Below are 57,671 nucleotides of genomic sequence, written 5' to 3'. Positions count from 1 at the left end.
GACGGCAGTTTGGCGCGCCACACACGATGTCGAGCAGTTCTTCTTCGCCCACATCCACTTTGGTTACACGCAGTTTGTCGGCATCTGGGTGCTGACCACATTCCACAACGTGGCCCACTTTCACGCCAGTAAAAGTTCCCGCAACCGGAAGGACATCGTCAACTTCCAAGCCGGCCATCGTAATTTGGTGAGTAAGCTCGTCCGTGGTAACCGCAGGGTTAACCCACTCACGAAGCCAAGATTCGCTGAATTTCATTGTGATTAAACCTCTGGATTACTTGAACTGTTTTAGGAAACGTAGGTCGTTTTCGAAGAACGCACGCAGGTCGTTCACACCGTAACGAAGCATGGTCAGACGCTCAACGCCCATACCGAATGCGAAACCAGAGTATTTTTCAGGGTCGATACCCACACTGCGCAGTACATTTGGATGCACCATACCGCAGCCCAGTACTTCCAGCCATTTACCGTTCTTACCTTTCACATCCACTTCTGCTGAAGGCTCAGTGAATGGGAAGTAAGATGGACGGAAACGCACTTCCAGATCTTCTTCAAAGAAGTTGCAAAGGAAGTCGTGCAGGATGCCTTTTAGCTGTGCGAAGTTGACGTTTTCGTCAACCAGCATGCCTTCCACTTGGTGGAACATTGGCGTGTGTGTTTGGTCGTAGTCGTTACGGTAAACACGGCCAGGTGCGATGAAACGCAGCGGCGGCTGGTTCTCTTCCATGGTACGGATCTGTACGCCAGACGTGTGAGTACGCAGCATCAACTTTGGATTAAAGAAGAAGGTATCGTGGTCAGTACGCGCTGGGTGATCGTCGGCGATGTTCAACGCATCGAAGTTATGGAAATCATCTTCGATTTCAGGACCAGACTCAACGGTAAAGCCCAGTTCGCCAAAGAAGCTTTCAATACGCTCGATCGTACGGGTGACTGGGTGCAGACCACCGTTCTCGATACGACGACCAGGCAGGGTCACGTCGATGGTTTCTGCCGCCAGCTTCGCTTCCAGCTCTGCACGTTGCAGGCTGTCTTTGCGCGCAGCAATGGCTTTTTGAACCGTTTCTTTTGCGACGTTGATTTCCTGACCAGCAGTGCGGCGCTCTTCTGGTGGAAGTTTGCCTAGGCTTTGCAGCTGAGCCGTCAGCTCACCTTTTTTGCCCAGGTACTGAACACGCACTTCATCCAGTGCGACTAACGACTCTGCAGCATTAATGGCTGCGGTCGCGTTAGCAATAATCTCTTGTAGATGTTGCATCGTTTCCTCGTCTGCTGATGAGCAGTTTCCTTAAGGAGCCCAAAAGGGTGACCTTGGTGCCCTTTTGGGGTACCGATAGGCTGACCATAAGGGATTCTTGGGGTTTTTCAAATAGCTGTACATAGTAACGAAAGCTGCTGTCAAAGCCAAATTGAAATCGGCCTGAATCACACTTTCAACCGCAGGAAAAGGCGCTTTCGTTTATTTGTTAAACAGCCGAATTTGACCCTCCGATTATTTTTCGCCAGCTATCACTTTTGGTTATGGTGATTAGTGAATATTTTGATTTCTGTTTATACTCATCCCCACGTAAGGTGACGACTCCATCTTCATCATTTTTCGAGGTCGATATGAACACACACATCCAGCCCATCTGCGCAGACGACGATCCCATCATCTGCACGATCATTAAAAGCGTCGGTGCTGAATTTGGCGCAATTGGCGACGGTTTCGGCCCATCCGATGATGAAGTACTGGCAATGAGCCAGCATTATGTGGCTCAAAATCGCAGTGGCTATTGGGTTGCAACGCTGGGCGGCAAGATCGTCGGTGGCGGCGGCATCGCGCCATTCAACGGCAGTGATTCCGTCTGCGAACTCAAAAAGCTATTCTTGTTGCCGGAAAGTCGTGGTCATGGTTTGGGCAAAGCGCTGGCCACACAATGCCTCGCCTTTGCCAAGCACCAAGGGTTTACGCACTGTTACCTCGACACACTGTCGAATATGAGTACCGCAGTGCGTTTGTATGAGAGTTTGGGGTTTGAGCACTTGCCCTCGGCGATGCCCGGCACCGAACACAACGGCTGCGATGTGTGGATGCTGAAAACGCTGTAAGGACACGGATGAACAACTACAAACTGCTGCCTGCGCTGATGGCGCTGCTTGAAACCCGCAATCTCACGGATGCCGCGCGCCGCCTGAACGTGACTCAACCGGCGATGAGTAAGGCGCTGCGCTTGATTCGCGACGAGTTTCAGGATCCGATTCTCATCCGTGATGGCCAGCAGTTTACGTTGACACAGCGGGGCGAACAGCTCAAAGAGCGCCTGCCCGCGTTGCTGTTTCAGCTCGATCAATTGTATTTACCGCCGCAAGCCAATATTCAACATTGCGACCGCTCTTTCCGACTCGCGTTCAACAGTTTCATTTCCATGGATATTCTGCCTGCGCTCTGTGCTGAACTGTATGAGAAGGCCCCGCAAGCGGGCATTCAAACCTCGCTGTGGCAGAATGCACCGCTGAGTGAATTGGGTGAAACCAACTTTGACTTGCTGGGCACATTGGCGGTCACGGTGCCAGAGAATTTGTACGGTAAACGCCTGGCCAGTGACCATTATGTCATTTGCTGCTGTCAGACGAATGAGATCGCCACACACGGCATGTCGCTGGAGCACTACTTCTCCGCGCGGCATATTCTGGTCAGTGACTTACATGAAGAGACGCGACAGGTGGATAACTTGTTTCGTCAGCACAAGAAACAACGCCGCATTTTCGCGACGCTCCCTTCCCTTCGCTTGGCTTTGGAGACCGTCATTGGGACACACTGCTTGGTCACGGTGCCGCTGCATATCGCTGCGCAATACGCCAAGCGTTACCCGTTGGCGGTACTGAGTGCGCCGTTTGAATTGGCCACGCACAATTACTACTTACTGTGGCATGCAAAATTCCAAAATGACGATGAGCACCGTTGGTTTCGCGAACTCTGTTTTGCCCATCTGCAACGTGATTTTCAAGCCAAGTTGGCCTTGGGCTCTGCGCTCATCACTTCTTCAAATTGAGCCACACAAACGCGGTTTTTGCCCGCCTTTTTAGCGCGATAAACCGCCGTATCGGCGAGCTTAATCAACGCATGGTGATCGTTCATAAACCCATGGGATTCCGCCACGCCGACACTGATGCTCCCCCGCCAAGGCTCCATGCCCGTAGGCACCAACAGGTTGTTGACTTGCTGACGCGTCAGTTCTGCAATGTGCACGCCGCCATCGAGATCGGTATTAGGACAAATCACCAAAAACTCATCGCCCCCAAGCCGGCACACTAAGTCATCGCTACGAAACGCATGTTTTAACGTATGCGCCAGCGCCATCAACACGCGATCGCCCGCATCATGACCACAACTGTCGTTTACCTGTTTGAAGTAGTCTGCATCAATCATGATGCACACCAGCGGCAACCCTTGCTGCTGTGATTCGTTCCAATACGCTTCCAACTGGCGCATCGCTTTGCGGCGATTGGGTAAGGCTGTCAAACTGTCAGTCATCGATAAGGCTTCAAGCTGCCGATTCGCTTGCATCAACTGTTGCGTGCGTTCATGCACCTTTTCTTCCAGCGATTGGTTGACGCGAATCAGCTCGCGGTTTCGCTCCGACACCTGTTCAAACAAACCATTTAACGCATTGAGTAACGGCTCCGTCGCACTGTCTCGTTGTCGTTCTTCTTGCTCATACGCGTGTTGCGCCGAGAGGCCCTGCTCAATCGCTTTGACCTGCCGCGCCATGTTCTGATCGATACCGAGAATGTGGTAAGCGAGCCAGTGGATCAGGAACTCCAACAATTGCACCGCAGGCCGCTCATCGCTTTCACTGAGGAACGCCTGCATGCTGAAAATCTCCGACATAAAGGTACGATGAACATCAATGTGCTCACTCAGATGCGCCTCAGCGATGCCAACATCACGCATTAACTGCTCTTCTTCCTTGAAATGAAATTCGGCATAGCGTGAGAGTTCAAACAACGCCATACGCACGTCTTGCAATGAGACGTTATTTTCCGACAGTAACTCGCCATATCGATTAATGAACCCCACCAAATATTGATGCTGTTCATCGACATCATCGATGCCCGTTTCAAAATACCGATCCCATTGGAATGACTTCATATCAAGCAGAGGCTCCGTCGCGTAAAGAATTCACCATCAATGCATAAAACCACAATAAGTGTAATGACTATGCCATAGAAACCATCAATAGGTTGTGAGATAAAGCAGAAAATATGGACGCGTCACTGCGCCAAAGTGAAATAGCCGCCGCCCAAACGGCCACTCAACATGAAATAAATCATCTTAAAAACAGATAGATAAGAAACTTTCATGAAAAATCAACGCCATTGCCCGCGCAGAGGACTCGACCAAAGTATGACGCGCGACAACACATGACGTGTCACACCTAACGAATAAATGAGCGATCAACAGCGTCAACCATCCCTGAACACAAACGAATAGGCCGTGAAAGGCTGCTAAACTCTCTCTATCGCCCAACGTGAAGGATGAGGATATGGTGCGTCGACTGTGCATATTAATGTGGCTTTGCAGTTTCAACGCGGCTACGTGGGAAGCTGAGAAAGTGATGAGTGGCCTGTTGGTGCCTTGGGGAATGAGTTTTGTCTCCAACGATCAACTTCTGGTGACGGAAAGAAATGGCGATATTGTACTGGTGGACCTCAAAACGCAGACCAAAACCTCTCTGCTTCAAGTGGCCTCAGTGGCTGCGAGTGGTCAAGGCGGCTTGCTCGATGTGGCACTCTCACCTCATGACCCCACCGTGTTCTACTTCACCTACAGTAAACAACACGATTCCGGCGTCGATACCACGCTTGCCATGGCGAGCTGGGACGGAAAAACTGTCACGGCATGGCGAGACGTATTGATCACTGTGTCCAATTCCACCACAACGCGTCACTTCGGTAGCCGCATTGCCTTTGACGCGACCCACCTTTATTTCACTATTGGCGATCGCGGTATGCGCCCGAACGGGCAAGATCGCCGAACCCATGCAGGTAGCGTGTTGCGTTTAAACCTTGATGGTACGACGCCCGATGACAACCCGTTCGCTGGCAATCCCAACGCACAAGCACAGATCTGGAGCTATGGCCATCGCAACCCGCAAGGGCTGTATTACGATGCCCCCAGCCAAACCTTGTGGGAAATTGAACACGGCCCGCGAGGCGGCGATGAAATCAATCTGATTCGTAAAGGCGCCAACTATGGCTGGGCAACCACATCGTATGGTAAAGAATACTGGGGGCCGGTGTCTGTCGGCGACAGTGAAGAAGCGGACGGCATCGACTCCCCAAGGAAAGTGTACATTCCTTCAATCGCCCCCAGCGGCTTATTGCTCTACCGCGGTCAACGCTACCCGCAACTCAATGGTAAATTGCTGACGGGCGCCCTCAAGCTCACCCACATCAACGTGATCACGTTGGATGACAACCAGAGCGCCATAGAAGAGACGCGATTACTGGAGTCACTGAACGAGCGCATTCGCGATATTCGCCGTTCACCCGATGACTGGATCTACTTCTCCACCGACAGCGGCAATATTTATCGCCTCAAGCCGTAAAGTTACAATGCGCTGAAAGCCATATCAGATAATAAATTCTAGATAGCAAAAAGCCCGACCATTTCTGATCGGGCTTTCTTTGTTTGGAACGACGCGACCAGCTTGGGCACGAGGTTCGCCCTCTTCGCATGTGCCAGATAGCAAAAAACCCGACCATTTCTGATCGGGCTTTTCTTGTTTGGAACGACGCGACCAGCTTGGGCACGAGGTTCGCCCTCTTCGCATGTGCCAGATAGCAAAAAGCCCAACCATTTCTGATCGGGCTTTCTTTGTTTGGAGCGACGCGACCAGCTTGGGCACAAGGTTCGCCCTCTTCGCATGTGCCAGATAACAAAAAGCCCGACCATTTCTGATCGGGCTTTTCTTGTTTGGAACGACGCGACCAGCTTGGGCACGAGGTTCGCCCTCTTCGCATCCGCCAGATAGCAAAAAACCCGACCATTTCTGGTCGGGCTTTTCTTGTTTGGAGCGACACACGAGGTTCGAACTCGTGACCTCAACCTTGGCAAGGTTGCGCTCTACCAACTGAGCTAGTGTCGCATAAACTACATATTGTAGAGAGATGGTGCCCCGGGCCGGACTTGAACCGGCACGACTCGAAAGTCGAGGGATTTTAAATCCCTTGTGTCTACCAATTTCACCACCAGGGCACACAAAATTGTTGCGATGGTAACACCATCTAAGCATCGAATAACGATACTCAAATCGAAGTAACACGACCGATTGTCGATCCTATCACTGTAATTTGGAGCGACACACGAGGTTCGAACTCGTGACCTCAACCTTGGCAAGGTTGCGCTCTACCAACTGAGCTAGTGTCGCAAATGGAGGCGCGTCCCGGAGTCGAACCGAGGTCCACGGATTTGCAATCCGCTGCATGGCCACTCTGCCAACGCGCCTCTGACACTCTTCAAGGCTCACCGCATTGCGGCATTCCTCTGGAGTACGGGATGCATTCTACGGATTCGATGAAATGAGTCAACACAATTTTTTTGATTTTAAATCGTTTGTCTATTTTGCATTCAAAAAGCGTTGATTTGCTCAGTTTACTAGCAAAAAAGCTCGATATTTCCACAAGATAACCGAACTCAGACCGAGCATTTCATGGCGAAATACTCGCTCAACCTAAAACAAAAATCGAGAGACAAAAAAACGGGCTTTCGCCCGCTTTTCTATTGATGTTCTTCGCTGAGTAGATCGTCTTTGGCGGCCGCCAAATATTGCACCATTGACCAGTAGGTCAAAATGGTCGCCACGTAAATCGCAGCGTAACCCAGCCAAACCATCCAGTCGTCGTAGCGCCAAATCAGCACCCACAATGCAAACATTTGGGTCAAGGTTTTCACTTTACCGATCCAAGACACAGCAACACTGGCGCGTTTGCCAATTTCCGCCATCCACTCGCGCAGTGCAGAGATGATGATCTCGCGCGCAATCATGGTAACCGCAGGAATGGTGATCCAAATGTTGTGGTAGTACTCAGTAATCAGAATCAGCGCAGTGGCGACCAACACTTTATCGGCAACCGGGTCGATAAACGCACCAAAACGCGACGTCTGCCCGAGTTTTCGCGCCAACATCCCATCCAACCAATCGGTGAACCCTGCAACCCAGAACACCATCGCTGCTGCAAATGGAGCCCAGTGGTAAGGTAAGTAGAAACACACGACAAAGACTGGGATCAGAAAAAGTCGTACTAAAGACAGAATATTGGGAATGTTAAAACGCATATTTTTAGGCTCTTATCGACTGCGCGTTTATGGTGCGGTATTTTTCTTATTGTTTCAATGTTTGATAAATGATTTCTGCTAAAGAATGACTGATGCCCGGCACTTTGGCGATTTCTTCAACAGTTGCACGTTTGAGCTCTTGCAAACCACCCATGTATTTGAGTAACGCCTGACGACGTTTGGGTCCAACCCCTTCAATGCCTTCCAGTGCACTGGTGCGACGCGTTTTACCCCTTTTGGCTCGGTGACCAGCAATCGCGTGGTTATGGCTTTCATCACGAATGTGTTGAATCAAGTGCAGCGCAGGTGCATCACTTGGCAAATGAAATTCATCGCCATCGGTGGTGATCAGCGTTTCCAGACCCGGTTTGCGCGTGACCCCTTTGGCAATACCAATCAGCCGCGGACGCTTCGGCCAATCTTGCCAACACTGCGTCATGATTTCATGTGCGCGGTTCAACTGCCCTTTGCCGCCATCGATAAAGATGATGTCTGGAATTTTGTCGACATCTAACTGCTTGCCGTAACGGCGCTCGAGCACTTGCCCCATCGCCGCATAATCATCACCCCCGGTAATGCCCGTGATGTTGTAGCGACGATATTCCTGCTTGAGCGGGCCTTCTTGGTTAAACACCACGCATGAGGCGATGGTACTTTCCCCCATGGTGTGCGAAATATCGAAACACTCCATGCGAGTAATGTTGTCGATCCCCAACTCATCTTGCAGCGCTTTGAAACGCTGATTGATGGTCATCTTATGGTTAATCTTGGTGGTGATCGCCGTCAGCGCGTTGGTGTTCGACAGCTTCAAATAGCGCCCACGCGTGCCCGTTGGATTAACGTGGAAAGTGACTTTGCGACCCGCCAATTGCGTTAAGGCATCCTGCATTGGTTTGGCATCCACCAGCAATCCATCATTCAACAAGATACGGCTTGGCATCGTCCGCGCTTCATTGTGGCTGAGGTAATACTGGCTCAGGAAGCTCTCAAACACCTCTTCTTGCGACGTGTTGTGTGGAATCTTCGGAAAGTGGCTGCGACTGCCAAGGATTTTGCCCTGACGAATCATCAAAATATGGATACAGGCAATGCCCTTTTCCTGCGCAAAACCGAGCACGTCCATGTCGTCCATGCTGTCCTCAGACACGAATTGCTGCTCTTGCACTCGGCGAATGGCCTGAATCTGGTCGCGAAACTTAGCCGCATCTTCAAAGCGCAATCCCATGCTGGCTTTTTCCATCTTATCGATGAGGATTTCCAGCACTTGTTTGTCTTTGCCTTGCAAAAACAGGCGCACGTAGTTCACCAGTTCGGCATAGTCGTCATCAGAAATAATGCTGCTGACACAAGGCCCTGCACAGCGACCGATCTGATACATCAGGCACGGGCGTGTTCGGTTGCTGTAAACCGTATCTTCGCATTGACGCACCGGAAAGATCTTCTGAATCAGGTGTAGCGTTTCACGCACCGCCCCGGAATCCGGATACGGGCCGAAGTATTCGCCTTTGCGTTTCTTGGCACCACGATGCATCGACAGCCTCGGGTGACGATGACCGCTGATGAAAATATATGGGTAGGATTTATCATCCCGCAGTAGCACGTTGTACTTTGGCAGGTACTGCTTGATGTAGTTGTGCTCAAGGATCAGCGCTTCCGTTTCGGTATGCGTGATCGTCACATCGATTTTCTCGATGTGCGTCACCAACGCCCGTGTTTTTTCGCTGTCTATCTTCTTGCGAAAGTAACTGGAAAGACGCTTTTTGAGATCTTTGGCTTTACCGACATAAATAACCTCAGCCTCGGCATTGTACATGCGGTACACGCCGGGCTGATTGGTTACTGTTTTCAGAAAGGAGGTCGAATCAAATGAAGACACTTATAACTTCTCAGTGTCGAGCATTCCGTGTCGAATCGCCAAATGCGTCAGTTCCACATCACCACTGATGTCGAGCTTCGCAAATAGTCGATAACGATAACTGTTGACCGTCTTCGGACTTAAATTCAATTGTTCCGAAATATCAGTCACTTTCTGTCCTTTGGTGATCATCAGCATGATCTGAAGTTCACGTTCGGACAAATCGGCAAATGGGTTTTCGGAGGCGGGTGAAAACTGACTTAACGCCATTTGCTGGGCAATTTCCGGAGAAATATAACGTTGACCACTGTGCACCACACGAATGGCGTTTACCATTTCGTCAGGTGCTGCACCTTTGGTCAAATAGCCCGCGGCTCCGGCTTGCATCACTTTAGTCGGGAACGGGTTCTCTGTATGAACGGTTAAAACGATGATCTTGACGTCAGGATTGAAGCGCAGGATCTTCTTTGTGGCTTCTAAGCCACCAATACCCGGCATGTTCATATCCATCAGTACGACGTCAGCATGTTGGCTACGACACCACTTCACTGCTTCTTCACCGCTATCAGCTTCCCCTGCTACGTTCATTCCACGGACGTCTTCAATAATACGTCGTATCCCTGTGCGAACCAGCTCGTGATCATCTACAAGGAAAACACTTATCAAACTTGTATCTCCACACTTATTAATTGGCTCTGCACCCACTGAGATAGTGGATAGCAGCTTGGCTGCCTTAGTCTAACTTAAATTCGGAATATTTTCTTACTCTGAATATGTGCTCAAACGCAAAGTTTAGCAAGCACTTATTTTTGCTCACCATCACGGATTGAGAATCGATTATTAAATCAACAAGTTAAGAATTATATCAAACCGTTTGCGTCATTTTTATCGTCATCATTCAATAGTTTGAACGGGATCCGGTAACGAATAAAAATTGACTCATTCTCAGCCACTTGGTGAATATTATTCCGGTTAAAAAGCGTGCCAATATGACGAATTATCATGCTGACAAGGCAGATATTCCTGCCATTAATCTCCCCACTTTCAGAATTTTGATATAGTCTCTGCTCAATCAAACAGAATGTTATTAATATCAATACCGGAATAGCGATTTGAGTATTCAGCAAGGCTTCTTATTAACTCGACAAGCGCGTGATATCCAAGGCCAAACCCAGATTGAACTCTGGCTCGCCACCGACCAAGGCCCCACGCAGTTGATCATTCGTGGTGAGCAACCGGTGTTCTTTATTCGCCAGCAGGACATCGATGCAGCGCAGGCGATCGCCCAGCAGCATCAGATCACCGTGGAGATTCGCCCGCTGCCGCTGAAATCATTCGACCAAGAACCGCTGGCCGCGTGTTACTGCATTCAAATCCAACACGCGCAATCTTTAGCCCACCAGTTGGAACAAGCGCAACTGCTGACGCTGGAAGCAGACATTCGCCTTGCCGATCGCTATTTAATGGAGCGCTTTGTCAAAGGCAGCGTTGAATTTACCGGCAACATCACACCTCATGCCGATTACCGTCAAGTGCGCCAGGCAAAATGCCGTCAGGGCGATTACCTGCCCGCGCTGAGTGTGGTGTCATTGGATTTGGAATGTTCCGAGAAAGGTATTCTCTACTCCATCGGGCTCGACAGCCCGCTCGATAGCCGCGTGATCATGATTGGGGAACCGCAAGAAGCCGACACGCCGATTCAATGGGTTGCCGATGAATACGCCCTGCTGCAGGCGCTGATTGAGTGGTTTGAGCGTTTCGACCCCGATGTGATTATCGGCTGGAATGTGATTGATTTTGACTTTCGCTTGCTGCACAAACGGGCCGAATGGCACAAGATGAAGCTGATGTTGGGGCGCGCCAAACAACCGAGTTTCTTTCGCAGTGCCAGTCAAACGCAACAAGGCTTCATCACCATTCCCGGTCGCGTGGTGCTCGATGGTATCGACACGCTAAAAACCGCCACGTATCACTTCCGTTCTTGGTCATTGGAATCGGTGTCGCAAGAATTACTCGGCGAAGGCAAAGAGATTCACAACGTGCATGACCGAATGGATGAAATCAACCGCATGTACCGTGAAGACAAACCCTCGCTGGCGAAATACAACCTGCAAGATTGCGTGCTGGTGAATAAGATTTTTACCCAGACGCACCTGTTGGATTTCGCCATTGAGCGCTCGCGCCTGACAGGGGTGGAATTGGACCGCATTGGCGGCTCCGTTGCAGCGTTCACCAACCTTTACTTGCCCCAGTTACATCGAGCGGGTTACATCGCACCGAATCTGCACTCCGAAGATTGGCTCGCCAGCCCCGGCGGCTATGTGATGGATTCCATTCCCGGGTTGTACGACTCGGTGCTAGTCCTTGATTTTAAGAGCCTGTATCCGTCGATTATTCGTTCATTTTTGATTGACCCAATGGGGTTAATTGAAGGATTGCAACAACCGCTGGGCAACGCACCCGACCAAGCCGTTCCCGGCTTTCGCGGCGGCCAGTTCCACCGCAGCAAACATTTCCTACCGCAGATGATCGAAACCTTGTGGGCGGCGCGCGATGTGGCGAAAAAGAACAATGAAAAAGCGTTCTCGCAGGCGATCAAAATCATCATGAACTCGTTTTACGGCGTGCTCGGTTCATCGGGTTGCCGCTTCTTTGATACCCGTTTGGCGTCCAGTATCACCATGCGCGGGCACGAAATCATGAAGCAAACCAAGCAACTGATTGAAGCGCAGGGCTACCAAGTGATTTACGGCGACACCGACTCAACGTTTGTCTCACTGGGTCGTGAACATGCCCAGCACGATGCCGATGCCATTGGCCAAGGTTTGGTTCAGCACATCAACCAATGGTGGACGAATCACCTGCAGCAGGAATACGCGTTAACCTCAATTTTGGAGCTTGAATATGAAACTCACTATCGCAAGTTTCTGATGCCGACCATCCGCGGCGCAGAAACCGGGTCGAAAAAGCGCTACGCGGGTTTGATTGGAGAAGGCGACAAAGAACGCATGGTGTTTAAAGGACTCGAAAGTGCGCGCACCGACTGGACGCCACTGGCACAGCGTTTTCAACACCAACTTTACTGGATGATTTTCCACGGCGAAGCGCCGGATGACTACATTCGTACCACGGTGGAAGCAACGCTGGCTGGCGAATACGACAGCGAGTTGGTGTATCAAAAGCGCCTGCGCCGCAAACTGCACGAATACCAAAAAAATGTGCCGCCGCAAGTCCGCGCCGCGCGCATGGCCGATGACATCAATGCGCGCCTTGGTCGCCCACTGCAATACCAGAATCGCGGCCTGATTGAGTACTGTATCACCGTGAATGGCCCTGAACCGAAAGAGTACATGAACAGCCCGATGGATTATCAACACTACATCGATAAGCAGCTCAAACCGGTTGCCGATGCCATTTTACCGTTCATCGGTCGTCAGTTTGAACAGATCAGCGCGCCTCAGCTCGGCTTGTTTTGAGTCAACTCGTCTTGGTTAACCGATACGAAATTCTGTTTTCTCGTACTGTTTCACCAGCCACGGGCCAAAACTATCGAGCAGGCCAATGACCGAGCGTTTGGGAATGACGCGGCCGCTGAGCAGAATCGTCAGCCGTTCCACGTCTTGTTGTTTTTCAGGATGGTAACGTAAAAAGTGCGCGCCACACGCCGCCGGATCGTCAAACCACTGCTTGTCGCGGTACATGATCAGCGAATAACTGGCCCGCAGCAGCTTTTTCGCAATCGTCTTTTGTGCCGCACTCTGCTCGGCCGCATTGCCTGCTTTGGCAATTTTATCGCGGTAGAAGGTCAGCCAGTCGCCCACATCTTGGTTCCAGTGCTTAGCGATTTCCCAGCTCGGTTCGTAATGGCCAAAACATTCGGCCAGATCGTCACCGTAGACACAGACGCAGCAGTGGCGCAGCATAAATCCCCACGAGAAAATGCTGTCGAGCGTCGCGACATCACTCACCAAGGCCGTTTTGACGGACACATCGGTAATAAAAGGAAAGCTTTTTTGAAAACGCCAACGAATGGTGTTGAGCAGCGTAGTTTTGTTGTCGTCAAAGCCGCGCTTGGTGATCACCACCACATCGAGGTTAGATTCGCCCGGCCGCGCGGTTTTGCGCGCCACGCTGCCATACAAGTAGATACTGTGTAGACGTTCGCCAAGCCCGGCACGCAGAAACTTCACCAAATCGGCAATCGCCGGTTGGTACTCTGGCTGAAAAGGCTGTTGGGGATCGATCACTGGCAAACTCATGGTCAAAAACAATATCCGTTCATGGAGAGACAGCGTTATGTTCGCCCAAGGCTACCGTTGAATCAATACCTTGCCGAATCCGTTGCTGAAGAATTACACATTAAGCGAAAGAACAGCGAGTTTAGTCTCATCTCAGATATTCCTTTTCCCCCACTGCTTTAGTTATAATGCGCCGAATTTAAGAACGAAGGAAATTATTCCATGCCAAAGGCAAGTGAACTGAAAAAAGGTTTTGCGATCGTATCTAACGGCAAAACGCTACTGATCAAAGATATCGAAGTGACCACTCCAGGTGGCCGTGGTGGTTCTAAAATCTACAAACTGCGTTGTACTGACCTAACCACAGGTGCACGTGTAGATGAGCGCTACAAATCGGACGATTTCCTGGATACCGTAGACATGAACAAACGCAACATTTCGTTCTCTTACGTAGACGGTGATGAGTGCATCTTCATGGATAACGAAGATTACTCTCAATTCACATTCAAACAAGCTGACATCGAAGACGAGCTGCTGTTCATCACTGAAGAAATTCAAGGTATGCAAGTGGTTCTGGTTGACGGTAAAGCAGTTGCAATCGAACTGCCATCATCGGTAGAAATGGTGATCGAAGAAACTGACCCATCAATCAAAGGCGCGTCAGCTTCTGCACGTACTAAACCAGCTCGTTTCGCAACTGGTCTTGTGGTGCAAGTTCCTGAATACATCGCAACGGGTGAACGCGTGATCGTGAACACCACTGAACGTAAATTCATGAGCCGAGCGTAATTGCATGTCTGATTTAATTTCTTACGACGACGCAATCGACGCCGCTTACGATATTTTCCTCGAAATGGCACCCGACAACCTAGAGCCAGCCGACGTGATTCTGTTCACCGCGCAATTTGATGACCGTGGCGCCGCAGAAATCGTTGAAGTGGGCGATGATTGGGATGAACAGGTTGGTTTTGAAGTCGATAAGGAAGTGTTCACGGAAGTACGCATCGGCCTTGTCAACGAAGAGAACGACGTATTAGATGATGTGTTCGCACGAATGCTCATCAGCCGCGACCCGGATCAGAAAGCTTGCCACATGATGTGGAAACGCGATTAATCTGCTTCAAAAACGCCAGCATCACGCTGGCGTTTTCATTTTCGGTCGGTTACTCAACCCAGGCTATTCCACCAACTGGTACGTAATCACATACAGCTCTTCGATGCCCGGGTAAATATCGCTGATCACTTGCTTTAGTTCATCCAGCGTCATGTTCTCCTGCTCAGCGTGATATGCCGTCAACGCCGAGAACTGAACCGGTTCCACACTCTCAATATGCAGGCGGCAGAACCAACGTCCTTCCTCCAGCGTACTCACATCCACCACCGTCCCCGGCTGATAATCTTTTTCACTGGCGTCACGAATCGTGATCACTTTCTTGCCCGCCAGAATGTCGCGCTCAAATCGGGCGAAAAACGTCATGGTTGTTGGAGCTGTCATAACACACCTTTTATTCAAATCAATCCCACACTGTGGTCGACACAGCGCTGCACCCTCAATTTGCGCAGGCGCAAATATCGAATACCGCAGCGATTATGCGAGATCGCAGGGGGAAAATCACCAGATTCAACGGCCATATTTCACGATCATGTCTGATTTATCCCCTCGATGTGCTGATTTCACCATACGTTGACGAAAACGCGCCCTCAAAAATCAGACCTTGCTAACACCCTGAAGCAAAAACCTCCAGCAGCAATTGCAATTTGTCTTGCAGTTTTAGATTATTTGTATATTCAAATTAATCACGCAGAACACAATGTCCGAATCTCCCCTTTATTTACAGATCAAACACTTCATTCTGGATAACATTGAATCCGGTCGCTGGCCTGTCGGCCATCGCATCGCGACAGAAATGGCATTGACGGAGCAGTTCAATGTCAGCCGAATGACGGTCAATAAAGCGATTCGCGACTTGGTGACGGAAGGCAAATTGCAGCGCCGTCCGCGTTTGGGCACCTTCGTTTGCGCGCCGGAAGAGAAAGCTGAATCCCCGCTGCTCGATATTCGCAACATCGCCGATGAAGTGGTCAGCCGGGGGAAACGCTACCACAGCAAAGTGATGCAGCAGCAACAGATGATTGCCGACGAAAGCGTCGCGACCAAGTTGGGGGTGATGCTCGGCACGCCGGTGTTTTACAGCGAGATCCTTCATTACGCCAATGATGCGCCGCTGCAACTGGAAGTGCGCTGGGTCAACGCCCGTTATGCGCCCCACTATCTCCAGCAAGATTTCTCGCGCATCACACCCAATCAATACCTCTCAGAAAACTGTCCGCTCAGCGCGATAGAACACACCGTTGAAGCCATCGTGCCCGATAGCCACATCAAAGCCACGCTAGCACTCAACCCAAACGAGCCATGCCTGCTGCTCAACCGCCGCACGTGGAGTGGCGATAAGCTGGTCAGCTCTGCCCTGCTCTATCATCCGGGTTCTAAATACAAGCTCACGTCCAAAGTATTGCTGGACGACAATTAAACCTGAAGACCGAAAGCTGATCACATTTTTGCAACATCAACCTTGCCGACACCCCTCGTTTCCACTATTAATTGTATATACATTTAAATAGACAAATACACTTCACGCTGAAGTGCTCATTGAGTCATGACCAATGCATGACTGACCGAGGGAAACATGGAACTGATTCTGACCAACGCACGCATTGTCAGCATGCAAGCCGGAAGCGCTGGCTACCAACCCAGCGAGCCGATGAACGTGTTGATCCAAAACGGTCAAATGACTGCCATCAGCGCAAAGGCCATCGACACCGATGCCAAGCGCATTGATTGCAGTGGCAAACTGGTCACGCCTGGACTGATTGATTGCCACACCCACCTGATTTACGCCGGTAACCGTGCGAATGAGTTTGAAATGCGCTTGCAAGGCGTACCGTATCAAACCATCGCGGCGCAAGGGGGCGGCATTATTTCCACGGTCAAAGCGACACGTCGTGCCAGCGTGGATGAACTGGTGGAGTTGGCCCTGCCACGGCTCGATGGCCTGCTAAAAAGCGGCGTGACATCGGTCGAAGTCAAATCCGGTTACGGCTTAACGCTCAACGACGAAGTGAAAATGCTGCGCGCCGCGAAAGCGCTGGAAAATCACCGCCGGGTCAAAATCACCACGACGCTGCTGGCTGCCCATGCGCTGCCACCGGAATACATCGGCCGCGCGGACGACTACATCGAGCATGTCTGTCAAACCATCATTCCGCAAGTTGCGGAAGAAAAACTGGCCACCAGCGTGGACGTCTTCTGTGAATCGGTTGGGTTTAATCTCGCGCAAACTGAGCGTGTCTTTCAGTGCGCCCAAGCACATGGTTTGCAGATCAAAGGTCATACCGAGCAACTGTCGAATCTGGGTGGCACGGCCTTAACCGCCCGTTATCAAGGCTTGTCAGCGGATCATATTGAATACCTCGACGAAGACGGCGTCAAAGCGCTGGCTGAATCCGGAACTGTCGCCACGCTGCTACCGGGTGCGTTTTATTTCCTGCGTGAAACGCAAAAGCCACCGGTTTCGACATTGCGCGCCTATCAGGTGCCGATGGCACTGGCGACCGACATGAACCCGGGCACATCGCCGTTTGCCGATCTAACCTTAATGATGAACATGGGCTGCACACTGTTCGGCCTGACCCCAGAAGAAACGCTGCGTGGCGTAACCGTTCACGCCGCCAAAGCACTGGGCTTTGCAGAAACACGAGGTCAAGTTGCAACAGGCTTTGATGCCGACCTTGCGATTTGGAACATCGACCACCCGGCGGATCTCAGCTATCAGGTGGGCGTTCCTCGTTTACATGCACGAATTGTGGATGGAGCTTTCTGCCATGATTAATGTCCCTCAAACTTCCCATGACTACCAATGGCTCGGCCGTCACGACGCTGAAGATGGCTCACTGGGCACACGGGTTCACCATGTGATGCAATGCTTGCAAGCCATTGAACTCAAAGGCGAACACCATGCCGTCTCTTTGGTCGGTTTTGAATGCGATGCCGGCGTGGCGCGCAATAAAGGGCGCGTTGGCGCTGCTCAGTCGCCCAATCTCATCAAACAGGCGCTGGCCAACATGGCATGGCACCGCAGCTCAGCGCTCTATGATCTGGGCAACATTCATTGTGATGACGACGCCTTGGAACAGGCTCAATCGCGCTGCGCACACGTGGTGGCGAAAGCGCTATCTCATACGCCAGTGATTGTGTTAGGCGGTGGTCACGAAGTCGCATGGGCGACATTTCAAGGCTTGGCTCAGCATCTGCATGCGCAAGGCATCACCCAGCCACGCATCGGCATCATCAATTTCGATGCGCACTTTGACCTGCGTGCCTTTGAATCGGCGCTGGCCCCGGTCAAACCGAGTTCAGGCACACCATTTAATCAGATTCAGCACTATTGCGCCGAGCACAACTGGTGTTTTCACTACGCCTGTCTGGGTGTCAGCCGCGCGAGCAATACCGCCGCCCTGTTTGAACGCGCCGATGAACTGGGCGTGTGGTATGTGGAAGATCGCGCGCTGTCGCAAGCCAACCACATCTATCACATGACGCAACTCCAGCACTTCATCGATGACTGTGATTATCTCTATCTCACCATCGATTTGGACGTGTTCCCCGCCGCGACTGCGCCGGGCGTGAGTGCGCCCGCGGCGCGCGGCGTGAGTTTAGAAACGCTGACGCCATATCTCGACCGGATTCTGCACTACAAAAACAAACTCATGATTGCCGATATTGCGGAATACAACCCGACTTACGATATCGACCATCAAACCGCCCGCCTCGCGGCCCGATTGTGTTGGGATATCGCCAACACCATGGCCGAGAAAAATGTGCGCTGATAGTTAGCCACGGGCCAGCCAACGCGAAACAACAAACCCGAAAACGCTCAACGGAAAACGAGCCAAACAAATGAAACGGCGAACCCTGACTCGACACAACGGGGTTCGCCACCCAAACATAAAGGAGTCGTAACATGACGCAGCACCAAGCTCAAGGTACCCGTCTGGACACAAGCCGCACCATTCGTGCACCCCACGGAACCACACTACGCGCCAAATCTTGGCTGACTGAAGCACCATTACGTATGCTGATGAACAACCTTGACCCGGACGTTGCCGAACACCCACATTCACTGGTGGTGTATGGCGGTATCGGCCGCGCGGCGCGTAACTGGGAATGTTACGACAAAATCGTCGAAGTGCTGGAGCGTCTGGAAGACGACCAAACGCTGGTGGTTCAATCTGGTAAGCCCGTCGGCGTGTTCCCAACGCATAAAAACGCCCCCCGCGTGCTGATTGCGAACTCCAACCTAGTTCCCCACTGGGCAAACTGGGAACACTTCAACGAGCTGGATAAACAAGGCCTGATGATGTATGGCCAGATGACGGCGGGTTCTTGGATCTACATCGGTTCTCAGGGCATCGTTCAGGGCACTTACGAAACGTTCGTTGCCGTCGCGAAGAAGCATTTCGATGGCAACGCAAAAGGTCGCTGGGTACTGACGGGCGGTTTGGGCGGCATGGGTGGCGCACAGCCGCTGGCCGCGACCATGGCCGGTTTCTCGATGATTGCGGTGGAATGTGACGAATCACGCATCGACTACCGCCTGCGCACCGGCTACGTCGATAAGAAAGCCACCAGCTTGGATGAAGCACTGGCGATCATTTACGAATCCGATGAGCCAGTCTCAGTTGGTCTGCTGGGCAACGCCGCAGACATTTTCCCCCAACTGATTGAACGCAACATCATTCCTGATGTGGTCACAGACCAAACTTCGGCGCACGATCCGCTGAACGGTTACCTGCCACTGGGCTGGAGCATGGAACACGCAGCAGAAATGCGCAAAGTTGACGAAGCGAAAGTCGTTAAAGCGGCGAAAGCGTCGATGGCGATTCAAGTTCGCGCCATGCTCGAACTGCAAGACCGCGGCGCCGCTACCCTCGACTACGGCAACAACATTCGTCAGATGGCGCTGGAAGAAGGCGTTGAGAATGCCTTTGATTTCCCAGGCTTTGTACCAGCATACATTCGCCCCCTATTCTGTGAAGGCATCGGTCCTTTCCGCTGGGCTGCCCTATCTGGCGATCCAGAGGATATCTACAAAACGGATCAAAAAGTGAAAGAGCTGATCCCAGATAACCCGCATCTGCATAACTGGCTGGACATGGCGCGCGAACGCATTCACTTCCAAGGTCTGCCAGCACGCATCTGTTGGGTCGGTCTGAAAGATCGTGAACGTTTGGGTCAGGCATTCAATGAAATGGTCAAAAATGGCGAACTGAAAGCGCCCATCGTCATCGGCCGAGATCACTTGGACTCCGGCTCCGTCGCCAGCCCGAACCGTGAAACCGAAGGCATGATGGACGGTTCAGACGCCGTGTCTGACTGGCCACTACTGAATGCGCTGCTCAATACCGCAGGCGGTGCGACTTGGGTGTCTTTGCATCACGGTGGCGGCGTCGGCATGGGCTTCTCCCAACACTCCGGTATGGTGATTTGCTGTGACGGCAGTGATGATGCATCACAACGCATTGCACGCGTCTTGCACAACGATCCAGCCACAGGCGTGATGCGTCATGCGGATGCAGGCTACGACATCGCAAAACGCTGTGCCAAAGAACAAAAGCTCGATCTGCCGATGCTGAACGACGAGCTGGCTCAACTGAAGTAAGGACAATGGACATGTTGAATTTAGTCATTAAACCGGGTTCGCTCACGCTGAACCAACTGCGTCAAATCAGTCGCTCACCTGTGACGCTGTCACTCGATTCGACCGCGATTCCTGCCATTGAACAGAGCACGCAGGTTGTCGAGCAAGTGATTGCGGAAGGTCGTACCGTGTACGGCATCAACACCGGTTTTGGATTGTTGGCGAACACCAAGATTGCACCCGAGGATCTGGAAATCCTGCAACGCAGTATCGTGTTGTCACACGCTGCCGGTATTGGTGAATTCATGGCCGACGAAACTGTTCGCCTGATGATGGTGCTGAAAATCAACAGTCTAGCCCGCGGCTTCTCAGGCATTCGCTTGGAAGTGCTGGAAGCGCTGATGGCGCTGGTTAACAGCGAAGTGTACCCGTGCGTCCCTCAAAAAGGGTCGGTGGGTGCATCAGGTGACTTGGCGCCACTGGCGCACATGAGCACCGTGCTGCTGGGCGAGGGTCAAGCGCGCCACAAAGGTGAAATTGTTTCAGGTTTACAGGCACTCAAAATCGCCGGTTTAGAACCTGTCACGCTGGCGCCCAAAGAAGGCTTGGCGCTGTTGAACGGCACGCAGGCATCGACGGCGTTTGCCCTCGAAGGCTTGTTTATGGCGGAAGACTTGTTTGCGTCGGCAACCGTATGCGGCGCCATGTCTGTGGAAGCTGCATTGGGCAGCCGCCGCCCGTTTGATCCGCGTATTCATCGCGTGCGTGGCCATCGCAGCCAAATGGATGCTGCCGCGGCCTATCGTCACCTGTTGGATAACCAGAGCGAGATTGGCAATTCGCACCAAGGGTGTGAAAAAGTGCAGGATCCTTATTCACTGCGCTGCCAACCTCAAGTCATGGGCGCGTGTCTACAACAAATCCGCAATGCGGCCGAGACTCTGGAAGTCGAAGCCAACTCGGTATCGGACAACCCATTGGTGTTTGCCGACGATGGCGATATCATCTCCGGTGGTAACTTCCATGCCGAACCGGTTGCGATGGCGGCGGACAATCTGGCATTGGCGATTGCCGAAATCGGCAGCCTGTCTGAGCGTCGTATGGCGCTACTAATCGACAGCGCGCTGAGCAAACTGCCCCCATTCCTGGTTGACAACGGCGGCGTGAACTCCGGCTTTATGATTGCGCAGGTCACTTCAGCGGCGCTGGCGAGCGAAAACAAAACGCTGGCGCACCCCGCGTCAGTGGATAGCCTGCCCACATCCGCCAACCAAGAAGACCACGTTTCCATGGCGACCTTTGCAGGGCGTCGTCTGCGTGAAATGAGCGAAAACACTCGCGGCATTTTGGCAGTGGAATACCTCGCGTCGGCACAGGGTCTGGACTTCCGTGCGCCAAATAAATCGTCCGCGCGTGTGGAAGAAGCGAAGCAAATTCTGCGCAATCAAGTGCCGTTCTACGACAAAGACCGCTACTTTGCGCCAGACATCGCCGATGCCAACGAACTGCTGAAGCAGGCGGTGCACAACCACCTGATGCCAGAGCAGATTCTGCCAAGCTTTCAGTAGGTAAGATCTTGCAGTAAGTCACTTCTTACAGTAAGTTGCATCTTGCGCATCCATCAGAGCCCTGCGGGGCTCTTTTTTGTGCGTTTATTTCCGCGTTTATTTTGCGCATTGACTACGCCGACAGCGCTGCGAACAGTACTTCACCTCATCCCAGCAACGTGCCCATTTTTTGCGCCATTGAAATGGCCGCGCGCAAACGATGCAAATTTTAGACAGTAAATGCGCTTTGTGATGACCCGCCATCATGGCCGCCTCCGCGTGGACTTTCCAAGAAATACGCAGATGACACAAGCACGATCAATGTCATTTGTCTCTCTTTTGCGCTCAAAGCTAAGATTTCACAATAAGTTGGCACTCATTGGACCATTAAAACTTTTGATGCGGCTATAATCCGAGGCAGTTTTGACGAAATAGCGTAAATTATGTTTCTAGCTCCGTACTTCTCATCTCAAGAACATCAGTTCCAATTCACCCGCGAACAGGCAAGTCACTTTGCCAAAAAAGTGGCGGGCGACTTCAACCCTATCCACGACGAAGACAGCAAACGCTTCTGTGTGCCGGGCGATCTTCTGTTTGCGGTTCTGCTGCAAAAAGAAGGCATCAGCCAAAAAATGCACTTCAACTTCTCGGGAATGGTGAGCGACGGAACAGCGCTTCACATTGAGAACAAGTGCAGCAAAGAAAGCGCCGTCATCGATGCAGCAGGTAAAGAGTACCTGCACATGCGCCATGAAGGCGATGTGAGCCACAACGCCGCATTCATTGAACACGTGGTGACCAACTACGTGCAGTTTTCAGGCATGAACTTCCCACACATCATGGTGCCGCTGATGGAAGAGAAGCAGATGATGATCAACTGCCAACGCCCCTTGGTGATTTACGAAAGCATGGAAGTGGAATTCGACCACCTCGACCTCACCCATCCAGAAGTTGCATTTACTGGTGCCACTTTTGATGTTGATGGTAAGCGTGGTCTCGTGACCTTAAACTTCGCCTTTAAAGAAGAAGGCCGTGTGGTCGGTAAAGGCGTGAAACGGATGGTGGCCAGCGGCCTGAAGCCCTACAGCCAAGAAGACATTGACGATTTGGTCAATCGCTTCAACGAGCGAAAGGATGCCTTCCTAGCAAAGTTCGCTAAAGCAGCCTAACGGTTGCTCACATGGCATAAAGAGAAAAAGCTCCCTTGGGAGCTTTTTTCATATCCAGCGGCGCACGCGCGCTTTGTAATCGGTGTAAGCCCGGCCGAACAATCGCGTCAGCACTCGCTCTTCGGGTTGAATCTGAAACCGGTTCATGTAGACCACAAACAGCCCCACCACCAGCAAGCTGACCACATTTTGATGCCAGTATGCAAAACCCAGCAGAAGCAATAACAACGCCAGATACATCGGATTGCGGCTGTAATGGAAAATGCCACTATCGACGACCGTCGACGCTTCATGCGGTTTGGTCGGATTCACCGTGGTCTTCGCGCGGCGAAATTGCACCACACCGGCGATCCCAATCACGCCCGACAACACAAAGCACACCGCAAACACCCCGTATTTGTAAGGCAACATCACATCTGCAAATCGACACGCCTGAGCCAGACGATTCACCATCACCAGCGCAATCAGAAACAGCGCCACTGGCGGTATTTTTAATTCCAAATATCGCATAACCGCTCCTTTCGATGTCGCTTTCAGTATACGCAAAACGTGCCAGCGTGCTGCCAACTCTACCGCAATTCGCAGCAACAGAGACAAGAAAGCCCGGCAATACCGGGCTTTCGATTACAGCAGCGTCAGCAGCGCTTGCAGTGGATGCTTCGGCTTCACCTGCTCAAAGCGCTTCACCTGACTGCGGCAAGAATAGCCGGTGATCAAACAACGCTCTTTAGGCAACTTGTCTAAGCTGGGTTTCCAGCTCAAGCCATAAATGTCTTTCGACATCTGCAGCTTATCCACTTCGTGACCAAACGTCCCCGCCATGCCACAGCACCCAACGGGCACGGTTTGCAGCGTCGCACCAAAGTGCGCAAAGATGGCGCCCCACTCTTTCTCGGCGTTTGGCATTTTGGTTTTCTCGGTGCAGTGCGCCAGCAAATACCACGGCTCTTCTTGACCGGCATCACGCGCCTCAAACTCACGCAGACGCGGTTGCAACCATTCGTGTACGGTCAGCACCTGATAATCACCGCGCTCAGCGCCCAGCACTTCCACGTATTCATCGCGGTAACACAGCACCAACGCCGGATCGACACCCACCAGAGGAATGTTGAGATCCGCGACTTGAGAGAGAAACGCCGACGTATTGGCCGCCGTGGTGCGGAACTGTTGCAAGAACCCTTTGATGTGCTGCGCTTTCCCGTTGGGTTTAAACGGCAGCAGAATCGGTTTTTTGCCCAGTTTGACCGCCAAGGCGATGAAATCTTCCACCACATCCGCATCGTAGTAACTGGTGAACGGGTCTTGCACGATGATCACATGTTGATCGCGATCGGCCTGCGACAAAGAGGCCAAACGCTGCATGTCAAAGTGCGCCACCGGATGACGACGCGTGCGCTGTGCCAGCGTCGGCACCGACAGCAGCGGCGCATCAACGTAACCCACGGTTGACGCAGTCAGGTTTTGTACCCATTTCTGCGCGATCACGCCATTGACCAATCTCGGCGCTTTGCCCATCACCGGCAACATGCTTTCAATGTTCGCCACCAAGTAATCCTTCACCGGACGTTGGTAACGGGAGTGATAAATATTGAGGAAGCGCGAACGGAAACTCGGTACATCGACTTTAATCGGACACTGGCTGGCACACGCTTTACACGCCAAACAACCATTCATCGCTTCATATACTTCATGCGAGAAGTCGTATTCGTGACGCTTGTTCATGCGGTTACGCACACGCTCAATCATGGTTTTGATGGTCGGCGCGGTTTCCAGTGTCTGTTTTTCCAGATCGAGAATATCGATGCCCTGCTCAGTCAGTTGGCGCAACCATTCACGCACCAGACCCGCGCGGCCTTTGGGTGAGTGGCGGCGATCTGCAGTCACTTTCATTGATGGGCACATTGGCGAGCTGGTGTCGTAGTTAAAGCACAAGCCGTTGCCGTTACACTCCATCGCTTGCTTGAAACTGTCGCGCACTTGCACGTCGATTTGGCGATCAAAGTAACCGCGCTTGGTATCAGACACTTTGACCAATTCAAAGTTGGTGTCGAGCGGCGTACAAATTTTGCCTGGGTTCATCTTGTTGTGCGGGTCAAATGCGGCTTTCACACGGCGCAGCTCGGTAAATAGTTCGTCACCGAAAAACTCAGGGCCATATTCAGAACGGTACCCTTTACCGTGCTCACCCCACATCAAGCCGCCATATTTCGCGACCAGTTTGACCACTTCATCCGAGACTTCATGCATCATCAGCTCTTGCTTGGGATCACACATGTCCAGCGCTGGGCGCACGTGCAACACGCCAGCATCCACGTGACCGAACATGCCGTAAGCCAAGCCTTTGGAATCAAGCAACTGGCGGAACTCTGCAATAAAGTCAGCCAAGTTTTCCGGCGGCACGCAGGTATCTTCGGTAAACGGAACCGGTTTTGCACGGCCTTTCGCCGCGCCCAGCAGGCCCACCGCTTTTTTCCGCATATTGTAGATACGGTTGATGCTTGGCAGATCGTCACACACTTGGAAGCCGATAATGCCCGCTTCCTGATTCGCGACCATTTGCTCTAAGCGAGCGGTCAAGACCGCCACTTGGGATGCCACCAGCGCGTCATCTTGGTCAGCGAATTCGACAATATTGATGCCCTGCATCGTCTTGCCCGGTACGTCAGTGATCAAGTCGCTCACGCTGTGCCAAACGATGTCTTCTTTCGCAAGATTCAACACTTTCGAATCCACGGTTTCTACCGACAACGCATTCGCTTCCACCATCACCGGCGCATTGCGCAGTGCCGAGTCAAAGCTGTCGTATTTGATGTTCACCAACGTGCGCGCTTTCGGAATGCGCGTCAGGTTCAGTTTGGCTTCAGTAATGAACGCCAAAGACCCTTCTGCACCACACAACACGCGGGTGATATTAAATTGATCGGTTGCTTCATCAATCGCGTTTTTCAGATCGTAGCCGGTCAGAAAACGGTTCAGCGGCGGGAATTTCTCCACAATTTGCGCGCGTTTTTCGCGGCACACCGTTTCGGTCACCTGCATCGCCACGTCAGCATATTCTCCCGCATTCGGCAAACCGCGTGATAAATCGGTTTCGAGCATCGAACCGTCGGCAAACACCGCTTGCAGCGACAACACGTGATCGGAAGTTTTCCCGTATTTCAACGAGCCTTGCCCCGACGCATCGGTATTGATCATGCCGCCGAGCGTGGCGCGGTTGCTGGTGGACAAATCGGGTGAGAAGAAGAACCCATATGGACGAACGGCATCGTTGAGTTGATCTTTGATCACGCCCGCCTGCACACGCACCCAACCCTCTTCGGCATTCACTTCAAGAATTTGGTTCATGTGACGCGACAGATCCACCACCACGCCTTTAGTCAGCGACTGGCCGTTGGTGCCTGTGCCGCCGCCACGCGCTGAAAATGTCACGCGCTCGAATTCCGGTTTAGTGCTAAGTTTACCGATAAGGGTGACGTCGTGAGTCGATTTGGGGTGAATCACCGCTTGCGGCAGCTGTTGATACACGCTGTTATCGGTGGACACAGCCAAACGGCTTGAATATTGCGTTTCAATGTCGCCGCTAAAACCTGCTGCTTCCAGTTCATGCAAAAAGGTTAAAACAACGGGGTCGACATCGGATTGGAGATGAAGTCTTGGTAACATTTGCTTCCTGCCCGTACTGCGCTGATCCGATCAGCTCTGGGTTGAGAGTTAATTTTGGAATTAATCTTTGAATCAGGTCACTTTACAACATTTAAAAAGGTGATCAAATCAGAATCTCAATGCCAGAATGAATTGAAAGGGAATTTATTGTGGGCGACACGCCAAATCGGTCAAGTTGCAGCCAAAACACACATAAATGTGGGTCAAAGTACATACGCAATCGTTTAGCTGAGAAGTTTTCTCTTCACGATTGATGGTTTGAATGGTGGGGAATGTGCACATTGCACTACTCCTTTTCGACCGATAAGGATACGCTGCTTATTCCGCTTTTCGTCTTATTAGCATCTACGGACAAATACATGAAAAAAAATAAAATCGTGACCACCGAAGACATTTTATTGAAGCTGTGCCAATCAGTTTCAAGCGTGCTTACTTCAGCCACAGGTTCAACCATTTCTTATTCTGCGATGGTGCAGAAGATCAACAAAACCTCATTGAAACCTGATTTTGGTTGCTTCGTTCTGTTCGACGGCGGGTTCACTGGCTTGGTCGTGATTAACTTTACGGCGAAAGCCGCTCTGGAAGTCTACGCGAACTACATGCGTAACATGGGCATGCCGGAAGAAGAACTGGCCGTTCTGCACACCTCCGATGAAGTGGGCGACGTCTTGGGAGAACTGATGAACCAGTTGGTCGGCGATTTCACCAAGAAAGTACGCAAAGAGCTGCAAACCAACATCACGCAAAACCAACCTAAAATGCTGTCGCTGAACAAGCAGGTCATTCTGTCGGTCGACACTAACCTCGATCGCCCGCAAGCACGTCGCGTCACCTTCTCCACCGAAAACAACAACATCTTCTACCTTGAGCTGGCAATGGATAAAACCGAATTCATCCAGTTGGAAGAGTTTGAAGTGCAGGAAGACGAAAGCCCAGATTCGATTCTTGAAGCCACCCAACAGAAAATGGCCACCAAGAAAGAACCGGCAAAAAGCAACGACGTTGACCCTTCTGACCTACTCGACGAACTGGGTTTGTAATCCATTGACGCGCCAATCTTTGAGGAGATTCTTTGAGGAGATTGGCGCTCCGCCTTTAAATTCCATGACAGAAACGTTAAAATAGCCAACTTTTCTTAATGCCGTAGAAACGTTTTTCGCATGTCGATGGATAAACAAAAAGCCCTCAAAAAAATCGCGAAATGCCTAGAGTTAGGCAATTCAGCCAACGTGAACGAAGCTGCGAACGCCATCAAGATGGCGCACCGCCTGATGCTCAAGTATGGCTTGGACAAAGATGACATTGAGTTTATCAAAATGGGGAAAACGCAGTCGACGCACTTGCTGCCGGCTTCGATTTCATCTGCCATTTTGCGTGTCATTCGCGGTATCAACACCAAGTTTGGCGTTGAAGCGGTGCTGCTCAATCACAAAGGCCTGAAACGCGTGGAATTCATCGGCGAAGCGGACCGCGCCATCTTTGCGGCGTTTGCGTTTGATATCGTCTATCGCGAGATGAACGAACAGACCGGTCAATTCCGCAACAGCTTTGCTGGCAGCGGCACATCGAACCCAGAAGTGCAGCGTCGCGTGAACTCATTCCTCTCGGGTTGGGTCGAAGGCGCACTGGAAAAATTGCCGATCATCACGCCAGATGAAGAATCTGCAAATAAAATCAATAGTTATATTGATAAAGAATTCAAAAACATAGACCGCGAAACCTTTAAGCAGCAATTGCGTGAAGCGATGAAAAACCTCACCGCCGATTACGAAGTTGGGCTGAAAAAAGGTCGTCGAATTTCGGTCAGCCGCCCCATTGATGGCGCTCAAGCGCCTAAGTTATTGAAGTAAATCCTTCGTCAAACCTGAGTAAAATCGTCTAAGCTTGCATTGACGACAAGGCTGTTTTTTCGTTTATTGCATGCGGAAAAAATAATGACTCATGGAGATGACGTTTTGAAAAAAATAACTCTGGCATTGGCCGTGTTGATCGCACTTTCTGGCTGTGCAGCAACGCAGCGACAGAACGCAACCACCGGTGAAACCGAGACAAACTCAGCCACCAAAGGCGCATTGCTCGGCGCCCTAGCGGGTGCTGCGGTGGGCCTTGCAAGTGGTGATGATGCCAAAGAGCGTCGTCAGCGTGCGCTCATCGGCGCCGCGGGGGGTGCTGCAGTGGGCGGTGGCGTCGGCTACTACTTTGACCAACAAGAAGCTGCGCTTCGTCAAGAGCTGCTGAACTCTGGCGTTCAAGTCGAACGTGTGGGCGAAAACCAATTGGTGCTGCGGATGCAAAACGGCATCGGCTTCCAAACCAACTCATACCAGCTCGACTCGTCTATCCACAACACGCTGCGTGGTGTGGCAAAAATTCTGGTCGAATACCCAGACACCAGCCTTGTGATTGACGGTCACACCGACAGCACAGGTAGCGACACCACCAACCAAATTTTGTCTGAACGTCGCGCGGAATCCGTTCGTTCGTTCTTACTGTCTCAAGGTGTTGCCGCAGGCCGTGCCATTGCGCGTGGCAATGGTGAACGTTACCCACTGTGCACCAACAGCACCGCGGATGGCCGTTCATGTAACCGCCGCGTTGAGATTCAAATTCTCCCGCTAAAATGATTTAATGAGCCAGCCACAATGATGGGATGTGTCTGAACATCAATGACTTAAGCCTGGCATAACGCCGGGCTTTTTTAATAAGGATCGTGATCGGGTATGCGCCACTTCGTTCGAGGATTGCTCGTTGCTCTTACTGCACTGCTGACATTCAGCGCACAAGCCGACATTTCAGATTTGATCACCTTGGCCAATCAGGGCGATCGTAACGCGCAGTATCAGCTCGCCGTTGATTATCAACGTGGCCATAACACGCCTGTCAGTCAAGACGATGCATTCTATTGGTTTCAACAAGCCGCAGAAGGCGGCCACACGCCCGCAATGGTTCAGCTTGCCAACGCCTACGTCGCCGGAGCTGGCACAGACAAAGACATCCACAAAGCACTCTTTTGGTTGATCAAATCCTTGGTGGACGGCAATCAGAGCGCTGCTGTGCATATCGGGCAGTTGTATCAAAGCTTAACGCAATCACCGAGCCCAGACGCGATGGCGGAGATTTGGTATCACAGCGTCGCCGAACACAACCCACAAGCGGAGCAATTGTACGCGCAATTACTGGAGCAGAAATTCAACCAGCAGCGTGCGCGACAGGTGTCGTCCATCGAACAATTGGAAAGTGCCATCGACGCCTCCACCGCCCAACCCACACCCGTGGTGACCACCACGACGCAACACCAAACCGAAAGTCTGATGAGCGATTACCTGTTCATCGTTCTGGTGGTGTTGGTGATCGTCTGTTTGCTCTCGGCTTATCGCTATGTCAAACAGGCCAAACGTCGCCAATCCACGCACGAGCAGGAAGACTATGCCACCAAACTCAACGCGCAATCCGGCATCGTTAAACAACAAAAGCGCCAGTTAGAAACCCTCTATCGCGAACTGAAATCTCTGCAAAACGCGCAAGCCAATCAAAATCAGGATCATAAGTTATCACTGGCCTGTGCGATGTTTGGTTTTCATCCCAGCCAGCTTCCCGATGAACGCAGCATCAAGGTGCGATACAAACAACTGTCGAAAATCTACCATCCCGACATGAAGGGCAGCGAAGAGGAAATGAAGCGTCTGAACGGCGCCTTAAAGATTATTATTAACCATGTTAATAAGTAGTTAATTCAACATTCATTATTCTGATATTGTTTTTCCATGATTGCTCGCAGCCCTTATGGCGCAATCGATTACTCTCGCAAGATCCATAACAAACACTTAACTTCCCCCAGTTGACTATGCGATAATTCGCCGCGAATTAAACACCTGAATCAGGTGGGGAGAAAACATGTTCACAATCGAAGGCATTTGCGACTGGTGTAAACAACCCAGCCTGCTGACTAAACACGAATATATCGACGGTAAATCACACTACTCTTGTGCTAAATGCAATGAATTTGCGCGTATGGATGTACGACAATTTAATATTGCCGAGCAAGCGTTGCGAGAACGTCGAGCCCAGCAGGCCGCATTCAGACCTTAACCCGAGAAAAGAGCGCCAGGATGGCGCTTTTTTGATCGCCGCCCTTCCGTATATGTTCTTGTCTCCTTTTTATCTTCTTTTTTCTTCTCTTCTTTTGTCTCTGTCGATCTCCGTCGTCAAACACGCGCAATGAAGCCTCGTCTCCATTCCCCTTCGGATGTCTATACAGGGGTTTGCTTGCTATACAGGTCGTTGAACAGTATTCGCGTCACCGTAAAGCACCACCGCGATCACAAAACATCGCACTTGGCGAACAAAAAACACACAACCAAATTCAACAAAATAATAAATATAATCAATAGGATAAACTTAAAACCGCGCATCATTGATTTGAATTCGTGCATTCCATAAGCGAATTATCACTTGATCAGTACCGCATTTGATAATACTGTATACACATACAGCATGTATGAAAGGACAGTATTATGCTTCACGCAGATTTCAAGACCACACGTTTTGTAAACCACACTTACAACACCACCCGTTACACCCCACAAGGGGCTAACACCGGCATGATGTCTCGCCTGGCTAATTTATCGCAGCAGCAACAGTGGATTCTTTACACTGCCCAGTGCCCGCGTCCTCAATACGATGAGCTCAATGCACATCACGTACAGTGCGGAAAAATTATTCATATGAAACCTTCTCAGTCTCACTCCGAAATCGAAATCGTGATGAAAGCGATTCAATCCGGCAACGCCAGTGCGATTGTGGCCTCGGGCAACATCGACATCGTCAGCCAAAAATTGCTGGCACAATTGGCGGCTAAACATCACTGTGAAGTCTTCTTCCTCTCCGGCATGCCGACCGCTTTCCATTAATTGTGCTTTCCATTAAGGATGATTATCACTGTCTTTTCCCTCCGTTTCGGCGGAGGGCTTTTCTGCCGTGCTCACGGATTCCCCCTGATCTTCACATTCCCCCACTGTAAAATAGAGTGACCAGACAAAGCACTGAGTTATTTAAGCAAACGTTTGCTTTTTCTCTGGCGACAGAAAATAGTTCTGGTATGATGCGCTCAGTATTTGATATCTCATCCCGTTTTTACGCTACGGATATCTTCTCTCAACGACGTTTGAAATAAGATAGGAATGTCTAAATGAGCCTTGCTGACCAAGTTCTTGCCGTCAATGACGACCTCCCCATCCGCACCAACCAACCTGTTCACAGCGGCAAAGTCCGCTCGGTATACTGGCTAACTGAAGACGACAGCCGTCGCCTGATCAAAGAAAAAGGCTACAACGTTGCCGAAGATGCGCCACTGGCCATCATGGTGATCAGTGACCGAATTTCTGCTTTTGACTGTATCTGGCACGCCGAAGGCGGCGTCAACGGGGTTCCGGGCAAAGGTGCGGCACTGAACGCGATTTCAAACCACTGGTTTAAGCTATTTCAAGAGAATGGCCTAGCCGATAGCCACATACTGGACATCCCTCACCCGTTTGTGTGGATCGTACAAAAAGCCAAACCAATCAAGATTGAAGCGATTTGCCGCCAGTACATCACCGGTTCGATGTGGCGTGCGTATTCAAAAGGCGAACGCGAATTCTGTGGTATTGCGCTGCCAGAAGGTCTGGAAAAAGATAAAGCGCTGCCAGAACTGCTGATGACGCCATCAACCAAAGGCATTCTGAAAGGCATTCCCGGCGTACCGGAAGCGGACGACGTCAACATCACACGTCAGAACATTGAAGATAACTTTGCAGCATTCAACTTCAGCAAAGCGTCAGACATCGCGCTGTACGAAAAACTGCTGAAAGAAGGCTTTGGCGTGATCAGTGATGCGCTGAAAGCAATTGGTCAGATTTTCGTCGACACCAAGTTTGAATTTGGCTACGTGACCGATGCCAATGGCGTTGAAAAACTGATCTATATGGATGAAGTGGGTACGCCTGACTCATCTCGCATTTGGGATGCGCAAGAATACCAAGCGGGTAAGATTGTCGAAAACTCAAAAGAAGGGTTCCGTCAGTTCCTGCTGAACTACTTCCCAGATCCAGACATTCTGCTCAACAAAGAGCGCATGCCTGAGCGTGAAGCACTCGCACGTGATAACGCGTTACCTCTAGAATCACTGATGGACATCTCGCGCACTTACCTTGGTATTGCCGAGAAAATCGTCGGCCATCCGATTGAGCTGAGCACGAATCCAAAACAGGAAATCATCGACGTACTGGCAAAAGAGTACGGTTTGATCGATTAAGTGTTTCATCCCGCATGAAATAGAAAAACGGTCCCGCTGATTCAGCCGGACCGTTTTTGTTGGTGTCGATGTCAAGCGAGCGCGATGGATACCCACCCATCGCGTTCTTCTGATCATCAGGCCATACCTGCGAACAGCCTCAATGAAATCAACATCGGTTAGATGAGTGTGCTCAGCGCTTGCTTGACTTTGTCTAGGCCTTCACGCAGTACATCTGCCTCAATCGTCAGTGGTGGCAGGAAGCGAATCACGTTGCCTTTCACGCCACACGAAAGCAAGATCACACCCTGATCGCGCGCCGCAGCCACCAACGATTTCGTCAGTTCGGCCATCGGTTTGCCATCGTTCGGGTCAATAAACTCCATCGCGATCATTGCGCCCAAATTGCGCACATCCCCGATTTGGGGCCAGCGTTGCTGCCACGATTTCAGTTCAGTTGTCATCACTTCACCGATATCCAGCGCTTTTTCACACAAACGCTCTTCTTCGATGATCTTGAGCACTTCCAGACCCGCCACACAACCGAGCGGAGAACCCGCATAGGTGCCGCCCAAGCCACCCGGCGCTGCCGAATCCATCACTTGTGCTTTCCCCACCACGGCTGAAATCGGGAAACCACCTGCAATGCCTTTGGCCATGGTCATCAGATCCGGCTCAACGCCCAGATATTCGGTGGCAAACAGTTTGCCGGTGCGAGCAAAACCCGTCTGAATTTCGTCGGCGATCAGCATGATACCGTGACGATTACACAGCTCACGCAGTGCATGAGCAAACGCTGGGGGAGCGGCGTAGAAGCCGCCCTCTCCCTGCACAGGTTCAAAGATGATCGCGGCCACACGTGAGGGCTCGATATCACACGCGAACAGATCATCCAGCGCCTGTAAACTTTGCTCAATAGAAATACCGTGCACATCATTTGGGTACGGCACGTGGAAAATTTCGCCCGGGAACGGACCAAAGCTGCTCTTGTAGGGCGCCACTTTACCCGTCAGTCCCATGGTCATGTTGGTGCGGCCATGGAAGCCGCCTTTAAACGCAATGACGCCCGATCGGCCAGTATGAGCACGCGCGATTTTCACGGCGTTTTCCACCGCTTCAGCGCCAGTGGTCAGAAAGATCGCTTTCTTCTCTGAAGGGCCCGGCGCGCGGCGGGTCAGCGCCTCAGCCAGCTCGATGAATGACGCGTACGGCGTCACCATCGAACAGGTGTGGGAGAAACGCTGCAATTGCGCGGTCACGGCAGCCACAATGCGCGGGTGCGAGTGGCCGGTGTTGTTGACCGCAATCCCCGCAGCGAAATCGATGTAACGATTGCCTTCGATGTCCCACAACTGCGCGTTATTTGCTTTTTCCACGTAAATCGGACTCAGGTTCGCCATACCATTGGCGATCACCTGCTGCTTTCTTTCCTGCCATTGAGAGTTATTCATCGCTATGTTCCTTATCCTTTGAGTCCGCCAAAGCAGAGGTATTTGATGTCCAGATATTCATCGATGCCTTGTTTGGCACCTTCCCGGCCGATGCCGGATTGTTTGACGCCGCCAAATGGCGCGACTTCCGTTGAAATCATGCCGTCGTTGATGCCGACCATGCCGTATTCAAGTGCTTCCGCGACCTGCCAAATGCGGGCAATGTTCTGGCTGTAGAAGTACGCCGCCAAGCCGTAAATGGTGTCGTTGGCCATCTCAATCAGTTCAGCGTCGCTGTGGAAACGAATCACCGGCGCAACCGGGCCGAAGATCTCTTCCTGCACGATGTCCATATCGTGGCGGACATCCGTCAGAATGCACGGCTGAATAAACAGACCATCCAGCGACGCTTTGCCCGTCAATTGAGTCGCACCCTGCTCGACTGCAGTTTCAATCAGCGCCAGAATGTTCTCTTTGGCCTTTTGCTCAATGACCGGGCCGACCGTCACGCCATCATCCAAGCCATTGCCTACGACGAGCTTTTCCACTTCTTGTTTGAAACGATTGACGAACGCGTCATAGACGGAATCATGCACGTAGAAACGGTTTGCGCACACACAGGTTTGCCCGGCATTACGAAACTTCGATGCCATCGCGCCTTTCACTGCTAGTTCAATGTCCGCATCATCAAACACGATGAACGGCGCGTTGCCGCCAAGTTCCATCGACATGCGTTTTACGCTGCTTGCGCACTGCGCCATCAGCAGTCGACCGACATGCGTCGATCCGGTGAACGACAACTTGCGAATCAGCGGGCTGGTGGTAAACAGCTCACCAATCATGGACGACGATTCATTGACCACCAGTTGCAATACATCGCGCGGCACACCTGCCTGATACGCTAGCTCTGCAACCGCAAATGCCGACAGCGGCGTCTGGTTGGCCGGCTTGCAGATGAACGCGCAGCCGGCCGCCAGTGCTGGCGCCGCTTTGCGGGTGATCATCGCAATCGGGAAATTCCACGGCGTGATGGCGCAAGCCACACCGATCGGCTGTTTGATGGTGACGATGCGTTTGTCACTGGCCGGTGTGGGAATCGACTCGCCGTACGTGCGTTTGCCCTCTTCAGCAAACCATTGAATGAAGCTGGCGCCGTACGCCACTTCGCCTTTGGCTTCCGCCAGCGGCTTGCCCTGCTCCAGCGTCATCAGGCGACCGAGGTCATCCTGATTGGCCATAAGCAAGTCATACCAACGTTCAAGAATGGCGCCGCGCTCTTTTGCGGTGCGCGTTTGCCATGCTTTTTGTGCCAAATGTGCGCGTTCAATTGCATCCAGAATTTCGCCTTCACTTTGGGTCGGAAGGTAACCTAAAACATCGCCGGTCGCCGGATTTGAGACGGCCAACTCCATGCCGCAGGGTTCACCAAGGAACGCCAGCAGCGCTTTATTTTTTATCTGTTCCATTTTGTTTACCTGAGTGACGTATTAACGAGCGGCGGGAATCTGCTGGGTAATACAGTGTATGTTGCCGCCACCGAGCAGGATTTCTCGCGTGGCGACGCCAATGATCTCGTAATCGGGCAGCGCCGTTTGCAGCACCGCGATCGCTTGCTTGTCCATCGTGTCATCCAGCAGCGGCAGAAAAATGCTCTGGTTACACATCAGAAAATTCGCGTATGAGCCGCCGAGTCGTTCACCCGCCGCGCGCTTCATCCCTTGTGAAGCTGCAATGCCCGCAGCTTCATGTTCATCCAGATAGAGCGGCCCGGGAATCGGCAACTTGTGCACCACAATGCGCCGGCCCTGTGCGTCGGTTTCACGCTTGAGTACATCGTATGCTTGGCGCGAAATTGCATACTGCGGGTCAGATTCATCGTCGCACCAACTGAGCACCACTTCACCCGGCGCAATCACGTGCATCAGGTTGTCGACATGGCCGTCGGTTTCGTCGTTAAACAGACCGCGCGGCAGCCAAATCACTTTGCGAATGCCCAGATATTGTGCCAGTTGCAATTCAATCGCTTCACGGCTCAGATGCGGGTTGCGCCCCGGAGACAACAAACACTCTTCCGTGGTATACAGCGTGCCTTCGCCATCGGTGTGAATCGCGCCGCCTTCCAGCACAAACGGCGCTTGGTAGTGGTCGACATTCAGTTGATTGCAGATCTGCCCCGCCACTTGGTCGTCTTCACGCCAGTGTGCATACAAACCATTGTATTCACCGCCCCACGCATTGAATTGCCAGCTGATGCCGCGGCGTTCGCCGTCAGCATTCACCACCATCGTCGGGCCGATATCACGCATCCACGCATCGTTGTATGCCATTTCCACCACCGAAATCGGCTCAGGTAGCAAGGCACGCGCCGCCTCAAGATAGTCCGCGGTGACCGCGACGGTGACTTTGGCTTTGCGGCTGATCGCCATCGCGACATCCGCAAAAGCGCGCTGCGCAGGCTCACCGTTGTCGCGCCAGTTGTCCGGGCGAAACGGCCACGCCATCCACACTTGCTCCTGTGGCGCAAATTCGGCCGGGAAGTAAAATCCGTTCTGTTGAGGTGTGCCGGTAAGTTCCATATCCGACCTCCGCGTTATTGTCCGGTCAGCGACTGAATCGCGCCGTAAAGATCCGGACGACGGTCGCGGAACAAGCCCCAGCTATGACGCGCTTGAGCCGTCTGCTCAAGGTCGATGGTCGCATAGAGGATGGTCTCTTCATGGCGCTCCGCTTCCGCCAGTTTCTTCCCGGTGTGGTCGGTGATAAATGATGAGCCGTAGAAGGTGGTTTCGATGCCATCATCGGTTTCAACGCCGGTGCGGTTAGACGCAATCACCGGCACCAAATTCGCCGCCGAGTGGCCTTGCATGGTGCGCTGCCAATGGTCGCGTGAATCCAGCGTGGGATCTTGTGGCTCCGAGCCAATCGCAGTGGGGTAGAAAATGGCTTCTGCGCCCGCGAGCGCCAAGCTGCGCGCCAACTCAGGGAACCACTGATCCCAACAGATACCAACACCAAAGCGACCAAAACGGGTATCCCACACTTTGAAGCCCGTATCGCCAGGGCTGAAGTAGAATTTTTCGCTGTAACCCGGCCCATCCGGAATGTGCGATTTGCGGTAGTTGTCCAGCACGGTGCCGTCCGCATCCACCATCACCAGTGAGTTGAAAAAGCTATTCCCTGCTTTTTCAAAGTAAGACACCGGAATCACCACATTGAACTCTTTCGCCAACAGGCTCATCTCTTTAATCAGGCGGCACTGGTCGGTTTCTTCGGCCAGCGAGAAATATTTCGCTTCCTGCTTTTTGCAGAAATACGGCGCGGCAATCAGCTCCTGCAGCACCACCACATTCGCGCCATGTGACGCAGCTTCCGCCACCGCTAGACGGATCTTGTTGAGGTTCTCTTCCACATCCCAAGAGATCGCCAATTGAACACACGCAAAGGTTACGTTTCTAGACATCGGATTGTTCCTTTTACTCGCAGGCTGATTAAATCGCTAATTTGTCGCGCAGGTTGTAGTACGCCGCGCCGAGCGCAGTGAATGGCACTTGGAAGTGGCGGCCACCCGGGAAGGCGTAATGTTTGAGCGATGCAAAGGCATCGAAACGTTCCGCGTGACCAGTCAATGCTTCTGCCAGCAATTTGCCCGCCAGATGCGTGCACGTCACACCATGGCCGCTGTAGCCTTGCAGGTAATAGATGTTATCGGCAAAGGCACCGAACTGCGGCATGCGCGAGTACGTGAGCAGGAAGTTGCCCGTCCAAGCAAAATCGATTTTCTTGCCTTTGAGTTGTGGGAACACGGTTTCCATCTTCGGACGAATCAGTTTTTCGATGTCGTTTGGATCGCGCGCGCCGTACACCACACCACCCCCAAACAGCATGCGGTTGTCGGCCGTGAGGCGGAAATAGTCCAGCAGATAGTTACAATCTTCGACACAGTAACGCTGTGGTAGCAGCTCGCTTGCCAATTCATCACTCAGCACTTCGGTAGTCACAATCTGAGTGCCGCACGGAATCGCCTTGTTACTGATATTGGGCGCCAAACCGCCGAGGTATGCGTTGCCAGCCAACACCAGATATTTGGCTTTGACCGACCCGTTCGCCGTGTGCGCAACAGGGTTCGCCCCTTTTTCGATGCGTGTGACTGCCGACTGTTCAAAGATCTGCCCCCCAAGAGACAAAATCACTTCAGCTTCACCCAGCGCCAGTTTCAGCGGATGAATGTGACCGCCACGCATATCAAGCAAGCCGCCTTCGTAGGCGTCGGTGCCGATCATGGTTTGCAGCTCTTGTTTATCCAGCAGTGTCAGATCGTGGTTGCCGTAGCGTTCCCAATGATGTTTGTGCGCGGCCAGCCCAGCTTGTTGCTTCTTGTTGACCGAAGTAAACAGGCCGCCCTGACGGTAATCACAATCGATGTTATGGTCTTTGATCAGGCCACGAATGATGTCGCCGCCTTCGAAAATCATGTTGCACAGTGATTGCGCCACATCCGGTGAGTAACGTTTCTCAATCACGTCGACATCACGGCTGTAGCTGTTCACAATTTGGCCGCCGTTGCGACCGGTGGCGCCAAAGCCCACTTTGGCACTTTCCAGCACCACGACTTTGAAACCTTTCTGCGCCAGATGCAGCGCTGAAGAGAGGCCACTGAATCCAGCGCCAACAATACAGATATCGCACTCCATGTCGCCTTCAAGCACAGGGAAATCACGATGGTAATTCGCCGTTGCGGCGTAATATGAACTGGTATGATTAATCACAGCTAACTCCTTTTAGTACGAGCCCAGACGTAGCCAGGTCGTCTTCACTTCCGTAAATTTTTCCAATGCGTGCAGCGATTTGTCGCGTCCGTTGCCACTCTGTTTGAACCCGCCGAATGGCACCGTCATGTCGCCTTCGTTGTAGTTGTTGATCCACACCGAACCGGCCTCTAGTTTGCGCGCCACGCGGTGAGCGCGGTCGAGATCAGAAGTCCACAATGCTGCGCCCAATCCGTATGGGGAGTCATTGGCAATCTGAATCGCTTCTTCTTCGGTTGAGAATGGAATCACACACAATACCGGGCCAAAAATCTCTTCCTGCGCCACGGTCATGTCGTTGGTGACATTGTCGAGAATGACTGGTGACACAAACGCGCCTTTGCATTGCACGCTGCCGCCGCATAATTGAGTTGCGCCCTCGTCCACGCCCTGACGAATGTAGCTCAGCACTTTGTTCTTGTGCTCTTGGTCAATCAGCGCACCCATGCTGCTGCTTGGGTCGAGTGGATCTTTCGGGGTGAAAGCTTCGCTGGCGGCAATCACTTTGCGGACAAACTCATCTTTGATGCTCTCGTGTACCAGCAAACGAGTCGCCGCAACGCAGACTTCGCCTTGATTGTAGAAACAGCCAGCAGCCGTTTCTTGCGCTGCTTTATCTAAGTTTTTGTAATCGGCGAACACGATATTGGCGTTCTTACCGCCCGCTTCCGCCCACACGCGCTTCATGTTGGACTCGCCTGAGCAGATCATCAGTTGGCGCGCAATGCGAGTGGAACCGGTGAACGCAATACAATCGACGTCATGATGACGCGCCAGCGCATCGCCCACTTCGTGCCCAAAGCCCGGTAGGACTTGGAAGACGCCGTTCGGCAGCCCGGCTTGTTGCGCCAGTTGACCCAGGAAAATTGCAGTCAGCGGGGATTTTTCGGACGGTTTGAGGATCACGCTGTTGCCTGCCGCCAATGCCGGACCAATTTTCCAGCACGCGAGCCACAACGGGAAGTTCCAAGGAACGATGGCGGTCACAACACCGACCGCCTGATGTGTAATGTAGGCGTGAACATTGTGTTCGGTGGTCGCGACTTCGCCATACACTTTGTCGATGGCCTCCGCATACCAACGGAGGCAGGCAGCCGCGCCCGGAATGTCAGTCTGATAGCTGTGACTGATGGGTTTTCCTGTGTCTAAGGTCTCCAGCAGCGCCAGAGTCTCTCTCTCCTGTTCAATCAGATCGGCCAGTTTCAGCAGAACTTGTTTTCTCGCGGCCGGTGACTGACCGGCCCATTCTCCGCTTCGGAAAGCGCCCTTTGCATACTCAACTGCGGCTATCGCATCCTGATCATTGCATCGTGCCACGTAGGCGATGACTTCTTCAGTGGCGGGGTTGATGACTTCAAACGTCTCGCCGCTGAGTGAATCCTGATATTGACCATTGATGAAGGCTCGTCCTTCAATATTGTGTTGCTGCCGCAAATCCATCCATTGCTGTTGAGTTTTCATCACGCTTCCTTAACAAAGAAAACGTCTAGAAGCTTGGCGGCGTATGAGCACTAATGATCCGGCAAACTCTATCCGTTTTATTGGTAAATTTATGAGGCACGTTGGTATCGAAGAGGTAACACTCACCCTCGCGAATCACATAAGTTTTATCGCCCAGAGTCAGTTCAATTTCACCTTCGAGTACCGTTCCGCTCTCCTCGCCTTCGTGTTTAATACTGATCACACCGGTATCGGTATGAGGTTGAAAACACTCAATCAAGAAACCCATTCGGCGTTTATCACGCCCATCACACACCAATCGCATCGATACCCGTTCGTTACCGATCTCAATTAACTGTTCCGGCGCGATCACCACAGGGCGATCATCGATCTCTTGATCCTGAGTAAAGAACTCGGACAGAGACAGATTGAATACTTTCACAATCTTGTGCAGCGAACTGACAGAAGGACTCACTTTGTTGTTCTCAATCGACGAGATGGCGCTGTGAGTTATATTGGCTTTTTCCGCCAGTTCACGTTGAGATAATTTGTGTTCCTTACGCAGTTGCGCAATTTTTTGACCAATTGAATCCGTTTCCATTTATAAGACTCCGACGTTCCGAAGCGGCTATGATAAACCGATCGAATAGAATTCTGGAAAAGATCCTTTGACGAGATTGCCATTCTGGGTGCCATTGCACACCAATGAAGTACGGATGACCCTTGAGGCTAAAGGCTTCAACCAATCCATCCGGCGCTTCGGCCTCTTTCGTCAAACGCGGCGCTAATTGATTGACCCCTTGACCATGCAGCGAATTGACGTCGATTTCCTGCGTGGCATTCAGCCAATGTGCAAAGCTGCCGTTGGAAGATATTTTTACCGTATGCACGTCAGCATATTTTTCATTGAAATCCGAACTCGCGCTTTCGCGGTGATCCATAAAGCCGTCGGTCTCGTGCACTTTCGGGTGCAGTGTGCCGCCCAAAGCCACATTCATTTCCTGAAAACCGCGGCAGATACCCAGCAGCGGAATCTCTTGTTCGATGCAGTGATCAATCAGTGAAAACGACAACGCATCACGAGACTCATCCGTTTTCGGTTCATCGTGCGTGGCCGCATAACGATGCGGGGCGACGTTCGAGTGACTGCCGGTGAGTAGCACACCATCCAGCATGCTCAGCAGTTGTTTGAGCTCTTGCGCATCCGCGCCTGCTGGCAACAGTAGTGGCGAAGCTCCGGCATCACGAACCGCATTCAGATACAACTCATTCACGCTCTGTACGTCATACCCTTCTACTTGCTTACGACAACAAATCACGCCAATCACGGGCTTCGTCATTCCGTTCTCTTTATTCATCGCGACGTCCTACTCGCTTGTTCAATATATTTACCAAACTAAAACCCAAAAACCAAAAGCACAACCTGAAATTAACAAAAAAGACACAAAATATGATCTTCGTTAAAAATTTCTACCAAAAAGGCATTAATTATTGCCAAAAACACAAAGCTTGTTAAATATAAGTTACATATCAGCCATACGGAGTGTCTGAAAATGGACGGATTCACACAAGAAGTTAAAAATTTTAAACAAGAATGGCCCGAGATTCGTTTCATCGATCTCATTTTTCCCGACATCAATGCGCGACCACGCGGCAAACGCATCCCCATTGAAGCGCTCGATAAAGTGGACAAAGGCGTCTATCTGCCACTCTCCACACTGTCATTGAGTGTGCATGGCAAGGTGGTGGAAGAAGCGGGATTGGGAGAAGCGATTGGCGAACCGGATCATATTTGTTATCCGATTGCAGGCACCTTAACCCCAACCTTTAACCCCGAAGTCGGCCAGATCATGCTCAATATGATGGACCGCAAAGGGGAAAAAGAGACACTGATGTCACCGCGTGTGGTGCTGTCTCAGATGATGGAACGCTTACACGCAAACAACCTCTTCCCAGTCACCGCGATTGAACTTGAGTTCTACCTCATCGATAAAAACCGCAACGACAAAGGCGAAATCCAACCTCCCGTCAACCCGATTCATCAGGGACGCGAATTCAAATCGGATGTGTACAACATCGAAAATCTGGACGATTACGCCGACTTCCTCAGCGACCTCAACATCGCCGCGCAAGCTCAGGGCCTCAATACATCTGGCGCACTGTCTGAATCGGCTCCGGGCCAATTCGAAATCAACTTCAACCATCAAGCTGACGTCATCAATGCCTGCGATCAGGTGATTTATGCCAAGCGTCTGATCCGCCAAGTGGCGCTCAAACATGGGTTTGATGTGACCTTTATGGCCAAGCCGTTCGCCGACGAAGCGGGTAATGGCATGCATATTCACCTGAGTGTATTAGACGAGCACGGCCAGAATCGTTTCTCGGACACCCATGGTGATTGCAGCCCGTTTTTTTACAAAACATTAACCGCAATGCTTGCCATGATGCCGGAATCTATGGCACTACTTTGTCCGAATGTGAACTCCTACCGACGCTTCTGCCCGATGATGTACACCCCAACCCGGGCAGACTGGGCAGAAAACCATCGTGGTGTGGCCCTTCGAATCCCGATGAGTGACAGCAAAAACCGCCGCATCGAGCACCGGATTGCCGGCGCGGACGTGAACCCTTACCTGCTTGCAGCCGTCGTACTGAGCGGCCTGCTCGCCAGCCAACAATTCGTTCCAGAGCAATGCCCTCCCGCTCTGGATGAACACGCAGCCTCTTTGCCAACGCGCATGGCGGATGCACTCAGAACACTGAGTTCCAGTGAACTGATTGGCATGTATTTGCCACAAGACTTTGTTTCGCTTTATACCGCATGTAAAGACACGGAGCTGAGGGAGTTTGAACAAGCAGTAACGCCACTGGAAGTGGAATGGATGCTTCATTCAGCCTAATTGAGAAAGGATCTCTATTTATGACGACTAAAAACCCAGCAATCAAGATGCAACCCGCATTCGACTTTAAAAGTCTGATTGCGGTCCTTGGTATCGCAGTGCTCATTGGCATTTTTGCGACCATCGGAACCCACCACCAGCCTGATACGGCATATGGCTGGTACAGCATACTGCCTACGGTCTTCGTTCTGGCCTTCGCCCTGCTGACCCACCGCACGGTGGAAGCGCTGTTCAGTGGTGCGATTGTCGGCTTGATTATGCTTAACCCGACCGAAGTAGTTGGCGGCGTGGTCGACATGTCGATGTCAGTGATGATGGATGAAACCATCGCCTGGCTGATTTTGGTGTGTGGCCTGATGGGTGGCCTGATCACGATTCTGGAGAAAGGCGGCAGCATTCTCAGTTTCAGTGAAGTGTTGGTGACGAAAGTAAAAAGCAAGCGTCAGTCCATGCTGCTCACTTTCGTGCTGGGTATTTTGGTCTTCATCGACGATTATCTCAATGCAATCGCGATTTCATCGTCCATGAAGCGCATCACCGACAGCTACCAGATTTCCCGCGAAAAGTTAGCCTATTTGGTTGATTCAACCGCCGCGCCAGTGTGTATCTTGATCCCCATCTCGACTTGGGCGATTTTCTTCGGTTCGTTGCTCGAAGCCAACAATGTGGCAGAGACCGGAAAAGGCGTTCAAGCGTACATCGAAGCGATTCCTTACATGGCCTACGGCTGGGTAACGCTGCTGGTGGTATTCTTGGTGGCGATGAACAAAATTCCAGACCTTGGCCAAATGAAAATTGCTGAGCAGCGCGCACAAGCGGGTCAAGTTCAGCCGGACGGTGGTGTGGATATTTCGATTGGTGAAGATGTCACGGCGCATCCAAACTCAACCATGGGCGTGATGAACTTCGCGCTGCCGATGGTCGTGTTGGTTGGCGCAAGCTGGTACTTCGACATCGATCTGCTGGCTGGGGTATTTGTAGCGATTATTTTCACCATCTTCCTGTACGGCGTGCAACGCTTGATGCCAGTGAACTCCATGTTCGAAGCGATTTACGACGGCATCAAGATCATGATGCTGCCGCTGGCCACGGTGATCGGCGGCTTCATGCTGAAAAACGTCAACGATCAACTGGGCCTGACTTCTTACGTGATTGAAACCGTGACGCCTTGGATGTCGCCTTCGCTATTCCCAGCGATCATCTTCTTGGTGATGACTGGCCTAGTGTTTGCCACCGCATCGTCTTGGGGTCTGTTTGCGGTTGCAATGCCCATCGTGTTCCCATTGGGCGAGCAAATGGGCGTGCCTGTGGCCCTGACCATCGGTGCATTGCTCTCTGCATCAGCAGCAGGCAGCCACTCATGTTTCTTTAGTGATTCAACCGTGCTGTCGGCACAAGGCAGTGGCTGTACATCGATGCAACACGCCATCACGCAGTTCCCATATGCGCTGATTGGTATTGTCGCAACCACCCTGTTCTTCCTGTTTATCTGATCCCATCGGTCACCCAAAAGCGAGGCTTCGGCTTCGCTTTTTTGTTTTCACACCCTGAATATACCCAATCAAGCGTGCGTTCCATTTTTTGGGCAGTAACGTTCCAGTTATTTTTCTCGCCACAAAGCGTACTCACCAGTACAGTTTCTCCATCTTTTCTCCCTTTATAAACGAGTGACACGATGAAGAAATCAATCATTGCATTGGCAGCGCTGGGCACCTTAGCGCTTGGCGGCTGGAAATACTGGCAGCAACAACAATGGGTCACCACCGACAACGCGTATGTCAAAGCCGACGTGACACTGGTCTCCCCCGAAGTCAGCGGCCGTGTCACCCACCTGTTTGTGCGCGACAATCAGTGGGTCAAAGCGGGCGATCCGCTGTTCCAAATTGATGATCAAGACTATCAAGCGAACGTCAACATCTCTCAGGCTGCCATTGCAGTGGCGCAATCGGCATTGGCCAATAACGCCTCACGCATGCAGTTGCAGCAGGTCAGCATTGAACAGGCGAAAACAGCAATCGAAGGCGCGAGCGCCAATGCGCAATTTCAGCAATCCGAACGCCAGCGTTTTCAACAGCTGCTGAAGTCAGCCTCGGTGAGCCAAACCGCATTCGATCACCAGAACACCCAAGCGATCAACGCCAAAGCCAGCCTGAAAAATGCACGTTTAGCATTAGATGCCGCCCATCAACAGCTCAACACGCTGGCCGCCGAACGCGAACAACTGAATGCTCAGCTCAAACAAGCACAGTCCAAATTGGCGCTGAATACCATTGCGTTACAACGCACGATGGTCAAAGCGCCGGTAGATGGCTTTATCGCCAATCGTCAGGTGCAAGAAGGGAAATTTGTCCAGCCCGGCATGGGCACGATCACGCTCATCCCCGAAACCGTGTGGCTGAATGCCAATTTCAAAGAAACCCAGCTCAGCCATTTGATCGCTGGCCAAGCGGTGGATGTGCGATTGGATATGTATCCAGATACCGTGATTGCTGGCTTGATTGATTCGATTACGCCCGCAACTGGCGCGCAGTTCAGCATGATTCCGCCGCAAAACGCCACCGGTAACTTTGTCAAAGTGGTCCAGCGCGTGCCGGTAAAAATCACCCTGACCCTGCCCGATTCGCTCAAAGGCCGCGTCTATCCGGGTTTATCCGCCGTGGTCAGTATCGCGCTCCAGCCTTAAAGGAGAGCTGCAATGCAACGTAAAGCTTGGTTAGCCGCGCTGATTCTCGCGGCGATGTTACCGGTTGGCATCACATCAGCACTGTTTAAAGCGTTGGCCGCTGAAATGGCAGCCAGCAACGGCGTGTCGAGTGATGAACTGAGTTACCTCAATATTGCCTTTTCGGCCGCGCAGTTAATTGCGCTGTTAGCGGCCCCTTTTATTGTGCGCTCTGTCAGCGTCATGCGCACGCTGCGCGTCAGCTTAATCATGGCCGCATTGTGCCAGGTGGTGTTCGCTTGCGCGCACCAATCCCCGGAGGTGCATGGCGCAGCGTGGGTGGTCGTCGGCGTGTGTGTCAGCCTCATCACGTTGAGTATCAACCTGCTGATTTTGGATCAATGCAGCTATCGAGCGATGACGTTGTTTGCTGCGCTGGTGCTCATCTGTTCCACGCTGCTGCCGATGGGTGGCTACCCGTGGTTTTTGACATGGCTCGTCACCCAAGCGGAATGGCAATGGCTCACTTATCCACTGGCCGGTTCGTGGCTGTTGGCAGCCGCAATCAGCTATCACTTGACGCTGTGCCAGCCCTTTGCGCGCACGCAAAAGTCACATGTTCTGGCTTACGTCCTGAGCGCCATCGCCTTGGTCGGATTGGTCTATTTGATGATGCGTGGCAGCTACTACAACTGGTTTGATGATCCTCGGTTTGACTATGCCATGCTGGGGGTGGTAGTTGTTGCGCTGCTCGCGATGGGATGGATGCAAGCCAGCCAGAAAAACGGCCCGACCAGCAGCCGCACGTTGCTGACCAACCTGCACAACAATGTCTTTATGTACAACGGCTTTCTCGCGGGATTCGGCGTAACCGCCAGCGGCGCGCTGATGACACTATTTCTCACCAGTGTGCTCAACTATAGCCATGAAACAGCAGGGTTCGTGCAGCTACCGGCGTTGCTTGCCATGGTGGTGGGGATGATCATCAGCGTGGCCGCTAGCAATCAAGATCGCTTTCCCAGTGACATCATTACCCCCATCGGGGTCGTGATGCTGGTCATTTCAGTGGTGATGTTCAGTCGCTTACCCGCGTATGTGGGGCCGGATGACGTCTTGCTGCCAATTTGCCTGCGCGGCTTGGGGGTCGGCTTACTCAATGTGTCGGTCACCATCGCCATGTTGGCTCATTTTCGTCACGATCAGCGCCCGGAAGGCATCAGCATATTTTATGTGTGTCGCACGCTGGGCGGCGTGCTCGGTTCGGCGCTGTTTACCCGTTTGTTGCAAGTCACGCGCACTGAATCGATGACCGATCTGACGCGCGAGCTCGGGGCGGATCCGGCGGCATTTTATACGCAATCAACACAGCAGTTACTGCTGGCTCAGGGCCATTTGCCATCAGGAACCCTCAACGCCACGTTGATGCAACAAACCGTCAGCCAACAAGTGATTGTCTCGGCGCTGGGCAATACCTTTCTCTGGTTTGTCATCGCCATCGCGTTCATGGCACCAATCATTTTGGTTGGGAAGAAGATGGTCAAAAAGCGGGCGAATGCCAACGCGTCACACAACTAATCCGCTCTGGCTCCGCTCGCTTTTGCGCTGGTCGAAAGATCAGAACAGCAAGTGCTTTTCTGCCTCACGCGCAAAGTGCTGACTGAGGTAATCAATCAATAACCGCACGCGACGCGGAATGTGTTGACGATCGTGATAGACCAAATTGATGGGCACACGGCGGCGGTGTTGCTGGTTAAACAGCGGCACCAACTGCTTTTCTTTAATCGCTTGCGCCAATTGAATGTCCGGCAACAATGCAATGCCAAAACCTTGGGTAGCGAGCGTGAATGTCATCTCCGGCGAATCAACAATCGTCATGTTGGCTCGCCCAAGGTCGAGCTTGCGCGTCGGCGATTCAAACCACCAGAACTTATGCTCGTCTTGCGACATTTCACGGAAGATCAAACGATGGTGCAGCAGATCTTCCGGCGTATTTGGCGTGCCAAATTCAGCCAAATAGGTCGGGCTGGCGTAGTAGTCGGCGTACATCGCGCCAATTTGCTGCGCCACCAAATTACTGATCACCGGCTGCCCCAATTGCACCAGCAGATCAAAGCGCCGTTTAGGAATGGTGCGCTCCACCACTTCCTGAGCGTGCAGTTCCAACTGAATATGAGGGTATGCTTTGCAAAATTCACGCAGTAATTCCCCCAAACATTTGATCATCGGTGAGACGCACAACAGGCGAATTTTCCCACTCATTTCCTGCCCGTACGCCGCCATTTCCTGCTCCAGCACGTCGACGTGCGTCAACACATCACGGCTGTGAGCATGAAAGATTTCCCCCGCTTCAGTCAGGGTAAAATGGCGAGCACTGCGATTGATCAACTTGACGTTGTAATGCTCTTCCAGTTCTTTGATTTTACGGCTGACACTGGATTTGGGCAGCGAGAGAAAATCGGCAGCTTGCGTGATGCCCCCCAATTGCACCACATGTTGAAACAACGTCAATGCCTCCAGTTTTAGCATGAAGTCACTCCTGATTTGTGGCTGATTGGCGCCAGGCCATGACCTTGAAGAAACTGGTCCACCACACGGTGAACATGTTGGCGCAGGTGCGCAGTGTCAGGTAATGGGCATCCCAGCAACGCTTGATAGAAATAACGCTCACGCAGCAGCGATAACAGATCCTGCGCCGCTTGCTCGGCATCGGAAAACGCTTCCGCTTGAGGATAGGTTTGACGTAAGTAATCGGCCAGTTGTTGATGCTTGGCGACGGGGCCATGGCTGAGAAAGAATGCCGGAATGTCTGGGTGATGATGAAAATCGCCAACCACAATGCGAAACAGCCCGAGCAGTGGATTAGAACAGAGGCGTTGAACGTACTGCTCACCAAAAGCCAATAAGCCAGCCCTTAACGAGGTCTGCGACGCTGCAGAGAAATCAAACAATGCCTCCAGCGATTCGAGGTGATACGCCAGCACGGCCTTAAACATCCCCTCTTTGTTGCCAAAATAACGATAGAGCGTCTGCTTTGAGCCGCCGCATTGCAACACGATCTGATCTAACGTGGTGTTGGTATACCCCTGTTCGATCAGCAACGCCGTCGCGGCTTGCAGTAAATTGGTCTGTTTTTGAACCGTGGAAGGTCGCATCAAGGTCACTCTCAAACTGTACTCATGGGTACGATTTTCAAAGTATACCGCCAACCCACGGGAAAATCTGCGAAAAAAAAGGACACCTTGAGCGTCCTGATGCGATTACAACGTGATAATAAATTCTTCCGGTGCACACACCTTGATTTGCGCGTCACCACGCGTTTGAATGGCGGCGATTTGCTCCGGATCCAACGAATACGGCATCACCAATTTCAGTTCTTCAATCCCTTCTAGCTTGGCCAGTTTCACCAGCGTCACCAGATTGGACTCATCACTTCTGCGGCTGGACAGTCGCTGCAGCGCCATGTCCCACAGCCTCTCTTCATGACTTTTGCCATCTTTCACTGTGTCATGCCACACCGTTCCGAAAACAGGGGCAAATGAAACGAGCGCATCTGAAAAAGTCCATTTTTTTGTACAAGAGGTGCCTAAGAAGCTGGTGTAATCAAACACGACAGAGATTCGTTCGGTTTTTTCCATGTGTCCTCCGACATCAGTGGTCTCGTTTGATACCCATATTATGCAGGAATTCTTATATAGCAATACGATATATAAAAAGATTCTTTTATGCCCCACATTCCAACCAATGGGGTATATAAAAATCAAACTGGTAACAAATATTGATCAAAGACAAAAAATATTGTGTGTGACGAATTAATATTTCGCGCCTTAAACAAAACTATTCGTCGTTTATTCACGATTTACAGAATATCCACGATTCGACTCGCCTTTTTGAACTGGATTTTGTAACCACTCCAGCGCGGCAATTCCCAACGTTTCGGCAGTGTTTTGCGTAACCCGCTTTTGTATACCACCTGCACCAGCTTGCGTTTGATGTGGTACTCGACCGTCAGTTGCAAATCGCCCAATGCCAGCTCAAACGGATACGCCTCAGCAAAGTCGTCAAGTTCCCAGTACGGAATGCCATCGAACGGCAAATCGCTGGCCTCAAACATCGCCAAGTCATCCAACGATTCGACGCCCAATGCCTGCAACTGCTGCTCAAACCAGCGGTCGAATGTGAGGTCATCGTGTTGCTGCGTTTTGGCATCCAGCCCCAACTCCACGTATAACTTCCACCAAGCAATTTCACGCTGGCGTTGCTCAGCAAAGCCCGGTAAACAGGCATTGGTTTTCACAGCGTCCACCAGCGGTTTCAGCGCCAACGCGCCGCTGGCTTGTACGGTGTTGCTTGCCACCACGCGGCCAGCATAATGCAACGTGAGCACGGTACTGAGCGCGCCGTCGTGCTGCACGGTCTCGCCTTGTTGCCATTCCCCCAGCGCCAGCGTTTCAATCAGCGACAGCGGCACTGGCATCATCACGGTGGCGAGGGTCAGGGTTTGTTTGACGCCTCGACCGGGCAAGCTGTGTTGATCCAGCACCAACGCGGCTTCTGCTCGTTCTGGGAAGCGGCTATGGCGCCCAGTCAGCACTTCCATACGCCCGTTGCCAAGCGCTTCTCTGCGTCGCTCACGGCGTACAAACAGCAGTTCAGGATGCAAACGCGCAATCGCTTCGGCCAAAGCGGCATGTTGATAACGCGAAGCGACTTCCAATTCCGGAAGTTCATAAATATCACGCATCTGCTCGGACAACCCGCGCGCTTCCCGTAGCGCTTCGTCATCGACCGTGACGCCAGAAAAGGTTTGTCCACGCACCAACTGAATCAGCAATTGCGCGTCGCACCCCAGCGGCTCTTCCTGCTGCAATTGTTCCAGTCGCTCTGCATTCGACGAGAGCGAATAGAGGCTCGCAGGCACCGCGAGCGCCGCCGTGAGATCGATCATTGCCTCTTTGAGTGCCTTGGGCGTGATGCGCGCCACCAAATCGGCGTAGAGCGCATCAACCGGCAGCGGCGCAATGCGGCGACCGTGCTCCGTCAGGTTAAGCTGCTCATCCAGCGCGCCAATGCCTTGAAGCATCTCCGCGGCTTGCGCCAGCGTTTTCTCGGGCAACGTTTCAAGGAAGGTCAAGGCGTGCAATGGCGAACCACAACTGCCCGCCGCTAACATCGGCTCGACCAAATCTTCGCGCTGCAATTGTGGCGGCGTCACGGTATCCAACGCGGCATGTTGACCATACAAACGCACCGCCACGCCATTCATCACGCGACCAGCACGGCCAGCGCGCTGCTTGGCGCTCGCTTTGGAAATATGTTTGAGAATGAGGGCGGTGCGGCCATTGCGCTGCTCGTTGCGACGCTCTAAACCGCTGTCGATCACCCAAGCGATGTTGGGGATGGTGAGTGAGGTTTCCGCGACATTGGTCGCCAGCACCACTTTTTGTTGCGCCTGCGGGTTGAGTGCAAGTGTGCGCTCACCTTCGCTGACAGAAGCGTGCAGCGACACCACCAACAAAGCGTCGATCCCATTGAGCAGTTGCTGACATTGCTGAATCTCTTTTCGCCCCGGCAGAAAGACCAATATATCGTCCTGCGTGGCGAGCATCGCCTGCTGCACTTCGGCTTTAACACGCTCAGCAAGCGAACGTCCATCGGGCAACTGGCGACTATCTGACGCGCGGTATTCCATCTTCACGTCGTACATACGCCCGCTCGCTTGCAGGCGCTTGGCCTGTAAATAGGTCGCCAAACGCTCACCTTCCAGCGTCGCAGAGGTCACGACTAAGCGATGACGCTGGCGCGCTTTGAGCAGTGCCACCAACAAATCGGTGTCCCAGCGGCGTTCGTGAAATTCATCCACCATGATGACATCGAATGATTTGAGTCCATCTTCGGCAAACCAACGCAGCGCCACCCCGGGGGTCACAAACACCACCTGTGATTGTTCCGAAGAACGGTTTTCCAATTTGATGGCGTACCCAATGTGCTGCCCCACCGCTTCTTGACGCTGCTGCGCAAGAAATTCAGCCAGCGACGTGCAAGCAATTCGGCGCGGTTCGATGACCAGCACTCGCCCTTGCTCTGCCGCCCAGCACGGCAGGCAAGTTGACTTCCCGGAACCGGTTTCGGCTTCCACAATCACGTGATCATGTTGCAAAGCCTTTAAAAATGTATCTTTGAGGGGCTGAATTGGAAGTAACTGCATATTTTTTAAAAGAAAACTCTAAAGATAAATTCGATAAATAGTAAATCAAAATGGTATTGATTTGACAAAAAACAGCTAAGTTTAGGAAATGTTACTGACTTTAGGCAGAATAATCTCCTGAAGGTTAAGGGTTCTCTATTTACAACCTAGCTGATAAGCCGTTATCATTTTTAGGTTTCCCTTCCACCCTACAAAGGCCGAAAATGAATAACGACAAACGTCCGCTTTATATTCCTTACGCTGGTCCAGCTCTACTCAGTACCCCTCTTCTTAACAAAGGCAGTGCATTCTCCGCTGAAGAGCGTGCATCATTCAACCTGGAAGGTTTATTACCTGAAGCCACGGAAACAATACAGGAACAAGTAGTTCGTGCCTACCAGCAATATCGCAGCTTCGAAAGCGATATGGACAAGCACATTTACCTGCGCAACATGCAAGACACCAACGAGACGCTGTTCTACCGTCTGGTGCAAAACCATATTTCTGAGATGATGCCAATCATCTACACACCGACGGTTGGTGCCGCGTGTGAAAACTTCTCGAACATCTACCGCCGTGGTCGCGGTCTGTTCATCTCTTACGCCAACCGCGATCGCATTGACGATCTGCTGAACAACGCCGCCAACCACAACGTAAAAGTGATCGTGGTGACAGATGGCGAACGTATTCTTGGTCTGGGTGACCAAGGCATCGGCGGCATGGGCATTCCAATCGGTAAGTTGTCTCTGTACACCGCGTGTGGCGGTATCAGCCCAGCTTACACTCTGCCTATCGTGCTCGATGTCGGTACCAACAACCCACAACGTCTGGCTGACCCAATGTACATGGGCTGGCGTCATCCACGCATCACTGGCGCAGAATACGATGCGTTCGTCGAAGAAGTGATTCAAGCCATTCAACGCCGCTGGCCTGAAGCGCTGGTACAGTTCGAAGACTTCGCACAGAAAAACGCGATGCCGCTGCTTGAGCGCTACAAAAACCGCATCTGCTGCTTCAACGATGACATTCAAGGCACCGCTGCAGTGACCGTGGGTTCGCTACTGGCCGCGTGTAAAGCTGCAGGCAGCAAACTGTCTGAACAGCGCATCACCTTCCTGGGCGCAGGTTCTGCGGGTTGTGGGATCGCAGAAGCGATCATCGCGCAAATGGTTTCAGAAGGCATTTCAGACGAGAAAGCCCGTTCACAAGTGTACATGGTGGATCGCTGGGGTCTGCTGGAAGAAGGCATGCCGAACCTGCTCGACTTCCAACAACGTCTGGTGCAGAAGAAAACCAACACCAAGAAATGGACTACCGAAGGCAACGGTTACTCGCTGCACGATGTCGTTCGCCAAGCGAAACCGACCGTACTGATCGGCGTTTCTGGCGCGCCGGGCCTATTCAGTGAAGACGTCATCAAAGAGATGCACCAGCACTGCCCTCGCCCGATTATATTCCCACTGTCGAACCCAACCAGCCGCGTGGAAGCAACGCCAAGCGACATCATTCGTTGGACCAACGGTGAAGCGCTGGTCGCAACTGGCAGCCCGTTCGATCCAGTGATCAACGAAGGTAAAACCTACCCAATCGCACAGTGCAACAACAGCTACATTTTCCCGGGCATTGGCTTGGGCGTTCTGGCCGTTGGCGCAAAACGCGTGACTGACGACATGCTGATGGAATCAAGCCGTGCCTTGGCCGAGTGTTCTCCACTGGCGATCAACGGCCACGGCCCACTGCTGCCGCCATTGGAATCGATCCACTCAGTATCGAAGAAAATTGCGTATGCCGTTGCGAAAAAAGCAATTGAACAAGGCGTCGCGCTGGAAATTACCGATGAAGCGCTGGACGTTGCCATTGATCAACACTTCTGGCAACCGGTATACCGCCGCTACAAACGTACATCGTTCTAAGCAATTGAATAGATTAAGCCCCTGTACAGGGGCTTTTTTATGCGCGACGAAAAATACGCCCGCGTTCCGTGCGGCCGATATGGTGCGTGCAATCCGTACACATCCTTAACAGCCGCGCGCCACATACCCCACGGCGTAAAGATCACCTTGTATCGGGCTACGGTGATCAATCTGGCTGAACCACGTGACACCCAGCGTTTGCCAGGTCGTCACGTTGACGCCGCGAACATCAGCGTCCTGCAGCGCGGTGTGTTCGATACAGGCAAACACCACGTTTTCATCTGGAGCGTTTGGAACCTCATCAACAAACCAGACCTGCACCGCCGGGCGACCAAATTGCTCACACAAGCCGTTAAATCCATCACTGTTTAAGAACGCGCGCATTGAGCCGTGATCGCGCCAAACGTAAAACGGCGCGTAACTGTTCACGTCATTGTGGTACGTCGTGGCATCTTTGCGCGAATAGAGATACGCCTTAAACAGCAAACCGGGATAACCATCCAACAGATGCCCTTTCTCGCGGATTCGGTTTTCAATGCTCTCCATTGGGTAGTCGGCGGGCAGAACCATTTTGTATTGCATCGCGATCATTGTATGTCTTCTCCATGTCGTCTTTAGAGCCAGCATAAGTTGATCTTTTCATACAAAAAATCAAAACTATTGAAAGTAACTATTTTGATTTTCAGGACGATGAACGATGCGAACACTGGATTTGGATGCATTGCGATGTTTTGTATTGGGCATTGAGCTCGGCAGTTTCGCGCTGGCCGCCGAGCGACTGAATCGCTCCCCTTCGGCCGCCAGTGCCCAATTGAAAAAGCTGGAGCAGCAATGCAATACGGCGTTGGTGACCAAATCTGGCCGCCATCTGCAACCCACTGAAGCAGGTGAAATGGTCCTGTCTTATGCCCGACGACTGTTGCAGCTTAATGATGAAGCCTTGCAACGGCTCCAAGGCCATGCGCTGGAAGGCAAAGTGAGTTTCGGCATGCAGGAAGATTTTAGTGAAGCATTGTTGCCCCAAGTGCTCGGCTCTTTTTCGCGCGCTCACCCGCACGTGCAGTTGCAATCTGTGGTCAGCCGCCATAAAGAGCTGTTTGAGGGAATTCAATCTGGCAACATTGATTTTTCCTTGGGTTGGGAAGGCCCGAAAGCCGCCCCTTACAGTGAACGTTTGTCAGAACTTCCCTTGCACTGGTTTGGCCCTGCCAACGCGCACTTAAGCGACACCATTCAAGCTACGCAGCCTCTCCCTTTGGTGATGTTGGATGGCGCCTGTGCGATTCGTCAGCAAGCCACCGAAGCGTTAGATGCTGCGGGTATTCCGTGGAAAATTAACTTTATCGGTCGCAGCTTGAGCAGCCTGTGGAAAGCGGTGGAAGCTGGCTTGGGCGTCACCGTGCGCTCGGCATTTGGCCAGCCAGATTGTGTGACAAAATTAACCGACCTGCCCGCTTTAGGCAGCCTGACTGTTTGCCTAGATCGCAGTCAGAATCAACTGGATGAGGTACAACAGCAACTGTACAACGCGCTAAAACAGCAGCTTCAACAACATCTTGCTCAATAACCCTGCGCAAAGCGTGTTGTCCGTGTCTGGACTGGAGTGAACGTCAATTTCATCTAGGCGGACAGGCAGGCGCCGCGCTGCTCCGCTTTTTTGAGCAGCAGCGTTGGATTGAACGTGTGGTCGGTTATCGCGAAGTCACCATCACCGCCAAGGGTAACCACGCGCTGAAAACGCATTTTCATGTCGAATCACGATGACGGTTTACCGCACGGCACACCCGTCATCGCAAGACAATCCCCCAACCGAATCAATCGCGGCTTACCTGAGCGAAAAAAGTTTCATGTTTTCGGTACGGTCCGGTGTTGTTCTCGGGCTCAAACGCTTTCAAACCGTCAGCGTCATGCAACGCGTCTACCATTTGGCGATTAAAGTAGGCATTGTTGTCATCACTTAAAAACGCTGACACATCAAGCCACTTCGCCTCGGCAATTTCGTCGATATCGTGAATGTTGATCGTTTCAGACAATGCCGTGAGCTTACACACCAAGTACATGTTGGTTTTGCCGAACTGAAACGGATGACGCGTGGTGAACCCCAGAATGGAATCAAATTCAGTTTCAACGCCCGTTTCTTCCAATACCTCACGAATGATGGCCGTTTCGATCTTCTCTCCCAACTCGATATGGCCGCCCGGCAATTTGTAGCCTTTCATACCATGCTCTTTGATCACTAACAGTTGTCCGAAATTGTTTTTGACGATCGCGCCAGCTCCCAACGTATGCGTGGGGATAAACGGTACAAACGTGGTCAACGGCGCTTTGTGAATCAGAGTGATTTCGTCCTCAAGGCAATTGTGAAACACAAACCCGAGTTCGGTGGCAATCGGCACCAAGTGTGATAAACCAATCGGCAGCGTCAGCCAAATGATGTTCTTTGCTTCAGCGTGGGCAAACGCCACAATGTCTGCCAGTTGCGCGTGAAATGTATCAACATCGGCCGGCACATCTTCCCGGCCGATAATGATGCCGTTGAACTTATCCAACTCGAACTTCAAGGTGATCTCCTTAGTGATGCTTAACGAAGCCGTCTTAGCTACAAGACAACGAGGCAACCATCTTAACCACCTTTTCTCACTCAGTGACAGAACAAATTCACCTTCTCTTTAGCGAACAAGATATTACGCTGCGGTGACCGCCAGATCCGGGGTTTTGTTTAAACGCATCATGGTCAAGACTGCCAACACCATGACTGCCGCGGCGAAGAAGAATCCCCATTGAGTCAGGCCATAGTGACTCAGCAACGCAATCGACACATAGCTGAGACTCTGCACCAAAGTTGCGAACATTTGCAGCCCACCATCTGCGCGCCCACGTTGGTGGATAGGGATGCTGTGATGCATCCAGTTGGTTCGAGCGATACGATTCAAGGCGTTAAATGTGCCAAAGAAGAAGGTAAACACCAGTAACCAGAGTGGCGTCGGCGCAACACTCATGCCTACCAGCATGATGGCCGCAAGCCCCATGGCTCCGATCATCATATTGGGATGAGAACTCAGCCCCAACAGGCGGCTCACGAGCAGCCCTGTGACCAATGACCCCATGCCAAAAGCGATGTTGTAACCGGCAAACCAATCACCCGACACCCCCGTTTCGGAAAACCAAATCGGCACCAGCTTGGTCAAAAACGTCAGGATGGGATAGCTCAGCGCCGAGAGCATTAAAAATGCATAAAACTGGGGTCTTAATGTCAATATCTCCCGACTCTCTTTCATCTGGTCAATAAACGAAACCGACGTTGCGTGGCGCAACTGGCGGCGGTACGGCGTCATCAGATAACTGACACACGCGATCGCCGAGGCGATGGCCGCAAAGCTGGCGAATTCAAACATGCCCCACATTTCCAGCAACACCACACCGAGCGCGCCAGAACCCAGCGTTGTGCCCTGCATGATCACTTCCTGCTTGCCGGATATCGCCGCATATTCGTGCTGATGAAAATTCTCCTGCGTAAAGGCGTTGTTGGTCGCCCAAGCCAAGTTACTGGACGTCCAGAACAGCAATTGCGC

General features: G+C 52.0%; 52 protein-coding genes, 4 tRNA genes and 1 pseudogene (2 of these 57 only partly in view). 26 read left to right on the top strand and 31 right to left on the bottom strand.

The features are described from left to right. Positions 1–256, bottom strand: the start of a protein-coding gene (gene pheT, locus ACF8PK_RS08580; RefSeq protein WP_392440768.1) for a phenylalanine--tRNA ligase subunit beta. The gene continues 2,132 nt to the left of window position 1, outside the view; 256 of the gene's 2,388 nt are visible here — the first part of the coding sequence; it begins with the start codon at positions 254–256; its stop codon lies off the left edge, out of view. A gap of 18 nt (positions 257–274) precedes the next feature. Next, positions 275–1,258: a phenylalanine--tRNA ligase subunit alpha gene (pheS, locus tag ACF8PK_RS08575; RefSeq protein WP_004726210.1), complete on the bottom strand. Its 984-nt coding sequence runs from the start codon at positions 1,256–1,258 to the stop codon at positions 275–277. 350 nt (positions 1,259–1,608) lie between these two features. Here pheS and ACF8PK_RS08570 point away from each other — a divergent pair, with 350 nt between their 5' ends. Both ACF8PK_RS08570 and ACF8PK_RS08565 read left to right on the top strand, forming a co-directional pair. After that, positions 1,609–2,091, top strand: coding sequence for a GNAT family N-acetyltransferase (locus ACF8PK_RS08570; protein WP_238770772.1), 483 nt, complete (start codon positions 1,609–1,611; stop codon positions 2,089–2,091). 8 nt (positions 2,092–2,099) lie between these two features. Further along, on the top strand, positions 2,100–3,035 hold the full coding sequence (locus tag ACF8PK_RS08565) for a LysR family transcriptional regulator (protein ID WP_055466770.1): 936 nt from the start codon (positions 2,100–2,102) through the stop codon (positions 3,033–3,035). Here ACF8PK_RS08565 and ACF8PK_RS08560 read toward each other — a convergent pair. After that, the gene (locus ACF8PK_RS08560) at positions 2,987–4,135 is read right to left on the bottom strand and encodes a GGDEF domain-containing protein (protein WP_004726213.1); all 1,149 of its coding nucleotides are present in this window, start codon (positions 4,133–4,135) and stop codon (positions 2,987–2,989) included. The genes ACF8PK_RS08565 and ACF8PK_RS08560 overlap by 49 nt on opposite strands. A gap of 394 nt (positions 4,136–4,529) precedes the next feature. Between ACF8PK_RS08560 and ACF8PK_RS08555 the strand changes: the two genes are divergently transcribed. Continuing rightward, complete coding sequence (locus ACF8PK_RS08555) at positions 4,530–5,594, top strand: PQQ-dependent sugar dehydrogenase (protein WP_392440765.1); 1,065 nt, start codon at positions 4,530–4,532, stop codon at positions 5,592–5,594. A 464-nt stretch (positions 5,595–6,058) separates the two neighbouring features. Here the strand turns inward: ACF8PK_RS08555 and ACF8PK_RS08550 are convergent. The 7 genes from ACF8PK_RS08550 to uvrY form a co-directional block, all read right to left on the bottom strand. Beyond that, positions 6,059–6,134 (bottom strand) — tRNA-Gly (locus tag ACF8PK_RS08550). A 23-nt stretch (positions 6,135–6,157) separates the two neighbouring features. Then, a tRNA-Leu gene (locus ACF8PK_RS08545) sits at positions 6,158–6,244 on the bottom strand. 96 nt (positions 6,245–6,340) lie between these two features. Then, a tRNA-Gly gene (locus tag ACF8PK_RS08540) sits at positions 6,341–6,416 on the bottom strand. Between the two features lie 3 nt (positions 6,417–6,419). Further along, positions 6,420–6,493 (bottom strand) — tRNA-Cys (locus ACF8PK_RS08535). 273 nt (positions 6,494–6,766) lie between these two features. Continuing rightward, positions 6,767–7,324: a CDP-diacylglycerol--glycerol-3-phosphate 3-phosphatidyltransferase gene (gene pgsA / locus ACF8PK_RS08530; RefSeq protein ID WP_004726215.1), complete on the bottom strand. Its 558-nt coding sequence runs from the start codon at positions 7,322–7,324 to the stop codon at positions 6,767–6,769. Positions 7,325–7,370: 46 nt separating this feature from the next. Beyond that, complete coding sequence (gene uvrC, locus ACF8PK_RS08525) at positions 7,371–9,200, bottom strand: excinuclease ABC subunit UvrC (protein WP_392440763.1); 1,830 nt, start codon at positions 9,198–9,200, stop codon at positions 7,371–7,373. Next, on the bottom strand, positions 9,201–9,845 hold the full coding sequence (uvrY, locus tag ACF8PK_RS08520; protein ID WP_038151245.1) for a UvrY/SirA/GacA family response regulator transcription factor: 645 nt from the start codon (positions 9,843–9,845) through the stop codon (positions 9,201–9,203). It lies immediately after the preceding gene. A 446-nt stretch (positions 9,846–10,291) separates the two neighbouring features. On the opposite strand from uvrY, the gene ACF8PK_RS08515 reads away from it, so the two are divergent. Next, positions 10,292–12,655: a DNA polymerase II gene (locus ACF8PK_RS08515; protein ID WP_158140864.1), complete on the top strand. Its 2,364-nt coding sequence runs from the start codon at positions 10,292–10,294 to the stop codon at positions 12,653–12,655. 15 nt (positions 12,656–12,670) lie between these two features. Here the strand turns inward: ACF8PK_RS08515 and ACF8PK_RS08510 are convergent, their stop codons facing one another. After that, positions 12,671–13,438 carry a nucleotidyltransferase domain-containing protein gene (locus ACF8PK_RS08510; protein WP_038151446.1) on the bottom strand — a complete coding sequence of 256 codons (768 nt, stop codon included), beginning with the start codon at positions 13,436–13,438 and terminating at the stop codon, positions 12,671–12,673. A gap of 201 nt (positions 13,439–13,639) precedes the next feature. Between ACF8PK_RS08510 and yeiP the strand changes: the two genes are divergently transcribed. After that, positions 13,640–14,206: an elongation factor P-like protein YeiP gene (yeiP, locus tag ACF8PK_RS08505; RefSeq protein WP_004726219.1), complete on the top strand. Its 567-nt coding sequence runs from the start codon at positions 13,640–13,642 to the stop codon at positions 14,204–14,206. Positions 14,207–14,210: 4 nt separating this feature from the next. Beyond that, complete coding sequence (locus ACF8PK_RS08500; RefSeq protein WP_004726220.1) at positions 14,211–14,531, top strand: HI1450 family dsDNA-mimic protein; 321 nt, start codon at positions 14,211–14,213, stop codon at positions 14,529–14,531. Positions 14,532–14,594: 63 nt separating this feature from the next. Here ACF8PK_RS08500 and yqfB read toward each other — a convergent pair whose 3' ends face one another. Beyond that, positions 14,595–14,912 (bottom strand): N(4)-acetylcytidine aminohydrolase, encoded by a 318-nt coding sequence (gene yqfB, locus ACF8PK_RS08495; RefSeq protein ID WP_154181057.1) that lies wholly within the window; start codon positions 14,910–14,912, stop codon positions 14,595–14,597. A gap of 316 nt (positions 14,913–15,228) precedes the next feature. Between yqfB and hutC the strand changes: the two genes are divergently transcribed. The 5 genes from hutC to hutH all read left to right on the top strand — a co-directional run bounded on the left by hutC (position 15,229) and on the right by hutH (position 21,683). Next, positions 15,229–15,948 (top strand): histidine utilization repressor, encoded by a 720-nt coding sequence (hutC, locus tag ACF8PK_RS08490; protein WP_055466577.1) that lies wholly within the window; start codon positions 15,229–15,231, stop codon positions 15,946–15,948. A 156-nt stretch (positions 15,949–16,104) separates the two neighbouring features. Then, complete coding sequence (gene hutI / locus ACF8PK_RS08485; RefSeq protein WP_392440759.1) at positions 16,105–17,307, top strand: imidazolonepropionase; 1,203 nt, start codon at positions 16,105–16,107, stop codon at positions 17,305–17,307. Beyond that, complete coding sequence (gene hutG, locus ACF8PK_RS08480) at positions 17,300–18,304, top strand: formimidoylglutamase (RefSeq protein ID WP_392440757.1); 1,005 nt, start codon at positions 17,300–17,302, stop codon at positions 18,302–18,304. Before hutI ends, hutG begins: the two co-directional genes overlap by 8 nt. A gap of 134 nt (positions 18,305–18,438) precedes the next feature. Continuing rightward, on the top strand, positions 18,439–20,136 hold the full coding sequence (gene hutU, locus ACF8PK_RS08475) for a urocanate hydratase (protein WP_392440755.1): 1,698 nt from the start codon (positions 18,439–18,441) through the stop codon (positions 20,134–20,136). 11 nt (positions 20,137–20,147) lie between these two features. Continuing rightward, entirely contained in the window at positions 20,148–21,683 is a 1,536-nt protein-coding gene (gene hutH, locus ACF8PK_RS08470; protein ID WP_392440753.1) for a histidine ammonia-lyase, read from the top strand. Between the two features lie 96 nt (positions 21,684–21,779). Here the strand turns inward: hutH and ACF8PK_RS08465 are convergent, their stop codons facing one another. Further along, on the bottom strand, positions 21,780–21,926 hold the full coding sequence (locus ACF8PK_RS08465; RefSeq protein ID WP_392440964.1) for a DUF2256 domain-containing protein: 147 nt from the start codon (positions 21,924–21,926) through the stop codon (positions 21,780–21,782). A 179-nt stretch (positions 21,927–22,105) separates the two neighbouring features. Here ACF8PK_RS08465 and ACF8PK_RS08460 point away from each other — a divergent pair, with 179 nt between their 5' ends. Then, complete coding sequence (locus ACF8PK_RS08460; protein WP_004726227.1) at positions 22,106–22,831, top strand: DUF3581 domain-containing protein; 726 nt, start codon at positions 22,106–22,108, stop codon at positions 22,829–22,831. Positions 22,832–22,879: 48 nt separating this feature from the next. Here ACF8PK_RS08460 and ACF8PK_RS08455 read toward each other — a convergent pair whose 3' ends face one another. The 3 genes from ACF8PK_RS08455 to ACF8PK_RS08445 all read right to left on the bottom strand — a co-directional run bounded on the left by ACF8PK_RS08455 (position 22,880) and on the right by ACF8PK_RS08445 (position 26,776). Next, the gene (locus ACF8PK_RS08455; protein WP_392440751.1) at positions 22,880–23,341 is read right to left on the bottom strand and encodes a methyltransferase family protein; all 462 of its coding nucleotides are present in this window, start codon (positions 23,339–23,341) and stop codon (positions 22,880–22,882) included. Positions 23,342–23,455: 114 nt separating this feature from the next. Next, a complete protein-coding gene (locus tag ACF8PK_RS08450) occupies positions 23,456–26,494 on the bottom strand; it encodes an FAD-binding and (Fe-S)-binding domain-containing protein (RefSeq protein WP_392440749.1) in 3,039 nt (1,012 codons plus the stop codon). A gap of 144 nt (positions 26,495–26,638) precedes the next feature. Continuing rightward, positions 26,639–26,776: a hypothetical protein gene (locus tag ACF8PK_RS08445; protein WP_392440747.1), complete on the bottom strand. Its 138-nt coding sequence runs from the start codon at positions 26,774–26,776 to the stop codon at positions 26,639–26,641. Positions 26,777–26,853: 77 nt separating this feature from the next. On the opposite strand from ACF8PK_RS08445, the gene ACF8PK_RS08440 reads away from it, so the two are divergent. The 7 genes from ACF8PK_RS08440 (at position 26,854) to ACF8PK_RS08410 (ending at position 32,786) form a co-directional block, all read left to right on the top strand. Continuing rightward, positions 26,854–27,534 carry a DUF3334 family protein gene (locus ACF8PK_RS08440; RefSeq protein WP_038151248.1) on the top strand — a complete coding sequence of 227 codons (681 nt, stop codon included), beginning with the start codon at positions 26,854–26,856 and terminating at the stop codon, positions 27,532–27,534. Positions 27,535–27,660: 126 nt separating this feature from the next. Further along, positions 27,661–28,344: a DUF2786 domain-containing protein gene (locus ACF8PK_RS08435; RefSeq protein ID WP_038151448.1), complete on the top strand. Its 684-nt coding sequence runs from the start codon at positions 27,661–27,663 to the stop codon at positions 28,342–28,344. 105 nt (positions 28,345–28,449) lie between these two features. Beyond that, positions 28,450–29,118, top strand: a complete 669-nt coding sequence (locus ACF8PK_RS08430) for an OmpA family protein (RefSeq protein WP_014205245.1) — start codon at positions 28,450–28,452, stop codon at positions 29,116–29,118. A gap of 96 nt (positions 29,119–29,214) precedes the next feature. Continuing rightward, the gene (locus ACF8PK_RS08425) at positions 29,215–30,222 is read left to right on the top strand and encodes a hypothetical protein (RefSeq protein ID WP_392440745.1); all 1,008 of its coding nucleotides are present in this window, start codon (positions 29,215–29,217) and stop codon (positions 30,220–30,222) included. A gap of 166 nt (positions 30,223–30,388) precedes the next feature. Then, positions 30,389–30,583 (top strand): hypothetical protein, encoded by a 195-nt coding sequence (locus tag ACF8PK_RS08420; RefSeq protein ID WP_014205247.1) that lies wholly within the window; start codon positions 30,389–30,391, stop codon positions 30,581–30,583. A 425-nt stretch (positions 30,584–31,008) separates the two neighbouring features. Beyond that, positions 31,009–31,404, top strand: a complete 396-nt coding sequence (locus ACF8PK_RS08415; RefSeq protein ID WP_392440743.1) for a hypothetical protein — start codon at positions 31,009–31,011, stop codon at positions 31,402–31,404. A 278-nt stretch (positions 31,405–31,682) separates the two neighbouring features. Continuing rightward, on the top strand, positions 31,683–32,786 hold the full coding sequence (locus ACF8PK_RS08410) for a phosphoribosylaminoimidazolesuccinocarboxamide synthase (protein ID WP_004726236.1): 1,104 nt from the start codon (positions 31,683–31,685) through the stop codon (positions 32,784–32,786). A 158-nt stretch (positions 32,787–32,944) separates the two neighbouring features. Here ACF8PK_RS08410 and gabT read toward each other — a convergent pair whose 3' ends face one another. From gabT to ACF8PK_RS08370, 8 genes are read right to left on the bottom strand one after another with little or no spacing between them, the layout of a single operon-like run. Further along, positions 32,945–34,216: a 4-aminobutyrate--2-oxoglutarate transaminase gene (gene gabT / locus ACF8PK_RS08405; RefSeq protein ID WP_392440741.1), complete on the bottom strand. Its 1,272-nt coding sequence runs from the start codon at positions 34,214–34,216 to the stop codon at positions 32,945–32,947. 11 nt (positions 34,217–34,227) lie between these two features. Next, a complete protein-coding gene (locus ACF8PK_RS08400; protein ID WP_392440739.1) occupies positions 34,228–35,661 on the bottom strand; it encodes an NAD-dependent succinate-semialdehyde dehydrogenase in 1,434 nt (477 codons plus the stop codon). Positions 35,662–35,682: 21 nt separating this feature from the next. Continuing rightward, positions 35,683–36,771: an agmatine deiminase gene (gene aguA / locus ACF8PK_RS08395; protein ID WP_392440738.1), complete on the bottom strand. Its 1,089-nt coding sequence runs from the start codon at positions 36,769–36,771 to the stop codon at positions 35,683–35,685. A gap of 14 nt (positions 36,772–36,785) precedes the next feature. Continuing rightward, positions 36,786–37,655, bottom strand: a complete 870-nt coding sequence (gene aguB, locus ACF8PK_RS08390; RefSeq protein WP_014205253.1) for an N-carbamoylputrescine amidase — start codon at positions 37,653–37,655, stop codon at positions 36,786–36,788. A gap of 28 nt (positions 37,656–37,683) precedes the next feature. After that, entirely contained in the window at positions 37,684–38,961 is a 1,278-nt protein-coding gene (locus ACF8PK_RS08385) for an FAD-binding oxidoreductase (RefSeq protein ID WP_004726241.1), read from the bottom strand. A gap of 12 nt (positions 38,962–38,973) precedes the next feature. Beyond that, a complete protein-coding gene (locus ACF8PK_RS08380) occupies positions 38,974–40,461 on the bottom strand; it encodes an aldehyde dehydrogenase (RefSeq protein WP_014205254.1) in 1,488 nt (495 codons plus the stop codon). A 25-nt stretch (positions 40,462–40,486) separates the two neighbouring features. Beyond that, a complete protein-coding gene (gene puuR / locus ACF8PK_RS08375) occupies positions 40,487–41,041 on the bottom strand; it encodes an HTH-type transcriptional regulator PuuR (RefSeq protein WP_004726243.1) in 555 nt (184 codons plus the stop codon). After that, positions 40,998–41,798, bottom strand: coding sequence for a gamma-glutamyl-gamma-aminobutyrate hydrolase family protein (locus tag ACF8PK_RS08370; protein WP_392440736.1), 801 nt, complete (start codon positions 41,796–41,798; stop codon positions 40,998–41,000). The genes puuR and ACF8PK_RS08370 overlap by 44 nt, the downstream gene beginning before the upstream one ends. A gap of 195 nt (positions 41,799–41,993) precedes the next feature. Between ACF8PK_RS08370 and ACF8PK_RS08365 the strand changes: the two genes are divergently transcribed. From ACF8PK_RS08365 to ACF8PK_RS08350, 4 genes are all read left to right on the top strand, one after another. Continuing rightward, a complete protein-coding gene (locus ACF8PK_RS08365) occupies positions 41,994–43,340 on the top strand; it encodes a glutamine synthetase family protein (protein WP_392440734.1) in 1,347 nt (448 codons plus the stop codon). Positions 43,341–43,360: 20 nt separating this feature from the next. Continuing rightward, positions 43,361–44,833, top strand: a complete 1,473-nt coding sequence (locus ACF8PK_RS08360) for a Na+/H+ antiporter NhaC family protein (RefSeq protein ID WP_014205256.1) — start codon at positions 43,361–43,363, stop codon at positions 44,831–44,833. 182 nt (positions 44,834–45,015) lie between these two features. Beyond that, positions 45,016–46,023 (top strand): HlyD family secretion protein, encoded by a 1,008-nt coding sequence (locus ACF8PK_RS08355; RefSeq protein WP_014205257.1) that lies wholly within the window; start codon positions 45,016–45,018, stop codon positions 46,021–46,023. A gap of 12 nt (positions 46,024–46,035) precedes the next feature. After that, positions 46,036–47,577 carry an MFS transporter gene (locus ACF8PK_RS08350; protein WP_392440731.1) on the top strand — a complete coding sequence of 514 codons (1,542 nt, stop codon included), beginning with the start codon at positions 46,036–46,038 and terminating at the stop codon, positions 47,575–47,577. Positions 47,578–47,616: 39 nt separating this feature from the next. Here ACF8PK_RS08350 and ACF8PK_RS08345 read toward each other — a convergent pair whose 3' ends face one another. The 4 genes from ACF8PK_RS08345 to ACF8PK_RS08330 all read right to left on the bottom strand — a co-directional run bounded on the left by ACF8PK_RS08345 (position 47,617) and on the right by ACF8PK_RS08330 (position 52,207). Continuing rightward, positions 47,617–48,528 carry a LysR family transcriptional regulator gene (locus ACF8PK_RS08345; protein WP_392440729.1) on the bottom strand — a complete coding sequence of 304 codons (912 nt, stop codon included), beginning with the start codon at positions 48,526–48,528 and terminating at the stop codon, positions 47,617–47,619. After that, positions 48,522–49,154, bottom strand: coding sequence for a TetR/AcrR family transcriptional regulator (locus ACF8PK_RS08340; protein WP_158140878.1), 633 nt, complete (start codon positions 49,152–49,154; stop codon positions 48,522–48,524). The genes ACF8PK_RS08345 and ACF8PK_RS08340 overlap by 7 nt, the downstream gene beginning before the upstream one ends. Before the next feature lie 105 nt (positions 49,155–49,259). Further along, the gene (locus ACF8PK_RS08335) at positions 49,260–49,637 is read right to left on the bottom strand and encodes a hypothetical protein (protein WP_014205261.1); all 378 of its coding nucleotides are present in this window, start codon (positions 49,635–49,637) and stop codon (positions 49,260–49,262) included. A gap of 221 nt (positions 49,638–49,858) precedes the next feature. Continuing rightward, a complete protein-coding gene (locus ACF8PK_RS08330) occupies positions 49,859–52,207 on the bottom strand; it encodes a helicase-related protein (RefSeq protein WP_392440727.1) in 2,349 nt (782 codons plus the stop codon). A gap of 203 nt (positions 52,208–52,410) precedes the next feature. Here ACF8PK_RS08330 and ACF8PK_RS08325 point away from each other — a divergent pair, with 203 nt between their 5' ends. Then, a complete protein-coding gene (locus tag ACF8PK_RS08325; RefSeq protein ID WP_004726253.1) occupies positions 52,411–54,099 on the top strand; it encodes an NAD-dependent malic enzyme in 1,689 nt (562 codons plus the stop codon). 105 nt (positions 54,100–54,204) lie between these two features. Here the strand turns inward: ACF8PK_RS08325 and ACF8PK_RS08320 are convergent, their stop codons facing one another. After that, entirely contained in the window at positions 54,205–54,690 is a 486-nt protein-coding gene (locus ACF8PK_RS08320; RefSeq protein ID WP_392440725.1) for a DUF4865 family protein, read from the bottom strand. Positions 54,691–54,796: 106 nt separating this feature from the next. Here ACF8PK_RS08320 and ACF8PK_RS08315 point away from each other — a divergent pair, with 106 nt between their 5' ends. After that, positions 54,797–55,666, top strand: a complete 870-nt coding sequence (locus tag ACF8PK_RS08315; protein ID WP_392440723.1) for a LysR substrate-binding domain-containing protein — start codon at positions 54,797–54,799, stop codon at positions 55,664–55,666. 5 nt (positions 55,667–55,671) lie between these two features. Beyond that, positions 55,672–55,863 (top strand): annotated as a pseudogene (locus tag ACF8PK_RS08310) (transcriptional regulator); the annotation flags it as partial. A 50-nt stretch (positions 55,864–55,913) separates the two neighbouring features. On the opposite strand, the gene ACF8PK_RS08305 reads toward ACF8PK_RS08310, so the two are convergent. Both ACF8PK_RS08305 and ACF8PK_RS08300 read right to left on the bottom strand, forming a co-directional pair. Continuing rightward, complete coding sequence (locus ACF8PK_RS08305; RefSeq protein ID WP_392440722.1) at positions 55,914–56,660, bottom strand: NUDIX domain-containing protein; 747 nt, start codon at positions 56,658–56,660, stop codon at positions 55,914–55,916. 123 nt (positions 56,661–56,783) lie between these two features. Further along, positions 56,784–57,671, bottom strand: the 3' portion of a protein-coding gene (locus ACF8PK_RS08300) for an MFS transporter (protein ID WP_172562118.1). The gene runs 315 nt beyond the window's last position; 888 of the gene's 1,203 nt are visible here — the last part of the coding sequence; the start codon falls outside the window, past its right edge; its stop codon occupies positions 56,784–56,786.

Origin of the sequence: Vibrio sp. CJQ_6 (assembly GCF_043106745.1) — a bacterium.
GTDB lineage: Bacteria > Pseudomonadota > Gammaproteobacteria > Enterobacterales > Vibrionaceae > Vibrio > Vibrio furnissii.
The sequence above is the reverse complement of the archived record's forward strand: the minus strand, read 5'-3'. Positions and strand labels throughout refer to the sequence as shown.

What these genes read in the sequence shown, in the direction of transcription:
- pheS (WP_004726210.1), bottom strand. Translation starts at nt 1,258, where the DNA reads ATGCAACATCTACAAGAGATTATTGCTAACGCGACCGCAGCCATTAAT.
- ACF8PK_RS08570 (WP_238770772.1), top strand. Translation starts at nt 1,609, where the DNA reads ATGAACACACACATCCAGCCCATCTGCGCAGACGACGATCCCATCATC.
- ACF8PK_RS08565 (WP_055466770.1), top strand. Translation starts at nt 2,100, where the DNA reads ATGAACAACTACAAACTGCTGCCTGCGCTGATGGCGCTGCTTGAAACC.
- ACF8PK_RS08560 (WP_004726213.1), bottom strand. Translation starts at nt 4,135, where the DNA reads ATGAAGTCATTCCAATGGGATCGGTATTTTGAAACGGGCATCGATGAT.
- ACF8PK_RS08555 (WP_392440765.1), top strand. Translation starts at nt 4,530, where the DNA reads ATGGTGCGTCGACTGTGCATATTAATGTGGCTTTGCAGTTTCAACGCG.
- pgsA (WP_004726215.1), bottom strand. Translation starts at nt 7,324, where the DNA reads ATGCGTTTTAACATTCCCAATATTCTGTCTTTAGTACGACTTTTTCTG.
- ACF8PK_RS08510 (WP_038151446.1), bottom strand. Translation starts at nt 13,438, where the DNA reads ATGAGTTTGCCAGTGATCGATCCCCAACAGCCTTTTCAGCCAGAGTAC.
- yeiP (WP_004726219.1), top strand. Translation starts at nt 13,640, where the DNA reads ATGCCAAAGGCAAGTGAACTGAAAAAAGGTTTTGCGATCGTATCTAAC.
- ACF8PK_RS08500 (WP_004726220.1), top strand. Translation starts at nt 14,211, where the DNA reads ATGTCTGATTTAATTTCTTACGACGACGCAATCGACGCCGCTTACGAT.
- yqfB (WP_154181057.1), bottom strand. Translation starts at nt 14,912, where the DNA reads ATGACAGCTCCAACAACCATGACGTTTTTCGCCCGATTTGAGCGCGAC.
- hutC (WP_055466577.1), top strand. Translation starts at nt 15,229, where the DNA reads ATGTCCGAATCTCCCCTTTATTTACAGATCAAACACTTCATTCTGGAT.
- hutI (WP_392440759.1), top strand. Translation starts at nt 16,105, where the DNA reads ATGGAACTGATTCTGACCAACGCACGCATTGTCAGCATGCAAGCCGGA.
- hutG (WP_392440757.1), top strand. Translation starts at nt 17,300, where the DNA reads ATGATTAATGTCCCTCAAACTTCCCATGACTACCAATGGCTCGGCCGT.
- hutU (WP_392440755.1), top strand. Translation starts at nt 18,439, where the DNA reads ATGACGCAGCACCAAGCTCAAGGTACCCGTCTGGACACAAGCCGCACC.
- hutH (WP_392440753.1), top strand. Translation starts at nt 20,148, where the DNA reads ATGTTGAATTTAGTCATTAAACCGGGTTCGCTCACGCTGAACCAACTG.
- ACF8PK_RS08465 (WP_392440964.1), bottom strand. Translation starts at nt 21,926, where the DNA reads ATGGCGGGTCATCACAAAGCGCATTTACTGTCTAAAATTTGCATCGTT.
- ACF8PK_RS08460 (WP_004726227.1), top strand. Translation starts at nt 22,106, where the DNA reads ATGTTTCTAGCTCCGTACTTCTCATCTCAAGAACATCAGTTCCAATTC.
- ACF8PK_RS08455 (WP_392440751.1), bottom strand. Translation starts at nt 23,341, where the DNA reads ATGCGATATTTGGAATTAAAAATACCGCCAGTGGCGCTGTTTCTGATT.
- ACF8PK_RS08450 (WP_392440749.1), bottom strand. Translation starts at nt 26,494, where the DNA reads ATGTTACCAAGACTTCATCTCCAATCCGATGTCGACCCCGTTGTTTTA.
- ACF8PK_RS08445 (WP_392440747.1), bottom strand. Translation starts at nt 26,776, where the DNA reads ATGTGCACATTCCCCACCATTCAAACCATCAATCGTGAAGAGAAAACT.
- ACF8PK_RS08440 (WP_038151248.1), top strand. Translation starts at nt 26,854, where the DNA reads ATGAAAAAAAATAAAATCGTGACCACCGAAGACATTTTATTGAAGCTG.
- ACF8PK_RS08435 (WP_038151448.1), top strand. Translation starts at nt 27,661, where the DNA reads ATGGATAAACAAAAAGCCCTCAAAAAAATCGCGAAATGCCTAGAGTTA.
- ACF8PK_RS08425 (WP_392440745.1), top strand. Translation starts at nt 29,215, where the DNA reads ATGCGCCACTTCGTTCGAGGATTGCTCGTTGCTCTTACTGCACTGCTG.
- ACF8PK_RS08420 (WP_014205247.1), top strand. Translation starts at nt 30,389, where the DNA reads ATGTTCACAATCGAAGGCATTTGCGACTGGTGTAAACAACCCAGCCTG.
- ACF8PK_RS08415 (WP_392440743.1), top strand. Translation starts at nt 31,009, where the DNA reads ATGCTTCACGCAGATTTCAAGACCACACGTTTTGTAAACCACACTTAC.
- ACF8PK_RS08410 (WP_004726236.1), top strand. Translation starts at nt 31,683, where the DNA reads ATGAGCCTTGCTGACCAAGTTCTTGCCGTCAATGACGACCTCCCCATC.
- gabT (WP_392440741.1), bottom strand. Translation starts at nt 34,216, where the DNA reads ATGAATAACTCTCAATGGCAGGAAAGAAAGCAGCAGGTGATCGCCAAT.
- ACF8PK_RS08400 (WP_392440739.1), bottom strand. Translation starts at nt 35,661, where the DNA reads ATGGAACAGATAAAAAATAAAGCGCTGCTGGCGTTCCTTGGTGAACCC.
- aguA (WP_392440738.1), bottom strand. Translation starts at nt 36,771, where the DNA reads ATGGAACTTACCGGCACACCTCAACAGAACGGATTTTACTTCCCGGCC.
- aguB (WP_014205253.1), bottom strand. Translation starts at nt 37,655, where the DNA reads ATGTCTAGAAACGTAACCTTTGCGTGTGTTCAATTGGCGATCTCTTGG.
- ACF8PK_RS08380 (WP_014205254.1), bottom strand. Translation starts at nt 40,461, where the DNA reads ATGAAAACTCAACAGCAATGGATGGATTTGCGGCAGCAACACAATATT.
- puuR (WP_004726243.1), bottom strand. Translation starts at nt 41,041, where the DNA reads ATGGAAACGGATTCAATTGGTCAAAAAATTGCGCAACTGCGTAAGGAA.
- ACF8PK_RS08370 (WP_392440736.1), bottom strand. Translation starts at nt 41,798, where the DNA reads ATGAATAAAGAGAACGGAATGACGAAGCCCGTGATTGGCGTGATTTGT.
- ACF8PK_RS08365 (WP_392440734.1), top strand. Translation starts at nt 41,994, where the DNA reads ATGGACGGATTCACACAAGAAGTTAAAAATTTTAAACAAGAATGGCCC.
- ACF8PK_RS08360 (WP_014205256.1), top strand. Translation starts at nt 43,361, where the DNA reads ATGACGACTAAAAACCCAGCAATCAAGATGCAACCCGCATTCGACTTT.
- ACF8PK_RS08355 (WP_014205257.1), top strand. Translation starts at nt 45,016, where the DNA reads ATGAAGAAATCAATCATTGCATTGGCAGCGCTGGGCACCTTAGCGCTT.
- ACF8PK_RS08350 (WP_392440731.1), top strand. Translation starts at nt 46,036, where the DNA reads ATGCAACGTAAAGCTTGGTTAGCCGCGCTGATTCTCGCGGCGATGTTA.
- ACF8PK_RS08345 (WP_392440729.1), bottom strand. Translation starts at nt 48,528, where the DNA reads ATGCTAAAACTGGAGGCATTGACGTTGTTTCAACATGTGGTGCAATTG.
- ACF8PK_RS08340 (WP_158140878.1), bottom strand. Translation starts at nt 49,154, where the DNA reads ATGCGACCTTCCACGGTTCAAAAACAGACCAATTTACTGCAAGCCGCG.
- ACF8PK_RS08335 (WP_014205261.1), bottom strand. Translation starts at nt 49,637, where the DNA reads ATGGAAAAAACCGAACGAATCTCTGTCGTGTTTGATTACACCAGCTTC.
- ACF8PK_RS08330 (WP_392440727.1), bottom strand. Translation starts at nt 52,207, where the DNA reads ATGCAGTTACTTCCAATTCAGCCCCTCAAAGATACATTTTTAAAGGCT.
- ACF8PK_RS08325 (WP_004726253.1), top strand. Translation starts at nt 52,411, where the DNA reads ATGAATAACGACAAACGTCCGCTTTATATTCCTTACGCTGGTCCAGCT.
- ACF8PK_RS08320 (WP_392440725.1), bottom strand. Translation starts at nt 54,690, where the DNA reads ATGATCGCGATGCAATACAAAATGGTTCTGCCCGCCGACTACCCAATG.
- ACF8PK_RS08315 (WP_392440723.1), top strand. Translation starts at nt 54,797, where the DNA reads ATGCGAACACTGGATTTGGATGCATTGCGATGTTTTGTATTGGGCATT.